Annotated in this window: 50 protein-coding genes (1 of these 50 only partly in view); 20 read left to right on the forward strand and 30 right to left on the reverse strand. The window is 45.1% G+C overall.

From position 1 onward, the window contains the following. Positions 1–1,909 carry the 5' portion of a bifunctional diguanylate cyclase/phosphodiesterase gene (locus B3S93_RS06060; RefSeq protein ID WP_292403594.1) on the reverse strand. 1,046 nt of this gene lie to the left of the window's left edge, so only the first 1,909 of its 2,955 coding nucleotides appear in the window; its start codon is at positions 1,907–1,909; its stop codon lies beyond the left edge, outside the window. A 249-nt stretch (positions 1,910–2,158) separates the two neighbouring features. On the opposite strand from B3S93_RS06060, the gene B3S93_RS06065 reads away from it, so the two are divergent. The 3 genes from B3S93_RS06065 (at position 2,159) to B3S93_RS06075 (ending at position 6,153) form a co-directional block, all read left to right on the forward strand. Then, positions 2,159–2,965, forward strand: a complete 807-nt coding sequence (locus tag B3S93_RS06065; RefSeq protein ID WP_292354357.1) for an OmpA family protein — start codon at positions 2,159–2,161, stop codon at positions 2,963–2,965. 86 nt (positions 2,966–3,051) lie between these two features. Next, positions 3,052–4,692 (forward strand): acetolactate synthase large subunit, encoded by a 1,641-nt coding sequence (locus tag B3S93_RS06070; protein WP_292354355.1) that lies wholly within the window; start codon positions 3,052–3,054, stop codon positions 4,690–4,692. 9 nt (positions 4,693–4,701) lie between these two features. After that, positions 4,702–6,153, forward strand: a complete 1,452-nt coding sequence (locus B3S93_RS06075) for an aldehyde dehydrogenase family protein (protein WP_292403592.1) — start codon at positions 4,702–4,704, stop codon at positions 6,151–6,153. A gap of 76 nt (positions 6,154–6,229) precedes the next feature. Here the strand turns inward: B3S93_RS06075 and B3S93_RS06080 are convergent, their stop codons facing one another. From B3S93_RS06080 to cfa, 3 genes are all read right to left on the reverse strand, one after another. Further along, entirely contained in the window at positions 6,230–6,700 is a 471-nt protein-coding gene (locus B3S93_RS06080) for a Dps family protein (protein ID WP_292354352.1), read from the reverse strand. A gap of 65 nt (positions 6,701–6,765) precedes the next feature. Continuing rightward, entirely contained in the window at positions 6,766–8,223 is a 1,458-nt protein-coding gene (locus B3S93_RS06085) for a catalase (protein WP_292354351.1), read from the reverse strand. A 140-nt stretch (positions 8,224–8,363) separates the two neighbouring features. Continuing rightward, complete coding sequence (cfa, locus tag B3S93_RS06090) at positions 8,364–9,551, reverse strand: cyclopropane fatty acyl phospholipid synthase (protein WP_292354349.1); 1,188 nt, start codon at positions 9,549–9,551, stop codon at positions 8,364–8,366. Between the two features lie 267 nt (positions 9,552–9,818). On the opposite strand from cfa, the gene B3S93_RS06095 reads away from it, so the two are divergent. The 4 genes from B3S93_RS06095 (at position 9,819) to B3S93_RS06110 (ending at position 13,796) form a co-directional block, all read left to right on the forward strand. Further along, complete coding sequence (locus tag B3S93_RS06095) at positions 9,819–11,402, forward strand: methyl-accepting chemotaxis protein (RefSeq protein WP_292354348.1); 1,584 nt, start codon at positions 9,819–9,821, stop codon at positions 11,400–11,402. Between the two features lie 86 nt (positions 11,403–11,488). Next, entirely contained in the window at positions 11,489–11,809 is a 321-nt protein-coding gene (locus tag B3S93_RS06100) for a PepSY domain-containing protein (protein ID WP_292403590.1), read from the forward strand. A 2-nt stretch (positions 11,810–11,811) separates the two neighbouring features. Next, a complete protein-coding gene (locus tag B3S93_RS06105) occupies positions 11,812–12,474 on the forward strand; it encodes a response regulator transcription factor (RefSeq protein WP_292354344.1) in 663 nt (220 codons plus the stop codon). Next, entirely contained in the window at positions 12,471–13,796 is a 1,326-nt protein-coding gene (locus tag B3S93_RS06110) for a sensor histidine kinase (RefSeq protein WP_292354343.1), read from the forward strand. The genes B3S93_RS06105 and B3S93_RS06110 overlap by 4 nt, the downstream gene beginning before the upstream one ends. Before the next feature lie 466 nt (positions 13,797–14,262). On the opposite strand, the gene B3S93_RS06115 is transcribed toward B3S93_RS06110, so the two are convergent. The 4 genes from B3S93_RS06115 to hmpA all read right to left on the reverse strand — a co-directional run bounded on the left by B3S93_RS06115 (position 14,263) and on the right by hmpA (position 17,144). Continuing rightward, positions 14,263–14,568: a PepSY domain-containing protein gene (locus B3S93_RS06115; RefSeq protein WP_292403587.1), complete on the reverse strand. Its 306-nt coding sequence runs from the start codon at positions 14,566–14,568 to the stop codon at positions 14,263–14,265. A 150-nt stretch (positions 14,569–14,718) separates the two neighbouring features. After that, positions 14,719–15,036 (reverse strand): PepSY domain-containing protein, encoded by a 318-nt coding sequence (locus B3S93_RS06120; RefSeq protein WP_292354339.1) that lies wholly within the window; start codon positions 15,034–15,036, stop codon positions 14,719–14,721. A 69-nt stretch (positions 15,037–15,105) separates the two neighbouring features. Then, positions 15,106–15,837, reverse strand: a complete 732-nt coding sequence (locus B3S93_RS06125) for an HPP family protein (protein ID WP_292354337.1) — start codon at positions 15,835–15,837, stop codon at positions 15,106–15,108. An 89-nt stretch (positions 15,838–15,926) separates the two neighbouring features. After that, entirely contained in the window at positions 15,927–17,144 is a 1,218-nt protein-coding gene (hmpA, locus tag B3S93_RS06130) for an NO-inducible flavohemoprotein (protein ID WP_292403585.1), read from the reverse strand. A gap of 87 nt (positions 17,145–17,231) precedes the next feature. Here hmpA and B3S93_RS06135 point away from each other — a divergent pair, with 87 nt between their 5' ends. The 8 genes from B3S93_RS06135 (at position 17,232) to B3S93_RS06170 (ending at position 27,021) form a co-directional block, all read left to right on the forward strand. After that, positions 17,232–17,672, forward strand: a complete 441-nt coding sequence (locus B3S93_RS06135) for an RrF2 family transcriptional regulator (RefSeq protein WP_292354334.1) — start codon at positions 17,232–17,234, stop codon at positions 17,670–17,672. Then, positions 17,669–18,229: a 5-formyltetrahydrofolate cyclo-ligase gene (locus B3S93_RS06140; protein WP_292354333.1), complete on the forward strand. Its 561-nt coding sequence runs from the start codon at positions 17,669–17,671 to the stop codon at positions 18,227–18,229. Before B3S93_RS06135 ends, B3S93_RS06140 begins: the two co-directional genes overlap by 4 nt. Positions 18,230–18,459: 230 nt before the next feature. Then, positions 18,460–21,429 (forward strand): hybrid sensor histidine kinase/response regulator, encoded by a 2,970-nt coding sequence (locus B3S93_RS06145; protein WP_292354331.1) that lies wholly within the window; start codon positions 18,460–18,462, stop codon positions 21,427–21,429. A gap of 11 nt (positions 21,430–21,440) precedes the next feature. Continuing rightward, positions 21,441–23,639, forward strand: a complete 2,199-nt coding sequence (locus B3S93_RS06150; RefSeq protein ID WP_292354329.1) for an EAL domain-containing protein — start codon at positions 21,441–21,443, stop codon at positions 23,637–23,639. 122 nt (positions 23,640–23,761) lie between these two features. Further along, positions 23,762–24,286: a peroxiredoxin gene (locus B3S93_RS06155; RefSeq protein WP_292354327.1), complete on the forward strand. Its 525-nt coding sequence runs from the start codon at positions 23,762–23,764 to the stop codon at positions 24,284–24,286. Between the two features lie 88 nt (positions 24,287–24,374). Next, on the forward strand, positions 24,375–25,730 hold the full coding sequence (gene gorA / locus B3S93_RS06160) for a glutathione-disulfide reductase (protein WP_292354325.1): 1,356 nt from the start codon (positions 24,375–24,377) through the stop codon (positions 25,728–25,730). A 111-nt stretch (positions 25,731–25,841) separates the two neighbouring features. Further along, positions 25,842–25,913 (forward strand): pyrroloquinoline quinone precursor peptide PqqA, encoded by a 72-nt coding sequence (gene pqqA / locus B3S93_RS06165; RefSeq protein WP_081443609.1) that lies wholly within the window; start codon positions 25,842–25,844, stop codon positions 25,911–25,913. A gap of 121 nt (positions 25,914–26,034) precedes the next feature. Next, positions 26,035–27,021 (forward strand): NAD(P)/FAD-dependent oxidoreductase, encoded by a 987-nt coding sequence (locus B3S93_RS06170; protein ID WP_292403578.1) that lies wholly within the window; start codon positions 26,035–26,037, stop codon positions 27,019–27,021. On the opposite strand, the gene B3S93_RS06175 is transcribed toward B3S93_RS06170, so the two are convergent. Beyond that, a complete protein-coding gene (locus tag B3S93_RS06175; RefSeq protein ID WP_292403575.1) occupies positions 27,018–27,884 on the reverse strand; it encodes an alpha/beta hydrolase in 867 nt (288 codons plus the stop codon). The genes B3S93_RS06170 and B3S93_RS06175 overlap by 4 nt on opposite strands. A gap of 67 nt (positions 27,885–27,951) precedes the next feature. Continuing rightward, positions 27,952–28,359, reverse strand: coding sequence for a hypothetical protein (locus tag B3S93_RS06180; protein ID WP_292354319.1), 408 nt, complete (start codon positions 28,357–28,359; stop codon positions 27,952–27,954). 148 nt (positions 28,360–28,507) lie between these two features. Between B3S93_RS06180 and B3S93_RS06185 the strand changes: the two genes are divergently transcribed. Beyond that, positions 28,508–29,641 (forward strand): WG repeat-containing protein, encoded by a 1,134-nt coding sequence (locus B3S93_RS06185; RefSeq protein ID WP_292403573.1) that lies wholly within the window; start codon positions 28,508–28,510, stop codon positions 29,639–29,641. Here the strand turns inward: B3S93_RS06185 and B3S93_RS06190 are convergent. Together B3S93_RS06190 and B3S93_RS06195 are read right to left on the reverse strand one after the other, a co-directional pair. Beyond that, on the reverse strand, positions 29,638–31,065 hold the full coding sequence (locus B3S93_RS06190) for a sigma-54-dependent transcriptional regulator (RefSeq protein WP_292403569.1): 1,428 nt from the start codon (positions 31,063–31,065) through the stop codon (positions 29,638–29,640). The genes B3S93_RS06185 and B3S93_RS06190 overlap by 4 nt on opposite strands. Continuing rightward, positions 31,062–32,522 carry a sensor histidine kinase gene (locus B3S93_RS06195; protein ID WP_292403566.1) on the reverse strand — a complete coding sequence of 487 codons (1,461 nt, stop codon included), beginning with the start codon at positions 32,520–32,522 and terminating at the stop codon, positions 31,062–31,064. Before B3S93_RS06195 ends, B3S93_RS06190 begins: the two co-directional genes overlap by 4 nt. Positions 32,523–32,727: 205 nt before the next feature. Here B3S93_RS06195 and B3S93_RS06200 point away from each other — a divergent pair, with 205 nt between their 5' ends. After that, positions 32,728–33,105 (forward strand): DUF4168 domain-containing protein, encoded by a 378-nt coding sequence (locus tag B3S93_RS06200; protein ID WP_292354310.1) that lies wholly within the window; start codon positions 32,728–32,730, stop codon positions 33,103–33,105. Positions 33,106–33,167: 62 nt separating this feature from the next. Here the strand turns inward: B3S93_RS06200 and B3S93_RS06205 are convergent, their stop codons facing one another. The 12 genes from B3S93_RS06205 to B3S93_RS06260 all read right to left on the reverse strand — a co-directional run bounded on the left by B3S93_RS06205 (position 33,168) and on the right by B3S93_RS06260 (position 42,740). Next, on the reverse strand, positions 33,168–36,296 hold the full coding sequence (locus tag B3S93_RS06205) for an efflux RND transporter permease subunit (protein WP_292403562.1): 3,129 nt from the start codon (positions 36,294–36,296) through the stop codon (positions 33,168–33,170). A 9-nt stretch (positions 36,297–36,305) separates the two neighbouring features. After that, complete coding sequence (locus B3S93_RS06210) at positions 36,306–37,532, reverse strand: efflux RND transporter periplasmic adaptor subunit (RefSeq protein ID WP_292403558.1); 1,227 nt, start codon at positions 37,530–37,532, stop codon at positions 36,306–36,308. 4 nt (positions 37,533–37,536) lie between these two features. Next, positions 37,537–38,142, reverse strand: a complete 606-nt coding sequence (locus B3S93_RS06215) for a TolC family protein (RefSeq protein ID WP_292403555.1) — start codon at positions 38,140–38,142, stop codon at positions 37,537–37,539. A gap of 87 nt (positions 38,143–38,229) precedes the next feature. Next, entirely contained in the window at positions 38,230–38,832 is a 603-nt protein-coding gene (locus B3S93_RS06220) for a TolC family protein (protein ID WP_292403552.1), read from the reverse strand. 70 nt (positions 38,833–38,902) lie between these two features. Continuing rightward, the gene (locus tag B3S93_RS06225; RefSeq protein WP_292403550.1) at positions 38,903–39,223 is read right to left on the reverse strand and encodes a hypothetical protein; all 321 of its coding nucleotides are present in this window, start codon (positions 39,221–39,223) and stop codon (positions 38,903–38,905) included. A 32-nt stretch (positions 39,224–39,255) separates the two neighbouring features. Beyond that, positions 39,256–39,516 (reverse strand): hypothetical protein, encoded by a 261-nt coding sequence (locus tag B3S93_RS06230; RefSeq protein WP_292354299.1) that lies wholly within the window; start codon positions 39,514–39,516, stop codon positions 39,256–39,258. A gap of 25 nt (positions 39,517–39,541) precedes the next feature. After that, complete coding sequence (locus B3S93_RS06235; protein WP_292403547.1) at positions 39,542–40,930, reverse strand: sodium:solute symporter family protein; 1,389 nt, start codon at positions 40,928–40,930, stop codon at positions 39,542–39,544. Positions 40,931–41,056: 126 nt separating this feature from the next. After that, on the reverse strand, positions 41,057–41,248 hold the full coding sequence (locus tag B3S93_RS06240) for a YjfB family protein (RefSeq protein WP_292354295.1): 192 nt from the start codon (positions 41,246–41,248) through the stop codon (positions 41,057–41,059). A 41-nt stretch (positions 41,249–41,289) separates the two neighbouring features. Next, positions 41,290–41,646 (reverse strand): hypothetical protein, encoded by a 357-nt coding sequence (locus B3S93_RS06245; protein ID WP_292354293.1) that lies wholly within the window; start codon positions 41,644–41,646, stop codon positions 41,290–41,292. A 76-nt stretch (positions 41,647–41,722) separates the two neighbouring features. Continuing rightward, positions 41,723–42,157, reverse strand: a complete 435-nt coding sequence (locus tag B3S93_RS06250) for a phage holin family protein (protein WP_292403544.1) — start codon at positions 42,155–42,157, stop codon at positions 41,723–41,725. 48 nt (positions 42,158–42,205) lie between these two features. Further along, a complete protein-coding gene (locus B3S93_RS06255; protein ID WP_292354289.1) occupies positions 42,206–42,475 on the reverse strand; it encodes a DUF883 family protein in 270 nt (89 codons plus the stop codon). A 79-nt stretch (positions 42,476–42,554) separates the two neighbouring features. Continuing rightward, the gene (locus tag B3S93_RS06260; protein ID WP_292354287.1) at positions 42,555–42,740 is read right to left on the reverse strand and encodes a hypothetical protein; all 186 of its coding nucleotides are present in this window, start codon (positions 42,738–42,740) and stop codon (positions 42,555–42,557) included. 212 nt (positions 42,741–42,952) lie between these two features. Between B3S93_RS06260 and B3S93_RS06265 the strand changes: the two genes are divergently transcribed. Then, a complete protein-coding gene (locus tag B3S93_RS06265) occupies positions 42,953–43,117 on the forward strand; it encodes a DUF1328 domain-containing protein (RefSeq protein WP_292354285.1) in 165 nt (54 codons plus the stop codon). Between the two features lie 299 nt (positions 43,118–43,416). Beyond that, complete coding sequence (locus tag B3S93_RS06270; protein WP_292354283.1) at positions 43,417–44,148, forward strand: Crp/Fnr family transcriptional regulator; 732 nt, start codon at positions 43,417–43,419, stop codon at positions 44,146–44,148. Here B3S93_RS06270 and B3S93_RS06275 read toward each other — a convergent pair. The 6 genes from B3S93_RS06275 to tpx form a co-directional block, all read right to left on the reverse strand. Beyond that, positions 44,145–44,771, reverse strand: a complete 627-nt coding sequence (locus tag B3S93_RS06275) for a nucleotidyltransferase family protein (RefSeq protein ID WP_292403541.1) — start codon at positions 44,769–44,771, stop codon at positions 44,145–44,147. The two genes, B3S93_RS06270 and B3S93_RS06275, sit on opposite strands and share 4 nt — an antisense overlap. Continuing rightward, on the reverse strand, positions 44,772–45,764 hold the full coding sequence (locus B3S93_RS06280) for an XdhC family protein (RefSeq protein WP_292354279.1): 993 nt from the start codon (positions 45,762–45,764) through the stop codon (positions 44,772–44,774). Positions 45,765–45,766: 2 nt separating this feature from the next. Continuing rightward, on the reverse strand, positions 45,767–48,085 hold the full coding sequence (locus B3S93_RS06285; RefSeq protein WP_292403538.1) for a xanthine dehydrogenase family protein molybdopterin-binding subunit: 2,319 nt from the start codon (positions 48,083–48,085) through the stop codon (positions 45,767–45,769). Then, positions 48,082–48,546, reverse strand: coding sequence for a (2Fe-2S)-binding protein (locus B3S93_RS06290; RefSeq protein WP_292403535.1), 465 nt, complete (start codon positions 48,544–48,546; stop codon positions 48,082–48,084). Before B3S93_RS06290 ends, B3S93_RS06285 begins: the two co-directional genes overlap by 4 nt. Before the next feature lie 156 nt (positions 48,547–48,702). Further along, the gene (locus B3S93_RS06295) at positions 48,703–49,350 is read right to left on the reverse strand and encodes a hypothetical protein (protein ID WP_292403532.1); all 648 of its coding nucleotides are present in this window, start codon (positions 49,348–49,350) and stop codon (positions 48,703–48,705) included. Positions 49,351–49,482: 132 nt separating this feature from the next. Next, positions 49,483–49,977 carry a thiol peroxidase gene (tpx, locus tag B3S93_RS06300; RefSeq protein WP_292403529.1) on the reverse strand — a complete coding sequence of 165 codons (495 nt, stop codon included), beginning with the start codon at positions 49,975–49,977 and terminating at the stop codon, positions 49,483–49,485. Between the two features lie 440 nt (positions 49,978–50,417). Between tpx and B3S93_RS06305 the strand changes: the two genes are divergently transcribed. Next, entirely contained in the window at positions 50,418–52,541 is a 2,124-nt protein-coding gene (locus B3S93_RS06305; RefSeq protein WP_292748547.1) for a molybdopterin-containing oxidoreductase family protein, read from the forward strand. Positions 52,542–52,735: the final 194 nt, after the last annotated feature.

Genomic DNA, 52,735 nt, shown 5'->3' on the forward strand with positions numbered 1-52,735 from the left:
AGGAATTGATATCACGAAATAAAATAGCAAATTCGTCACCACCAAAGCGGGAAATAGTATCTTCCTCCCTGACGCTGGCACGTAGCCGATCAGCCACTTCAATCAGTAATAAATCGCCCACATTGTGGCCATAGGTATCATTGACCGGTTTGAAATCATCCAAATCCAGAAAACAGATCCCTAACCAAGTACCTAAACGCTGACTGTGAGCCACAGCCTGACTGAATCTGTCAGCAAATAATACCCGGTTTGGCAAGTGAGTCAGCACATCGTAATGTGCCATTAGCTCAAGCTTTTCCTGCTGCGTTTTTGATTGGGTAATATCGGAAAACAAGCCTGCGTAATATTGCTTGAGGCCTTGAGGATTGGTCATCGCCGTGATGGTCAGTTGCAATGCATACAAATGTCCATCTTTATGCCGATTCCAGATTTCACCTTGCCAATGTCCGTGATTTTCCAGCTTTCGCCACATTTCCTCAAAGAAAACATCATCATGTTTGCCTGATTTCATTATGGCGGGTGTATTTTGCAACGCATCCTGAGCGGTGAAGCCGGTAATTTCAGTAAAAGCCGGGTTAACTTCCAAAATTCGCCCCTGGATATCGGTTACTACAATTCCCTCATGTGCCTGACTGAAAATCTGCTCTGAAAAGTGAATTTTCTGTTCTGCCAGCTTACGACTGGTTAAGTCATAAACCACCAGTAATAACTCTCTGTTCACAGCCGCATCCAGCGGTGAAACTGAAAGCATCACATCGCGCGGCGTACCATCTTTACAGTGAACTTTGATCTCAACAGAGTGCTCGGGTAACGCCTTGGCATCAATGGTCGAATCACACCAGGCATTTATTTTTCTCAAATATTCCTGATTGATATCGGTTTTATTCCACCAGATAGCAAGACTAGGCAGATCGGCAGTGCTGTAGCCATAGAGTTCGGTAAAAGCAGGGTTAATAAAACTTACTTTCCGATCCCTTGCCACCATAATATAGGGGATGGGAGATGAGTCTATTACCTGACGAAACTTCAGATTGGCCAGAGAAGCTGTAAACATGAAGCGTACAAAAGCGGTCAATAAAGCAAAAATCCCCAATGCAACCACAAAAACCAGAATTCTGGATTGCCATACATCATTGTTAATGGTTTTCCAGCCCCCTTCAGGTTGTCCTGTCAGCAGCCAATAGCCGTCCGGTAAGGCCAGCGGCATGGTTAAGACCGGGTCTTTAAACAGGGAAGCGTCACCAAAAAATACTTCGCCAGCGGAACCAAGACCATCCTTCCCCCGAATGGCTATATCAATTGGTAACGTCTCATCCTTAAGGCCTGAGGCCTCAAAAAAGGCCTCAACGTCAATAACGGCTGAAATAATGCCCCAAAAATATTCATCTCCTTTCTCATCGTTAAGATAGACCGGAATACGAGTAATCAATCCGATCCCACCCTGTTTAAGCTCAAGAGGACCAGCCAGTACCAGTTTTCGATTTAATCTCGCACGTTCAGCCGCATCTTTTTGTGTGGGCTCCTGAAGGTAATTCAGACCAATAGCCTGTTCATTTCCTGCTATCGGGTACATATAACGAATAACCATTTCGGGGGCAGCAGCAATATTTCGCAGTTGCGTGTGTTCACCAATCAAATGCTGCATGGCAATTGCAAATTGCTGCTGGGTTAAGTCAGGATTTACGGCAAATAAGCCTGGCAGGCCACGTACGATCTGAATATGGTTCTGTAAATTTGTAACCAGATTGTTATGCAAAATACTCAGGTGCTGCTGAGTTTCCGCCAGCAAAGCATTTTTATGCCGATCCTGAATAACATAATCAAGATAAGTTGCGGCAACCAGAATCAGCAATGCGATTATGGCAATCATGCTGTTGAAAACCGGTTTAGTTGCGATAAAAGGACGCATTTGCGATCCGTGAAATAGCCAATACATACAATATATTACAGCTGGAACAATGTGATAAAAAAATGATTGCCGAACGATGTGTTACAGGTCACAACCTGTTCTAACCAACAGGATTACTATTAGGCCACTTATTGCTACGGCAAAATCTTGATTTATCATACAGTTACGGTAACAATGAAACCTCGAATAAATACTGTCCTAATTCCATCAGCCAATTATGAAGATCTGAATGAATTGGTGAACGGACAAATGACAAATCAAAAACGAACGCCGGGTACTTCGAATCGCATGGTAAAACGTAAAGCTATTCCTGCTTATATCGCTATCTTTGCTGATTTGATGACATTATTGTTATGTTTCTTTGTGTTACTTTTATCCATGTCAGAGCTGGATGTTGTCCGGTTAAAAATGGTTGCCCAATCCATGCACAACGCTTTTGGCGTTGAGCAGCCCGAAGAACCCGACCCCATCCCAAAAGGCACTTCAATCATAAGGCAAACCTTTTCTCCAAATCCTTCTGATATGACGGTCATTCAGGAGGTCCGACAGGATGCTGATCCTAATAACCCTATTCTTGAAACCTCTGATCTCAATTTATACATGCAAGCCAAGCAACAACGGCAACTGAGGGAAATCAAAGAAGCCTTAAAAGAACAAATTGATGAAGGACTGCTACAGGTTGAAACGAGAGAGGACCGGGTGGTCATCACCATTGATGAGCAAGCCTCCTTTCCTTCCGGTCTGGCCTCGATAAAACCGGCCTTTGTTCCTGTTCTGAAGACTATTGCAGATGCCCTGGCAAATATTGAGGATCCACTGGTCGTTTCAGGGCATACTGATGATCGTCCATTGAGTACATCACAATATCGTTCCAACTGGGAGTTATCCGGTTCACGTGCCACTTCCGTGGTGCATGAACTGCTTCGCTATCCAGAATATCAAGCCGAACGTTTTCGTGTTGAGGGCTATGCAGATACACGTCCAATCACAGAAAATGACACTGAATCAGGTCGAGCACGCAACCGAAGGGTAGAAATAGCTGTCCTCACTCAGTAAGGGCTGTGATGCCTTGATTATTTATGGTACAACCAAGCAACGACGCAATGTTTGCTCCGCCATCCCAGAGGACCTAGGAACACTCCATGAAAACATCTGATCTACTGGTTAAAGCGTTAGAAAACGAAGGGGTCGAATATATTTTTGGTATCCCTGGCGAAGAAAATCTCGATTTCCTTGATTCACTACAACATTCCTCCATCAAACTGATTATTACCCGCCATGAGCAAGGCGCAGGATTTATGGCGGCTAATTATGGACGTTTAACCGGCAAACCCGGTGTATGTCTGTCAACTCTGGGGCCTGGCGCGACCAATCTCATAACCCCCGCTGCTTATGCCCAATTGGGTGGCATGCCGATGTTGATCATTACTGGCCAAAAACCGATAAAGGCCAGTAAACAGGCACTCTTTCAAATTGTCGATATCGTTAACATGATGCGGCCTATCACCAAGTTCACCAAGCAGGTGGTGCATGGTAATACGATTGGTGCTGTGGTTCGGGAGGCCTGCCGTCTGGCGGTTCAGGAACGTCCCGGCGCCGTGCATATCGAATTACCGGAAGATATTGCTGCTGAAGAAGTTCAGGACAGAATTTATGTAGTCGAAAATATCCGCCGTCCGGATGCTGATAACACGGCAATAAAAGATGCGCTGGAAATGATTCGCAAGGCCAATATGCCACTGTTATTGATTGGTGCCGGGGCAAACCGGAAACGTGCCAGCAAAGCGTTAACCCGTTTTGTCGAAAAAACCGGGATTCCGTTTTTTAATACGCAGCTCGGTAAAGGCGTTATTGATGAGCGTCATGATAGTTATCTCGGTACAGCGGCATTATCCGAATCCGATTATCTGCACTGCGCCATCGAACGGGCAGATTTAATCATCAATGTCGGCCACGATGTTGTAGAAAAGCCTCCTTTCTTTATGAAAGATGGTGGGGCACCAGTTATTCATATCAATTTCCAGCCGGCTGAAGTCGATCCGGTGTATTTTCCACAACTGGATGTCATCGGCGATCTTGCCACGTCAATTAATCGCTTATCAGATGCCCTGTCACCACAGTCAAACTGGGATTTTTCCTATTTCTATCGTGTTAAACAGGAAGTTCAGCAACGCCTGGGGCTTTACAGTGATGATGATCGTTTTCCAATTTTACCGCAAAGCGCAGTCACCACCATTCGTGCAGCACTGGGTGAAAAAGATATCCTGGCGCTGGACAATGGGCTTTACAAGATCTGGTTTGCCCGGAATTATCAATGTTATGAAAACAACACACTGCTACTGGATAACGCGCTGGCAACAATGGGGGCCGGCTTACCGACAGCAATGTTGGCCAAACTGATAAACCCCGATCGTAAAGTAGTTGCGGTCTGTGGTGATGGCGGGTTTATGATGAATTCGCAGGAAATGGAAACCGCGGTTCGACTGAAACTGGATCTGGTGGTGATTATTCTTAATGATAACGCCTACGGCATGATCAAATGGAAACAGCAGGGTATGGGATTTAAAGACTTCGGTCTGAATTTCGATAACCCTGACTTTGTGAAATATGCTGACAGCTATGGTGCCATCGGACATCGACCATCCAGCTATATTGAGTTCGATAAAATGCTGCGCGAATCACTCAATAGCCCCGGCGTACATTTGATTGATGTTGCCATTGATTATTCTCTCAACCACTCAATACTTAATGAAGGGTTGAAACAAAAAATCTGCATTCTATAAGGAAGCTTTATGTCTAGCGCACCTCACTTCGCCCTGAACCTACCCGGCGTAGCAGCCAAACAACGGGCACAGATTGATGTGACCAATCCATATAATGATCAGCTGATCGCTACCGCTGATGTGGCAGATAGCAACGCCGTCGAAACCGCCCTGCAAACTGCACATAGTTTATTTACCGATAGAAGCAAATGGCTTTCTGTTCCACAGCGTTTGGCGATTTTGGAAAAATCGCTTGAATTAATGCAGCAGCAATCTGATGAGCTGGCCAAAGGCGCTACTGAAGAGGGCGGCAAGCCGTTAATTGATTCCAAAGTCGAAATGGTGCGTTGTATTGATAGTATTCGGCATTGTATGGACACCTTGCGTCATCAAACGTCGCATCCTGTTCCGATGGGTGTTAATCCTGCTTCACAGCATCGCTTAACCATGCTGCACAAAGAGCCAATTGGTGTGGTGGTTGCCATCAGTGCCTTTAATCACCCGTTAAATCTGATTGCTCATCAGGTGGGACCGGCAATTGCTGCGGGATGTCCGGTAATTGTCAAACCGGCTGAAAACACTCCGTTATCCTGTTTCCGTCTAGTCGAAATCTTCCATCAGGCCGGTTTACCCGCTGAATGGTGCCAAGCATTACTGACAGAAAATCATCAGGTTGCTGAGCAACTCGCCACCGATCACCGGGTCGCTTTTTTAACGTTTATCGGCAGTGCCAAAGTAGGCTGGTATTTACGTTCCAAACTGGCGGCTGGAACCCGCTGTGCATTGGAACATGGTGGCGTAGCACCGGTAATCGTCGATGAAAAAGCCGATATTGATGCAGCCATTCCTGGTTTGGCCAAAGGCAGCTTTTACCATGCCGGTCAGGTGTGTGTGTCAGTTCAGCGTATTTTTGCTCATCATTCGATTGCACGTGAGCTGGCTGACAAACTGGCAGTGGCAGGCAATAAAATGCAGATTGGCGACCCATTATCTGATCAAACGGAAATCGGTCCTTTAATTCGTAACAGTGAAGTGACCAGGGTAAATGACTGGGTACAGGAAGCAGTAAGCCAGGGCGCAGAATTATTATCCGGCGGTGAAGCTATGGCAAATAACTGTTATGCCACGACTGTATTATTTGATCCGCCAGCAGATGCCAAAGTTTCCAAAAGCGAAATTTTCGGGCCGGTGGTCTGTGTCTATCCTTATCAGAATGTGGATCAAGCGATTGCTGAGGCCAATAGTCTGGATTTTGCCTTTCAGGCGTCTGTTTATAGCCAGAATATTGATAATGCCATGTATGTTGCAGAAAGACTGGATGCTTCTGCTGTGATGATTAATGAACATACTGCATTTCGGGTTGACTGGATGCCATTTGCCGGCCTGAAACATTCAGGGCATGGCACCGGTGGCATTGCCTACAGCATGGAAGATATGCAGATAGACAAAATGATAGTGCTCACCTCTAAAAGTATCCCTTAGGTGTGAATCCCATATTGCAGACAAAAAGAGACCGCCCGAGGGCGGTCTTAAAATTTGAGAGAGAAAAAAGTACTTGCTACTGCGTCATTGCCCGTAACATCCAGGCAGTTTTTTCATGAATTCGCATACGGTCAGATGCTAATGCCGACGAAGATTCGTCATCTGCTGCTTCTGCCAATTTCAATACTTCACGGCAGGTTTTCACCACTAATTCGTGGTTATGCGTCAGAATTTCGGTCATTTCCATCGCATCTGGTACACCGTCTTTTTCCTTGATGGAGCTTAATTCAGCAAACGCTTTATAAGTACCTGGAGCTGAGACACCCAGTGTTCTGATTCGTTCCGCAATATCATCGACGGCTGTAGCCAACTCGACGTAGTGTTCTTCAAACATCAAGTGCAGGTCACGAAAGCGTGGACCCGTGACATTCCAATGGAAATTATGGGTTTGCAAATACAGGGTGTAAGTGTCTGCCAATAATTTTTTCAAACCTTCGGCGACCTTTTCTCTGTCTTTCTTATTAATACCAATATCAATCGAACTCATAAATTTACCTCCTGATAAAATTCGAAGTCTGCCGTGATATCACGGCGTCCATGATCCATATTTGTTTAGTTCACATCGTTCAGCGAAATACCAATCGCATCCGCCACACCTTTACCGTAGGCAGGATCTGCTTTCAGACAATTGCGAATATGACGTTTCTTAACTTCGTCATCAGCACCATCAATTGCCCGAGCAGTATTTTCAAACAGCACTTGCTGTTTCTCTGGCGTCATCAAACGGAACAAGTTACCGGGTTGTGAATAGTAGTCATCATCATCTTCCCTAAAGTTCCAATGATCTGCAGCACCATTGATGGCTAATGGTGGTTCACTGAAATCAGGTTGTTCCTGCCATTCTCCATAGCTATTAGGTTCATAGCCTTTAGTACTTCCGTAATTGCCATCAACTCGCATTGCCCCATCGCGATGATAACTGTGATAAGGACATCTAGGCGTATTCACCGGTATCTGATGATGATTAACCCCTAACCTATATCTATGGGCGTCACCATAAGAAAACAACCGTCCATGCAACATTTTATCTGGCGAAAAGCTAATTCCAGGCACAACGTTAGCCGGTGTAAACGCTGATTGCTCTACGTCTGCATGATAGTTTTCTGGATTACGATTAAGCTCCATTACACCAACATCGATCAGCGGATAATCTTTATGGGGCCAGACTTTCGTCAGATCAAACGGATGAACGTGATAGGTATCCGCATCTTTTTCAGGCATGACCTGCACTTTCAATTCCCAGCGAGGATAATCAGCGCGATCAATTGCTTCAAATAAATCCTTTTGATGACTTTCACGATCTTCGCCGACAACTCTGGCCGCCTCTTCATCGGTCAGGTTTTCAATACCCTGCATGCATTTGAAATGAAATTTCACCCAAAAGCGCTCGTTATTGGCATTGATAAAGCTATAGGTATGACTGCCAAAGCCATGCATATGCCGGTAACTTTTCGGCAGACCGCGATCACTCATCACAATCGTGACCTGATGTAACGCTTCTGGTAATAAAGTCCAGAAATCCCAGTTGTTCTGCGCGCTACGCATATTGGTCTTGGGATCCCGTTTCACGGCATGATTCAAATCCGGAAACTTCAACGGATCACGCAAGAAAAACACCGGTGTGTTATTACCGACCATGTCCCAGTTACCTTCTTCGGTATAGAACTTAACGGCAAAGCCACGAATATCACGCTCTGCGTCTGCCGCCCCTCTTTCACCGGCAACAGTGGAGAAACGGGCAAATAATTCCGTTTGTTTTCCCACTTCAGCAAAAATTTTAGCACGAGTGTATTGGGTTATATCGTTGGTCACTGTAAACGTGCCAAAAGCACCCGAACCTTTAGCGTGCATCCGTCGTTCTGGAATCACCTCACGATCAAAGTGAGCCATTTTTTCCAGAAACCAGACATCCTGCATCAATAACGGGCCACGAGGGCCAGCTGTCATGCTGTTCTGGTTATCTACAACCGGTGCACCACCAATTGTGGTAAGTTTTTGTTTATCTGCCATGTTCGCCTCCTTGAGGGCATTAAATAAAACTCATCTTTGTGAGTTTTTAATGACTATAGGCGAAACAGATGAATCGGTAAAACAACTAATATCAATAACATTAATCGCTTTTATCAATAAACAAAATTTTTCGATATCACTTATCTTAAAGATCGGTACTCGCCTTCACGGCCCTGTTTACTTAATACGAGCTGCCACAGCTGGCCTTGTTTGGAGCGAAAGAAACCGGCACAGCTATGCAAATAATACTTCCACATACGGTAAAACCTTTCATCATAATGGGTGGATAAATCGGGCCAGGCTTTATCGAAGTTTTCCCACCACGCCATCAGTGTTTTGTCATAATCAGTGCCGAAGTTGTGCCAGTCCTCAATGACAAAACGGCTATTAAGGACTGATGCCAGTTCTGCTGCTGAAGGTAATTTGCCATTGCGAAAGATGTATTTATCAATCCATGGATCCACTTTAAGTGACGTAGCGTGAATGCCGATGGTGTGCAGTAGGAACAGTCCTTCGGGTTTGAGCAGTTTCATTGCACTGTCAAAATAGATCGGATAATTCTTGGGCCCAACATGTTCGAACATACCGATAGACACAATTTTGTCGAATTGCCCTTCTAAATCCCGATAATCCATCAATTCAATCGTCACTGGTAAACCGGCACAACGCTCCTGGGCGAGGGTTTGTTGCTCTTTTGAGATCGTAATGCCATGAACTTCTACGCCATAATTCTCTGCAGCATATTGAGCAAAACTGCCCCAGCCACAGCCAATTTCAAGCACCCGTTCACCGGGTTGAAGCATAAGTTTTCTGCAAATCAAATCCAACTTATGCGTTTGGGCCTGGGCCAGATTATCCGCCTCTGCCCAGTACCCACAGGAATAGCTCATTGTGGGGTCGAGCATCGCCTGAAAAATATCATTACCGGTGTCGTAATGTTTTTTGCCTACTTCATAAGCCCGTTTGCTGGTTTGGCGATTGAACAGGTTCTGGCGAAAGATTTCAAAATACAGTCTGAATTTGGCGACACTGCCCAGATGTTTTTCGATATCAACTTTAAGTAAGCGGTGAAACAGCTCATCCAGTTCATGGCTCTCCCACATGTTATCCATATAGCTTTCGCCAAACCCGAGAGAACCCTGCGTTAAAATCCGCCGATAAACTCTTGAATCAAACACCTGAATGTCCCAAGGCTGATCGCCATTGAAACTGACACCGGCGAGATCAGCTGCCTCTTTTAAAATAGCAGGTGGGGAAACCGTTTGCGTTTGACTTTGTCGTTCCTCACTCAACTTTACGTGAGGCACTTTTGAAGTGGATTCAGTCATAGACGGTATTTCTCCTCTATTCTTTCGGGTTTATAGCCCTACCATAGCTGAAAAATAAAATGATTTGTATAAGGTAATTACTGATTTTTCAGCTTGGTTGTTTGCTCTGATAATTAAGTTAAAAGTTTTAATGAATTACGAAAACCATTCACCTCTGTTCATTTAAAGTCCACAATGAAAGTGCCGATAATAATAAAAGTACAAAAACGGCAGTTCGCATTAAGTGTTGAACAAAAATAAAAAAATCGGGCCACAGAGGGCAAGATCATGAAAAAAAACCTACCTATAACCAATAACGAGGTGGCCTTTCCTGAAGGTGAAGAAATCATATCAACCACCAGCTTAAAAGGGATTATTACCAGTTTTAACGACACCTTTCAGAAAATCAGCGGTTTTGAATCCGATGAATTATTAAATAAAAATCATAATGTTATTCGACATCCAGAAATGCCTCCGGCAGCGTTTGATGATTTATGGAAAGCAATGAAATCCAATCATCACTGGATGGGAATTATCAAAAATCGTACTAAGAATGGCGATCATTACTGGGTGGATGGCTATGTAAGCCCAATGATCGATAATGGAGAAGTTACTGGATATGAATCGGTTCGCACCAAACCGAGTCGAGAACGTGTTGCCAGAGCTGAAAGAGTTTACCAACGAGTCAATAATGGCGGTTCAGCTCGGGATGGCAGCTTCCTGGCAAGGATGGACCTGAAAACACGTTTTATGCTCGCGCATACCCTGGCCTTGTTGAGCGCTATTGTTGTAGCAGGTTTATTATTGAGCACCACCCCTGTTTATGCCATGACCGCCGCTTTAATCATTGCCTTATCGGTTTTTTTTATATTGTCCATCTGGGCTTTTTCACCTTTAAAACAAGCTGCAGAAAAAGCGCGACAGGAAATTGATAATCCACTGATGGCATTGATCTATACCGGTCGTTCAGATGAGATTGGCCAAATCCAGTTGCCAACCGAATTCTTACGTGGCCGGCTTGGAACGACTTTGGGCCGGATCCGGGATTCTGCATCCAGTATCGAACATGAAGCGGATGAAAGCGCCCGTTCAGTGACTGATATTCAAACAGCTATTCGCCAGCAATCCATGCGTATGGAAGAAGTCGCCACTGCAATGACTGAAATGACAGCCAGTATTCAGGAAGTAGCTAATAATGCCGCCTATGCTGCCACCAAGGCTCGCGAAACAGATGAACTCTCGAAAAATGGCGTAAGCAGTGCCTCTAAGGCGGTGAACTCGTTAAGCGATCTGAGCACTGCCATTGGGAATATTTCTTCCGTGGTTGCTCAGCTGGATAAAGACACTCGTAATATCGGTCAGATCATTGAGGTCATTACCAGCATTGCTGATCAAACCAATTTGCTGGCATTGAATGCCGCCATCGAAGCAGCACGTGCAGGAGAACATGGGCGTGGTTTTGCTGTCGTTGCTGAAGAGGTCCGCTCACTGGCCAGCAAAACGCAGCTTTCTACCCAGCAAATTCAGGATTTAATCGGCAAGCTTAATGGCGCGGTCAAACAAGCTGTTGTGGTAATGGAACAAAGCCAGCAAACCAGTGAAACCAGTGAGCTGCATGTTAAATCCTCGATTCAGGCGCTGGAAACTATCGCTAATGAAGTCAGCAATATCAATGAATTGAATACGCAAATAGCCACTGCTGTTGAAGAACAAAGCAGTGTCAGTGAGGATATAAACCGAAATATTGTGCAGGTGAATGAAAGTGCAGCTCAGGTAACACACGGTGCTGAAATAGCAGATAACGCTGCCAATGGTCTTTCAACTCAATCACATCATATGAGCGATATGATTAAACGATTCCAACAGGGGTAAGTTAATTTCTGCAGAAACAGTTAAGCTTAAATTAAGGCTGATTCGATACCATCCATGTTAACCACAAGGGCTTTTTTGGGAAAATTATGCAACGTTCAATTTCATCGGCATTACATTTAATAGGCTTGGCGCTTGTTTCAGGGCTGCTCCCCAGCCCTGTGCTGGCTGATGATGTCAGTCATTCTGAAGCACGAATGCTGCGTGAGTCCGGAAAGATTCTGCCATTAGAAAGCATTCTTGAAACCGCCAATAACTATCGTAAAGGCGAAGTTATTGATACAGAGCTTGAGCGGGATGACAGTTTGCTGGTCTACGAAATTGAAATACTGGATGATCAAGGACGGGTTTGGGAACTTGAATTTGACGCAACAAATGGCGACTTGCTCGAACTCGAACTGGACGATTAAACATGCGGATATTGCTGGTTGAAGATGATGTGCTGATGGGGCCAACGCTACAGAATGCATTATCACAAGCAGGTTATGCCGTTGATTTGTCTGTCGATGGCATTGATGCTGAAGCCCTTGGCGATATTGAGCCCTATGATCTGATTGTTCTGGATCTGGGTTTACCGAAACGTTCCGGGATGGAAGTTTTGCAAAACTGGCGTCATCGCAACAATCATGTGCCCGTGGTTATCCTGACAGCAAGAGGCAGCTGGGAAGAAAAGGTGCAGGGCTTTAAAGCCGGCGCTGATGATTACGTTGCTAAGCCGTTTCAAACAGAAGAACTATTGGCTCGAATCAGTGCGGTGCTGAAACGTAGTTCAGGTACCAGTGGAGGACCATTACAGGTCGCCGGATTACTGCTTGATGAAGATGCCCAGTCCGTTAAATTAAAAGATGGCCGTTTTTTTAACTTAACTGGGACGGAATTCCGACTGTTACGCTATTTTATGTTGCATCCAGGCCAGGTTATTTCGAAAAGCCGACTGACGGAACATGTCTATGAATATGACAGTGATAGAGACAGCAATGTTATTGAAGTGTATGTCAACCGACTACGCCAGAAGGTAGGCACAGATTTGATTCAAACCCGTCGTGGGCAAGGCTATATTTTCGGATCGGCATGAGCTCACTAAAACGCCGACTGTCGATTGGTCTGACGTTTACTCTCAGCCTGTTAATTTTGCTGCAATGGGCACTTATAACGCTGGTCATTGAACGTGTTACCGAAACACAACTCCTGGAACGGTTGGAAAGCGAGACTGAAGGGCTGCTGGCTAGCGTCGAAATTAATCCTGACGGTTCCTTCGACCTAAGCTCGCTTCGTCTCAGCAGTTTGTATCAACGACCGTTTTCTGGTCATTACTATGTAGTGTGTACTGAAAAAATCTGTAAACAGTCGCGATCTTTATGGGATGAATCATTAACCATCGAACAACTTGCCAGTGGACAGAAACGCCAAACATTAATCGATGGACCGAATGAGGAAAGACTGTTCAGCCTGCAACGTGGCTATTTCAAGCAAGGACAAAGCCTGACCATTATGGTGGGGCAAAATATCAGTGAACTGAATGAAGATATATCGCATTTTCAGATGCTGTATTCACTGGTATCAGGTATTGGTCTGATTGTTCTGCTGATAATTCAGTGGTTGATCGTTGGCAAAGCATTACAACCTTTACAACGCCTCCAGCAACAACTCTCAAGATTACGTAGAGGTGAAACGGAAAAAATTGAAACTCAGGGGCCTGAAGAGATTCAGCCCATGATACAAGAGCTGAACCGTTTATTGGTGACCATGACTCGCAAAACCCAACGCTCACGTGCTGCATTAGGTAATCTGGCACATGCTCTAAAAACACGTCTTACGCTATTGAATCAAACCGCTGAAAGTAGCGAACTGAAAACGCTTCCGAATATGCAAAAAGCATTACATCAGGTCAGCCGGGATATGGGACAAACCATCGAAAGAGAATTAAAACGTGCCCGTTTACTAGGTTCGCCGATGCCGGGTCAAAAAGTCGATCTGGAACATGAGATTGCTGAGCTGAGCAGGACCTTACAGTTACTTTATCGAGATAAATCACCCGTTATCGACTGGGAAATTGAACCTGATTTACAGTTTTTTGGTGATCGGGAAGATTTGCTAGAGATGCTGGGTAATCTGCTGGAAAATGCCTGTAAATGGTGTCGTAAACGCGTCAATATTACTGTTTATCAAAACCATTATTGTTATTTTGTGGTTGAAGATGATGGTCAGGGCTGTGATGAAAGTAAATTGTCACAACTACCACAACGAGGCTTCAGAGCTGATGAGTCGGTACCTGGGAGTGGGCTTGGGCTGGCCATTGTGTCTGACATAGTAGAAAGTTATAGCGGCGAAATGTTGTTCAGTCGTTCTGCGATGGGCGGATTGAAAGTGGAAGTCCGACTGCCATTAATTGTATAAGGAACCCGCCTCGGCGGATTCCCTAGGACTTGTTGATCTTTCATCTCCGCCTCTTTTGTGAGCTGAAAAAGCGTCAATCAAGGCACGAGGAGCGCCTTTTGTGAGATACATCCATGTATCTCACCCCGGAGGGGCTTGCGCTCACAAACGTTTATCTCCATGGATGGAGTGTATGCAAAAGCAATGTCTGGAACATTGCTTGTCCTGACGTTTTTGTAGTTATTCTAAATAAGTAACGAGCAAAGCTTCCGCATCCTGCTCACGCCCCTGACCTACATCCATGTAGGCCACGCAGACCGGCGCGCGCCTCCTTGGCGCGCCGGCATATGATGGGCAAGGATGCCCAAATGCCGCGGTAGCAGGGATAGCGATAGCGGCCTGTCCATCCGTGGACATAAGTGGCGCTTTTTCAGTCACAACCCGCAGGGCTGGGGATATGAAAGATCAACAAGTCCTAAAAAATGCTTTAGAACAAGTCCCAATCTCGACTGACTTTTCTGACTTCACCGGTTTCTGCATTGATATAAATATCCCATTCCTTGCCATCTTTACCCAGCACTTCCATTTCATAATCCCATCCACCAAAAAATGCACGGTTCTCCAAGTCAATATCATCAATGATGCCTGGCTTGGCTTCTAGCGCAATAGATTTTGCTTCCTCTATACTAATCAAACCGAGTTGTTCACTTTTTGTTTTTATCTCATGTAAATCATCTGCCAAAACGGGAAAACTCATTACAGAAACAACCGAAAATAACACTAAACTTTTCATCTTTGACCTCTTTTTTATTAAGAATTTCTAAAGATATAAAAGTAAAATTAATTAAAACTGAATTTTAACTTTATTTTATATTTGTTATAGATAAAAAAACGGCCCGTCAAAGACGGGCCGCTGCTTTTTACATCAAGATAGAATTAACTATCAATCACGTTCGACTTTGCGAAGTTCACCGGTTTTGGCATGAACATCAATATCCCATTCAGTGCCATCTTCCTGAACAACTTCAACTTCGTATTCCCAACCGCCGCCGTTATCAATACTGTCTAATTCGATATCTGTAACCACGCCGGATTTTTCATTTAACGCAATATTTTTAGCTTCTTCACTGCTGATTAAGCCAAATTTTTCTGCTTTCATTTGCATAGTGGCTGGATCATCATCTGCAACAACAGCTGCCGTTGAAAACGTTAAGGCTGATGCAAGTATAGTTGCCAGAGTCATTTTGTTTAGTTTTTTCATTTTTGGTACTCCTTTCCGATTAAGGTGAGCCCACTTTACAAAACCAAACTTAAATCAAACTGAATAACATTAATTTTTCATTTTCTGGTTTAAATTTCTTTTCTCTGCATGCTCTGAAGCAAACTCATATAAATCTATCAGGTCTGTTTCAGAGACATCAATGACAGCCTCCATTTGGGAAAGCGCCCAATGAAAATCTTCTTCATTTAATAACGTGGTTTTATCTTTCTGTTTTATGAATTGATCGTGGTGTTTATGATGGTTATCACGATGCGGATAGTGGCGTCCCGGCAACAGATTATTAATCAGTAAAGACAAAACAAGCAGGCTTCCTGCGTTGATAGTGACAACAGCATAAACAAAAAACCATGCAATACTGCTGTGCTCCGGCATGCCAATAACCGCAATCATTGCTGTCGCGGCTGCAGGCGGATGAAGGGCATGCAGAAAATGCATGAAAAACACCGCCAAGCCCACCGCCATGGCAGTTGCCAACACCGGCTCAGCTATCCAATAGTTACAACTCACTCCCATTACAGCAGCGATTAAATGACCCGCCATTAACGGCCAGGGTTGAGCCATTGGACTATGTGGCACTACAAATAATAAGAATGTAGAGGCGCCCATTGATGCAAGTACCAGCAACTCCATTTCCATCGTCATTTGTAATTGGCTGAGAAGTGTCATAAGCAGCCAGATTGCCGTAAATGCTCCTAAACTGGCATTTAGCTTTTCTTTAAGTTTTGGGTGAGTTTGTAATAAACGTTGCTGCCACTTTTGCAGCCTGTCGGATAGCTTCATTGCTTTGTCATGTCTTTGGTTAAATTGATAATTCCTCTTAATGGCTTCGTTACCATTAAGCGGATACCTACGGAATAAATACCTGGGTTTCAGTCTCTTAAGTATTGGGAAGGCCCGAAAAATTCGGCAGCTATTGATGAACTATCAACGCCACGCTCTTTTAATATGGCCATTGTGGTTCGCATCATTGCGGCAGGCCCGCACAGGTAATAATTCGCCTCAGACTCTGGTACCAGGAGATCCAGCAACGCTTTGTCTATATAGCCTTCACTATCATGCAAATACAGTGATTGAGAACCGGAAGACTGGCTGAGACGAATATGCCATTGAAAATTTGGGTAGGTACGCGCTAGTACTGAGAGTTCTTCATAAAATGGCAGAACGTCATTATTTTTAGCTAACTGTATCAGTGTAAATGAACGATCTGGTTCATGGGCCAAACCCCAATGCAGCATGGCAAGTAAAGGCGTTATTCCCACTCCACCAGCAATAAACACCAAGGGCATATTGACTGCTTCGGGCATCCTTAATATAAAGTTTCCAATGGGGGGGGCCAGTAGCAGCTGGTCACCTACCTGCACGTTATCATGCAATCTGTTGGAGACTACCCCGCCAGGATGATCTGGCAACTCACCGGCATGTTTTTTGACGCTGATTCGATAGTGATCTTCTCTCGGAGCTGAAGACAAACTATAATTCCGCATCGCCTGGCTACCGTCGGCCAGTTGAATTTTCAGCGTAATAAATTGCCCCGGCAGATAAGCCTTTAACGACTTATTATCAGTTGGTCGCAGATAGAAAGAAGTAATGTTGCTGCTTTCTGAATGACGTCGAATCAGGGTGAAAGCCTTAAAGCCATTCCAGCCATGTTTGATCAGCTGTTGCTGATATAAATCATCTTCTCTGTCGATAAAAATACCGGCTAAAACACCATAAGCCTCTGTCCAACTCTCAATCACCTCAGTCGTTGCCGCTTCGCCAAGAACTTCACGAAGCGTTAATAACAAATTATTTCCTACGATAGGGTAATGTTCAGGTTTTATCCCCAGAGAAACATGTTTATGAAAAATAACCTCAAGCGCTTGTCGCAATTGGCCGGGGTTATCAATGTGCCGGGCATAGGCACAGATGACTGAAGCCAAAGCGTGTTGCTGGGCACCTGATTGTTGATGAGCTGGATTGAAAAAAACGTTTACTTCCGGGTTATTACGGAACATATTTTTGTAAAAACAGTCTGCTAATTGTTCGCCATGCTGCTCCAGTAAAGGCACGGTTTGATGAATAATATCGAAAGTTTCAGGCTTCATTGCCGAACTCCTATTAGCTAAACAGGCATTTTACATACCTATTTAAAAACACATAGTATTGATCCATCTTTTAGGAGTCAACGAATAATGCAACTGACAACGCATACCGATTATGCGCTTCGATTACTGGTCTATCTGGCAATACATCATGGTAAGCAAGCTGCAACCATTCAGGATGCGGCGACACGATTCGGTATTTCATCCAATCATCTTGCAAAAGTCGCTCAAACGCTGGTTCAGCATGGTTATATTGTGAGCCATCGAGGTCGTGGGGGTGGCTTGAAACTGGCTTTACCAATCAATGATATCGGTATAGGAAAACTGGTCCGGAAAACTGAAAACCTGCAATTACTTCCCTGTTTCGGTGATGAAATCGCCTGTCCTATTCAACCTGCCTGCATATTGAGAAATGCTCTGCATAAAGCCCAGGCCGCCTTCCTGAACGTACTGGACGATTACACACTAGCCGATGTGGTATTCAATAAGGACCGTCTGCAAGAATTACTGGAAATACCGGAATCTGCATGACTACCTGGCAAGAGTGGCGCAATGAACAACGCTATCGGTTAACGCAACAGCGTTTAGACACTGCAAATGATCTTCGCCTGATTCATCAGGTAGCTTTATTTGATAAATTACAGACCATACTGGATCCCTTGCCCAAGGGCACTATTGGTTTTTACTGGCCGGTACGCGGTGAAATAGATTGCCGGGATTTCATTTGCGGCCTTATCGAGCAAGGTTGGCAAGCCGCCTTGCCGAAGATTATTGGCCCTAAAGAAGCTTTGCAATTTCGGCAATGGCGTCCGGAATCCATTATGCAGGCTGAAATCTGGGATATTCCGGTGCCTCAAAACACACCCATCGTAAAGCCTGATGTGCTGATCATTCCACTGGTGGGATTTGATAGTGATTTACATCGCTTGGGCAATGGGGGTGGTTTTTATGATCGTACTCTTGCCAGTCCTGTTAAACCGTTTAGTATTGGCATTGGTTTTCAGTGGATGTTACTCGACAACATCAATGCTCAACCGCATGATGTGCCGATGGATAGAATTGTTACCGAAGAAAAAATCTTTTCATAAGTTATTCTGCGTTAAGTTAATAAAGCCTGGCTATTACATTTTTGTATACTCAATGCTAGGGCTTGTTTATCTTTCATATCCACCACTGCTTGAGACTATTTTTTCGCCTAACAAGGCAGCAATAAATATAAACAAATCCTAAAACATGTGACGTTAATTTTTAATAACGTATATTCGTAGGTTCATTGCTTTTTCGTCACCCAGAGCTGGATGACTGGAGTCATCTATATATGAGTCAGAGCCTAAGCCGTTTTTTAAACAGTTCGATATTTGATGGACTGCTTTTTCTATTGCTGATTCTGGTGTTTTTGGCAGACCGTTTAACGGTCCCGGGTTTTGCGCACGGTATTCTATATACCCCTATCCTTATGCTGGCTAGTGCTGGCGGCAGTCTTCGTCGATTAAGCATAACGTTTTTGATCAGTTTGTTATTCGTCTGGTCTGGCATATTGATCATGCCGGAGGGCCAGCAGGCCATTTTACAAACTCAGTTTGTCGCAAATCGGACATTGGCGACATTCGCATTAATGGCGATTTTTCTGCTTAGCAGCTATATCATTCGCTCACATCAGCAACAGACTAAAAATCAACAACAGCTCAAACTTGCTGCAGACATCGCTAAACTGGGTTATTGGCAGCTGGATAAAACAGGACTCATCCAACTAAGCCCTGAAGCAGCCATGCTGTTAAATCAAAAATACCCCAGCCAGCTCTCACAAAAGCAATTTGTTTCCTTGTTTACGGATAATCAACAAGCAGCGTTGAATCAGGCAATAAATGCCACGCTGAACACTAAACATGCGATGGATGGTGAATTCACACTCACCCATCAGAACAATCCTAGACGGCTAAGAATAATGGCCTATCCAGACCAGCAATTCCCTTCGCATGTGCAGGGCGTCATTCAGGATGTGCATGATCGTAAACTGGTAGAAGCCAATCTGATCGAAGAACAGCGGCGTTCTCACTATATGGCTGAAACAACGCTCCAGTTTATGTGGACGGTGACTGCTGAAGGGATGCTTGACTCTGTTTCCCGTTTTGCCGTTGAATTTTTTGGCAAACCAGAACCCGATATACTTCACAACTGGTTTGAACTGGTGCACCCCGATGATCAAACTGCTGCGCGTGAACGCTGGTCTCATTCAATGAGAACAGGGGTCGCCTACTCTGATGAGTTCCGATTACGGCGGTTTGATAATGAATATATTTGGTTTCTGGCTCAAGCCAGTGCCATCCGCAACGAGCAGGGAAAAGTCGTAAAGTGGTACGGTTCGAGCATTAATATTCATCAAACCAAACTGTTGCAACAACAGAGTGAGGCCTTATCACAGCAGTTGCAGAATACTCTGGACAGTATCACCGATGCCTTTTTCACCTTAAGTACTGATTTACGGTTTAACTATGTGAATAATCAGGCGGTGGCTTTATTTAATATTCCCCATTCGCAACTGCTGGATAAAAAAGGTATCGAAAATACTGATATTGATCGCAGTGGCTCGCTGGTAAAAAAATTGTCATTGGCACTAATGCAGCAACAGGTGATGTCCTTTGAGCATCTGTACGAAGCAAAACAGTTATGGCTGGATATCAGGATATACCCCTCAACCAAAGGGCTTACCGTTTATCTGCGGGACATTACTCGACAACGCCGGGAAGCGGAAGAACTGAAGTTGTTACGAAGTGCGGTATCACAACTTAATGATGTAGTGATTATTACTGAAGCTTCACGTTTTGCCCAAGAAAAGGCAAATATCGTTTTTGTGAACAACGCGTTTGAACGTATAACCGGTTACAGCCGTCAGGAAGTGATCGGTAAAAGCCTGAAAATTTTGCATGGCCCGAAAACCGAAAAAAATGAACTTCAAAAAATTAAAGCGGCTTACAGCACCTGGCAGCCATTTCGTGCTCAATTAACCCAGTATCATAAAAGTGGTCGTGAAATTGTGCTGGAGCTGAATAGTGTTCCCATTGGCCTGACCGCAGGCTGGTATACCCATTGGGTATCCGTTGAGCGCGATATAACTGAAGAAAGGCATTTACAGAAACAGTTACAACTGGCGCAGCGGATGGAGGCCATTGGGCAGTTAACCGGTGGTATTGCCCATGATTTTAATAACTTATTGACCGTTATTACCGGGAATACCGAAATATTAATCGATGAGCTGGCCGATAAACCCGCTTTACAGCCTCTGGCAAAACTTATCAGCAGTGCAGCGGATCGAGGCGCACGTTTGACCAGTAATCTACTGGCTTTTGCCAGACGCCAGCCACTCTCGCCCGAAGCCGTTAATATCAATATGTTAATACGTAATATTGAGGCTTTATTACGAAGCTCATTAGGGCAAAAATACGAGTTGGATCTCAATCTTAATAGCGATATCTGGCCCGTCATGATTGATCCCGTTCAACTGGAGAGTAGTTTATTAAATCTGACCATTAATGCTCGAGACGCCATGCCTGAGGGTGGCAAACTAATGATCAGCACAGAGCGATTTAATCTTCCCACGGATCAACAAACCTCAGCGAACGAACTTAAGGCAGGCGAATACGTCAAAATTGATGTAATGGATAATGGGGAAGGAATTTCCCAGGATTTGCTGGATAAGGTATTTGAACCTTTTTTCACCACTAAGCCAGCAGGAAAAGGCAGTGGTTTGGGATTAAGCATGGTATTTGGCTTTATCAAACAGTCCGGCGGTCACATCCAGGTACAGTCTGAGCCCGGGCGGGGAACACGATTCCAGTTATTTCTTCCTCATAATGAGATGGTGTCGCCAGCACCTGTCCTGCAGGAGATTGATTCTCCGACAACAGTACAACACTCCAAACAAACCATTCTGGTTGTAGAAGACAATGATCTGGTCAGACATTATGCTATTTCACAGCTGCGGGATGCGGGTTATCAGGTGCTTGCAGCAGCTGATGGGCATCAGGCTTTAAACTGGCTTGCGTCGGCACAGCAAATTGATTTACTGTTCACCGATGTACTGATGCCCGGCGGTATTAGCGGACATGAGCTGGCAAAACAGGCAAAACAACTTCGACAAACACTTCCCGTGCTCTATACCTCGGGCTATACGGAGAAAGCACTGACCGACGAAGAAAAACAGAATGGCAGTATTCCTATTTTGAATAAGCCATATCATCGTGCAGCACTTTTGAACAGAGTCGCACAAATGCTGACCTACAAGACCTGAGAGATTAATAGATGTCGGATCATAAACTGTTGATACTGGATGACGACCAACTGACCGGAGAGACCATCCGCAATGTTGCCGAATACGCTGGTATGTCAGTGAAAGTGACCACCAATGCAATTAATTTTTTCAATTTACTTAATGAGTGGCAGCCTACTCATATTGCATTAGACCTGATTATGCCCGATATGGATGGGGTAGAAGTTCTGGGGGCATTGGGGGAGCAACTGGTCACTGCCAAAATCATTATTACCAGCGGGGTTGGCCATCAGGTTTTACAGGCCGCCGCCCGCTCAGCGGCAGCACATGGATTGAACATTGTCGGAATTTTACCGAAACCCTTTAATCCAAAAGCTTTCCGTGAAATGATTGACTTGCCATCACTTAATGCGATTGATTTGCTTGATGGCCAACAGCTGCAATCATCTTCCAGTGTCCCAGCCATTACAGCCACAGATGTTGCTCAGGCAATTACCAACCGGGAAATTACGTTGGCGTATCAACCCAAAGTAGACTGCACCAGCGGTGAATTAGTGGGTTTTGAGGCGCTAGCAAGGTGGAGTCATAAGGAATACGGATTTATTGCTCCGGATGTCTTTATTGCCATTGCCGAGCAAAATAATCTGATTGATGATTTAACCATTCTGGTTTTCGAACAGGCTTTACCGTGGTTTAGACAGTTTTGCCAGCAACAACGAATAAATCCGGGCACCCCTCAGTCCCATCAACTTCTTTGCTCCATCAATATTTCTGCTTTATCACTACGCAATCTGACGCTGTTTAATCAGATTGAAGCATTGTGTGACTCTCATGACGTAAAACTTCACACCATCATGCTTGAACTCACCGAGACCGGCGCAATGGATGATCCCGTTGCATCTCTGGATATTCTGACCCGGTTAAGGATGAAGGGATTTCAACTGTCCATTGATGACTTTGGAACGGGTTTTTCGTCGATGTTGCAACTGGTACGGATGCCGTTCTCCGAAGTAAAAGTCGATAAATCGTTTGTAATGACGGCACAACAGTCACGAGAATCAAGACTGGTCATTCAGGCGATCATCGAATTGGCCCACAGCCTGGATATGAAAGTAATTGCTGAAGGCATTGAAGACTATGCCACGCTACAGTTTCTGCAAAAGCAAGGTTGCGATAAAGCCCAGGGATTTTTTATTGGCAGGCCGGTCCCCGCCGATCAGATTGGCCAATGGCTACAACAGCGCAAACTGGCACTGGAACAACAGCGACTGAAAGCGCTTGAATCCTTGAAAATTATGGACACGCCTGCTGAACAGCGATTTGATCGAATTACCCGTTTAGCAAAACGCATGTTCGATGTACCGATCGCGCTGATTACCTTACTAGATGATGAAAGACAGTGGTTTAAATCAAAAGTTGGATTAGATGCGTCTGAAACCCCTCGAGAACAGGCTTTTTGCAATTATACGATCGAGCAGGAAAAAAGTTTTATCGTGAACGATGCAACCCTTGATATTCGTTTCAATGATAATCCTTTGGTGGTGAATAAGCCTCATATAAGATTTTATGCCGGTTTTCCATTCCGAGCCCCCGGTGGTGAAAAATTGGGTGCGTTATGCCTGATTGATCATAAACCACGTTATATCAGTGAACGGGATTCCCGATTATTAGGTGAACTGGCGTTAATGGTAGAAGAAGAAATCGCCACCAATCAGCTGCTGTGTGAAGATCATTTAACGGGCTTGCTCAATAGAAGAGGCTTCGAATTCAGGGCCAATCATATTCTGCAAATGTGCCGTAATCAGGACTGTGAAGCGTCGCTGATCTATTTTGATCTGGACAACTTCAAACAAATCAATGATGGCCATGGTCATCAGGCTGGCGATAATGCCTTACTGCAATTCTCAACGTTATTAAATAGCACTTTTCGTGATTCGGATTTAATCGGTCGTATTGGAGGAGATGAATTTGTTGTGTTGATGGTCAATCAGAACGATACCGATCAAACCGCCATTCTGCAGCGGCTATCCAACACGGTAGACTCCTACAATCAGTCCATCCATAGTGATATTCGCTTACATTACAGCTTTGGTATCACGACCACAAAATCATTAAGCGATTACGATTTACAACAGCTTTACACGCTGGCTGACGAAGCAATGTATAGAAACAAGCGTAGTGGACAACAATTGAATATGGCGATTGATATCAATAGTCAGACCCAAGATTAATCGCTTTTACCGATTAATAAAACCGAAATAAGTTGTTTTATTAATCATTATTGTTCCGCTACACTGCTCATAACTGAATAAATGTTCAGGAAACCACTACCCCAAAAAAGGAGATTAACAACATGACTCAACGAGTACCTAATGTCGTTTTTAAAACCCGTGTAAGAGATGAAAGTATTGGTGGCGATAACCCTTTCCGCTGGCAGGATGTTACGACCGATGAAATTTTCAAAGGTAAAAGTGTCATCGTCTTCGCATTGCCTGGTGCGTTTACCCCGACCTGTTCAAGTACCCACTTGCCAGGTTATGAAGAACACTATGATGAGCTGAAAGCAAAAGGCATTGATGAAGTTTATTGTCTGTCCGTAAATGATGCTTTCACCATGTTCCAATGGGGCAAACGTCAGGACGTGAAAAAAGTCAAATTGCTGCCGGATGGTAATGGTGAATTTACCCGTGGCATGAACATGCTGGTGAAAAAAGAAAACCTGGGCTTTGGTGAGCGTTCATGGCGTTACTCAATGCATGTGGTGGATGGTGAAGTGAAAAAACTTTTTGCTGAGCCAGGCAAGATGGATAATTGCCCTGATGACCCGTTTGAAGTCAGCGGCGTGGATACCATGCTGGATTATTTGAATAAACAATAATGCTGTATTAGCCACATTACACCGGACCTGTGACCATTCAGGTCCGGTATTTTTTTGTAAAGTTAAATGGCAGACAGGAGTTTTTTAGATGCAATACGATTACGATTTATTTGTTATTGGTGCCGGTTCAGGTGGCGTTCGAGCCAGCCGCATGGCGGCATCATATGGTGCAAAAGTCGCAGTATGCGAAGATCGTTATCTGGGCGGAACTTGTGTAAATGTCGGTTGTGTACCTAAAAAACTTTATGTTTATGCTTCTGAATATTCAGCCCATTTCAACGATGCCAAAGGCTTTGGCTGGCAAGTCAGTAAACCGGCTTTTGACTGGGCGACGTTACGTGATAACAAAACAGATGAAATCAGTCGTTTGAATGGTGTCTATGAAGGCATTCTGGATCGTGCCGGCGTTGAGATAATCGATGGCAGAGGCAAAATAATTGATGCCCATACGGTGGAAGTAAATGGTAAGAAATTCACCACAGAACGAATTTTAATTGCTACGGGCGGCTGGCCATTTATCCCGGATATACCCGGTAAAACCCATGCAGTGGATTCCAATGGAATTTTTGATTTGGCAGAATTCCCTAAACGCCTGGCGGTTGTGGGCGGGGGGTATATCGCCGTGGAGTTTGCCGGTATTTTTCATGGCTTGGGTGCTCAAGTCACACAAATTGTCCGTGGTGGCGGATTACTTAATGGTTTTGATAAAGAGACGGCTGAATTTGCTGCAGAGCAGATTCAACAAAATGGTGTGCATATTCACTTTAATACCGAAGTGACATCAATTAAGAAACAAAAAGATGACAGTTTATATTTAACCATGTCGGATGGTCATCATTTAACGGTTGATACCGTGTTATTTGCCACCGGCAGGAAACCACATCTCGATGGATTGGGACTGGAAAATGTTGATATCAAGCTTGGTAAAAGTGGACATATCGAGGTTAATAAAACCTTTCAGACGTCTGAACCCAGTATTTACGCCCTGGGCGATGTAACAGGTGGTATGGAACTAACACCTGTAGCATTAGCCGAGGGTATGGCATTGGCTGGCTATCTGTTTGATAAGCAACCTTGTAAAGTGGATTACAGTAATATTGCCACCACAGTGTTTTGTCAGCCGAATATCGGTACTGTCGGTATGACTGAAGAACAGGCACGTAAGGAATATTCAAATGTATTGAAATATCGCTCAAACTTTCGCGCGATGAAACATACCTTGGGTGGCTCGCAGGAACGCACTTTAATGAAGTTACTGGTCGACGGTGATACTGATAGAGTGTTAGGAGCACACATGGTGGGAGACTCAGCAGGGGAAATTATGCAGGGCATAGCCATTGCGATTAAATGCGGAGCAACCAAAACAGATTTTGATGCAACGATTGGCATTCATCCAACTGCAGCGGAAGAGTTTGTCACTATGCGCACCCCTGTAAGTGATTAATCAGGAAAATCCTGAGTCCCTTCGGGTGTATCACTGAGGTTTTAGTTGTTTGAACACGTTAATATATACCTAAGTCAGCAAACGCTGATATCAAATTTGAGGAGAAAGATTATGTGGACTAAACCAGAATATTCAGACATGCGTTTCGGTTTCGAAGTAACAATGTATATCTGCAACCGTTAATACGCAGTTATAAAGAAATAAGAAACCTCAGTCTTCGGACTGGGGTTTTTTTTCGCCTGTCAGAAACCTCTTCTTAACCACTCTGGTCTGATTGCCAAATTCATTACCTCCTCGGACTCACATGAGCAAAATTGCAATTATTGGCAGCGGATTGGCTGGCCTCACACTGGCTCATCAACTTCAACCCTACGCGGACATTCATTTGTTCGAAAAAGCGCAACGTGCTGGCGGCAGATTGGCATCACGTACCGCGGGCTTATTTCAGTTTGATCATGGTGCCCAATTTTTTACGGTTAAAACACCACGTTTTGCTGAATTTATTCAGCCATTAATCAAAAAGCAGGTGATAGAACGCTGGGATGCACATTTCGCAGAATTTGCCGGCGCTGAAAAAGTAGTAGAACGCCAGTGGAATGCAGACTATCCACATTATGTTGGCAGTCCTGATATGCAGGCGTTTGCTCAGGCGCTCGCTGCCCCCTTGGATATTCAGTTTAATCAGCAAATCACCCATCTTATGCAACAGAATGGGAAATGGTGCTTATTGCACCAAGGGACGCAAATCGCGGATGATTTTGATTGGGTGATCAGCTGTCTGCCAGCGAGCCAGACCGCCAATCTTTTACCCAAGGAGTTTGCCAGCCACCATTCTATTGAGCATACAAAAATGCTGGCCTGTTACGCGTTAATGCTGGGTTTTAATGATGCCCCCGCTCTCGACTGGCAAGCCGCGTTAGTACGAGATGCAAAAATAAGCTGGATGTCGGTTAATAGCTCCAAACCTTCTCGCTCCGGTGAGTTTTCAATGGTGATACAAGCCAATAATATTTGGGCAGAAGAAAACCTGGCCGTCGAGGATGAGCGAATCAAACAACAAATGCTTGATGAAGTGCAGCGTGTCAGTGGACTGGATACTGGTAAAGTCAGTCATATCGATTTAAAGCGCTGGGTCTTCGCTAATATTCCTGCTCAAACTGGTCAACAATTTTATCTGGATAACACTTTAAAATTGGCGGCTTGCGGTGACTGGTGCATTCAGGGTCGAGTCGAGTCGGCTTTCAGCAGTGCAGAGGCACTGGGACAACAACTCATCCTGCAGTTAAGCTAATCCTGATGCTTTTCAATAAATGTTGTGATTGGAGCGAGTAAAGCACCTTGTCCACGCAAAGGTTTTGCCAGCTTGGCAACCATAGCCACATGGCCGTAACCATCAAACTCCACCAATTCTACTGAATTACCATGCTGCTTGAGTTTATCTGCCAGTCGATAACTGTTACGTGGTAGTACAGTCCGATCATCAGTGCCAACCAGTAATAACATCGGAGGGTGATCGTTGGTGACAAAATTCACTGGCTGACTTTGCCACTGGCTGCTTTCATCGCCAAAAATTTGTTTTAACGTGTCACTTTTCAGTGGCAGGAAATCATAGGGTCCAGCTAAACCAATCATTCCTTGCAACTGCTGTGGCTGCATATCAACCTGCTGTAAATAAAGCGGATTCACCGACAACATGGCAGCAATATGTGCTCCGGCAGAGTGTCCGGCAATAAACAGCTTTTCCGGATCACCGCCAAACTCTGCAATATGCTGTTTGGTCCAGCCCACTGATTGAGCAGCATCTTCGATAAATTGAGGAAATACGACTTCAGGGTAGACTCGGTAATCGGGAATCACCACGATGACACCCTGTGAAGTCAAGGCTTCTGCGACAAATTTATAATCTGCTTTATCGCCTGTTTCCCAGCCGCCACCATAAAAGAAAATAACCGTTGCTGGTTTCGTGGTTACTGTTGAATTCACGGGCTGATAGATATCCAGTTTAAGGCGCGGATGGTCACCATAAATCAGATCTGCTCGATGTTGATATCCTGATTCCGGCACCATGGCGTTTAATACGGTTACCGGTGAACAAGCACTTAATGAGAGCGCCGAGAGACTGCCTAATAAACTTTGAATAAACTGGCGAAGCACGCAAACATTCCTTAAGTTAATAGCTTAACCAGACTGACTTAGCGAGACGGAGGTTCCTTCGAACAGACTAACGAGCATAAGAATGAAGCTTGTTGCAGACTTTCTCTGCATCTTTCAAGTTACGTTTCGCTTTTTTTACCCGCTTATCTTCAATCATCGCAATCATACCGACAACACCAATCATACTGGCAATCGCGCCGGCAATCCCACCCGATAACCAGGCAATCAGCATCGCCAGTCCAATTAAGCCAAACACTTGGATTACAGTAAATTGCGATGCCAGTTTTTCTTTTTGGCAGGTCGTTAATTTTTGATCCCAAAGCTGAATCAGTTCGGTCAGCTCATCGTCAGTCAACACATTGAAATTAACATAGTATTCCAGACCGATAATCTCGTCGTTATCATTTCGTGAACTCAGATCAATCGTTTCTGCCATCATTTTCAGCGCTATATAGGTATCTTCATCCTTTTCCATACATACTCCATCAGCATTGTTGATTCACTATCGCTTTAGCTGCAGTGGGGTCTTAGGGGTGTTCTCCCAACAGTTTATTTTCACAACCTTTTCACCCGAACAAGAACAGACTTATCATGGGAATAACTCCCAAAAAGTGGGTGAGGTTATGAATAGAACGTTATTTAAAACATTGGGATATATTCTGTCAGCGCTGACATTCACCGGCGTCTCTACCAGTCATGCTGTTCAGCCTACCATGGCTTATGTAGAAAATCTGAAGATTGATCTTATTTTTGATGATGCCGGCAGTTTTAAAAATGACCGAGCGGCAGTAATGATTGCCAATCAGGGCATAGCACAATTTGCCATGATCAATCCTGATGGCGACATTCTGTTCACCGCCGATGAAATCAATGATTTGGACAGCGGCGTCACCGCCTATCGTAAAGATAATCTATGGGGCATTGTAGATCGAAATGGAAAAATAATACTGCAGCCCACCTACCCAAAAATTCAATCTTTTAAAGAGGGATATGCTGCTTTTATCAAGGATGGAATGTGGGGCTTTTTAAATACTTCTGGTCAGCAAGTAGTTCCGGCCAAATATGACAAGGTGGGCGTTTTCTCAGAAGGTCTGGCGGGTTTCAAAGTCAATGATCAATGGGGCTACCTGAATACTGAGGGAGAAGAAGTCATTAAGGCGCAGTTTGATGAAATTCAGATCTTCAGCGAACAACGAGCTGCCGTTAGAGTGGATGAAGAATGGGGATATATTGATGCCGAGGGGAAACGGTTAATCAAACCAGCATTTGCCCAGAGCCGGGTATTTCGCGAGGGTTATGCTGCTGTATTTGTTGAGGGTAAGTGGGGCTACATCGATAAAAAAGGGGATTGGCTGATACGTCCTCAATTTGATCAAGCCAAAGCATTTGGTGAGGGTTTTGCGGTAATCAAACAAAATGGGCTATACGGTTTTATTGATTCCAGTGGAGAAATAGTAGTCAAGCCGTATTTTGATGATGCCTGGAATTTCCGCGAAGGGTTAGCCCGTGTGGAGAAAAACGCCAAGGTTGGCTATATCAATACCGAAGGCCAGATTGAAATTGAACCGGAATATGTCTGGGCATATTCATTTTCGGATGGTCTGGCGGTGATAACCTATAATTATCGGCAGTATGGTTATATTAACCGGCAGGGTGAACTGGTTATCGAACCACAATTTGAACATGCTCAACCGTTTAATGAAGGTTTGGCGGCAATAAAAATTCGTGATAAATGGGGTTATATTTCGAGGAATTAAGCAGTATCTTCGGCCTCATCGGTTTCTTCATCCAGCCAGCGATACAACGTACGACGACCGATTCCCAGTAACGCAGCGGCGCGACGTTTATTACCGTCCACCTCTTTTAAAACCATATTTACATAACGTTTTTGTAACTGATCCAGGGTTGGCAATACGACACCGGCCAATAACTCATCATTTTGCCTATCCGTTTCAGGGCTTGCCATCGCCAGTTTTGACGGTTGATTTTCCAGTAAACGAGAGGGTAAATGCTGCGGTTGCACCCAGTCTTCGTTGCAAAAGGCAAACGCTCTTTCTACGACATTCTGTAGCTCCCTGACATTGCCCGGAAAGGCATAGTCACGAATAATGTCCAATGCTTTATCGCTGAACCCCTGAATGTTACGTCCCTGAGCAACCACCAGTTGTTGTAAAAACTGCTGTGCCAGAATTTCCCTATCCTCTTCACGGTCCCGTAAAGGGGGCACTGACAAAGCAAAGGTTTCCAGTCGATAGAATAAATCTTCCCGAAAACTGCCTTCAATAACTTTTTGTTTCAAATCCCGATGGGTGGCCGCAATAATACGGACATCCACTTTTTCTTCGGTATCATGGCCCACCGGACGAATCGATCCATCCTGTAAGGCGCGTAATAATTTTGCCTGCAATGCCATTGGCATTTCACCAATTTCATCCAGTAACAAACTGCCACCATTTGCTTCCTGTAATAACCCTTTGCGGGCTTTTTTGGCACCGGTAAACGAGCCTGCAACATGACCGAAAAACTCACTCTCCAGTAACTCTTGGGGTATACCGGCACAATTCACCGCTAAAAATGGCCCGTCAGCACGATCACTTTCTGCATGTAATGCTTTGGCGACCAGTTCTTTGCCGGTTCCACTCTCGCCATTGATCAATACCGGCCCCTGAGCCCGGCCAATGACTTTAATCTGTTCAAACAGATTACGCATGGCTTCACTGCGACCAAACATCTGATGAAAAGCGGGCTGCCGGTTGAGCTTGCGAAATTGAAACAGCTCATCATGTAATTTACGGGTAGCAACCACCCGCTCTACCGCCAGCAGAAAATGTTCCAAATCCAGAGGTTTGGTGAGAAAGTCATCGGCGCCGGCCTGTAAAGCCTGCACTGCCTGTCGCACACTGCCAAATGCCGTGATAACTATCAATCCTGGTCGTTGTTCTTCCGGCCAATGGGTGACAACCTGCTCTACCACCTGCATTCCATTGCCATCTGGCAAGCGCAAATCAGTAACAATCAAAGCCGGTTGATTAATGTTGAGCCAGTCCAGAGCCGATTGGAGCTGATGATGAATCTCCAGATTCCAGCCTTCAGTTTCCAGCTCATCTGAAATCAGCCGGGCTAATGCCTGATCATCTTCTATCAACAGGATGGGCAAATTTTTATTCTGTTTTGTGGTCATGCGCTTGTTCCGCAATCTGTAGTTAAAACCAACGGTAAAATTAGACTGAATCTGGCCCCACCCAGTGGACTATGACTCAAAATAATCTCCCCCTGATGTTCTCGCAGGATCCGTTTCACAATAGCCAGCCCCAGACCACTTCCTTCGCCCGGCGCTTTGGTGGTGACAAAGGGATCAAAAATCTGGGCTTTCTGCTCCTCGTTAATACCAGGGCCGGCATCGTCTATATGGATTTTTAACTGTTTCCCATCCTGTTCCCAACAGAGTTCAACCGGGCCCTCAGGACAGGCCTGACAGGCATTGCGTAATAAATTGATCAATCCCTGCTCCAGGCTTAATGAATCGCCTTTAATTGTTGCCATGGGTCCCTTAACAAGAGTGACTTGATAACCTTGATTGGCCAGCAATGCCTCGGCCCTCTCGATCAATGACGTCACATCAAGTTCACGAAATTCAGCACGCGATGAACGACCAAAACTGAGTAATTGCTGAATAATCGAGGTCATTCTGGCCGCCTGCTGACGGATTTCATTTAACTCTTTTACGTCGTTTTCGTTTTCCAGACGCCTTAATAATCGGCCGGCTCTTCCATCAACCACTGTTAGCGGGGCACCTAATTCATGAGCGACACCGGCCGATAATTGTCCAAGTGCTGCCATGGTTTCGGTTTGCCGGAGTCTTTCTGCCATCTGCTCCCGGGCGGAACGTTGCTGAGCTTCACTTTTCTCTGCAGCTTCAATCGCATTGAGCATGCCATTGAGTCCTTTTGCCAATTGGCTTATTTCTATCGGTCCCTGCTCTGCTGCCCGATGTTCTCTATCCCCCTGGCTCACCCGCCGCATGCTCTCAACTAATTTCTGCAATGGGGTTTCAATGGCACGCTGGTGGGAATAGGTAATGACCCCAAGAATAATTAATGACACCAGACCAAAACTACCCCAGGCCCAATATTTTAATTCAGTCAGCTCACGGTCAATATCACTGCGCCGACGAGTCACTTGTAATAGGCCATTTGGCTGGCCAGTCGCATCAAAAATAGGCATAAAAAAGGAATACACATTCCGGCCACGAATCCGTTCATATTGTGCAAATTCACCTTCGGCGATCTGTTCAAGTGCATCCGTTGCCTGTTCTTTCGTCGGATTAACGACACCAAAACTGCTTAACCGCTTGCCATTGGCATCGAATAAGTAGGCTCCATATACCTCGGTAATACCAAAAACCGAAGCCATGCTGTTTTGTAACTGATCCAGATCCTGCCGTTCCAGCGCCTGAGAAACTGGCAAATGAATAGTTCGGGCCACTTGCTGTAAATCCCGCTGCATTCTTTCCTCGATAAACTGGCCCACCATAGATAGACCAATCGCGAGGATCATCGCCAGCACCAGTAACACTGGCAATGCAACCTGCATGATCAACACTAATCGCAGATTGCTGAAAATGGATGGAAAACGCATTCAATGGCCTCTTAACAAACTTGAATTTATGGCACATGGGCCAAATTGACACATACCAAAGTACCCGTCAAGCTTCATATAAGCATTAACAGATGTAATACGAAACATTTTATAGATTAAATACAATGACTTATAAAAATACAGCTTTCTGGCACGATTGTCGCAACAACCTGTATGTGTTCCACAATCTATAAAGGAAAACACCATGAAAAAAACAGCTATTTTTGCTTCAATTTTAATGGCTCTGGGTCTAAGCGCTCCTGCTTTTGCAGAACAACCACAACAGGCAGCTCCTCAAGCTCCAATGCCTGAAACAGCTCCAGCAACTGATTTCAGTGATTCTGAGTTGCAAAAATTTGTTGATGTTCAGGGTGATCTTGAAGAAATTCGTAATGAATATTCAGGCCGTCTGGAAAGTACTGAAGATCCTGACCAAGCTGCAAAATTACAACAGGAAGCCAGCCAGAAAATGGTCCAAACCGTTCAAAACGAAGGCCTGGATGTCGAAACATATAGCAATATCGCCTTGGCTATCCAAAGTGATGCTCAATTGCGTGACAAAGTGCAGTCTATGCTTAACTAATAACGTTTCAGCTTCGTATATCGTGGAAAAGCCGGGGTTCTCCCGGCTTTTTCATTTCTGGACTACTTATTTTTTGAACTAAATCGATAGGCTAAAAAATACAAGGCGGGTAACACCAGCAACGTCAATAACGTTGAAGAAATAATTCCTCCCACCACGACTGTAGCCAATGGACGCTGGACCTCAGCACCGGTTCCCGTATTTAATGCCATCGGCAGAAACCCTAAACCAGCTACCAGTGCGGTCATCAATACAGGGCGTAACCGTTGCATTGCGCCCTCGAAAACAGCTTCCAGCAGCACCATACCCTGCTCACGCAGCTGTCGGATAAATGTCAACATCACCACGCCGTTTAAGACGGCTATACCTGATAAAGCAATAAATCCCACTGCCGCAGAAATGGATAACGGCATATCCCTTAACATCAGTGCAATCAGACCACCGGTTAATGCCATTGGTACACCGGTAAAAATCAGCAAAGCATCTTTTAATGAATTAAATACACTGAACAATAACATCAGGATCAGCAACAGTGTTATGGGCACCACAATCATCAATCGCTTGCTGGCCGATTCCAATTGTTCAAAGGTTCCGCCATATTCCAGCCAATACCCTGCAGGTAAATTGAGCTGTTGTGCATTCTGCTGCACATCCGCGATAAAGGATCCCAAATCCCTATCCACCACATTGGCACTGATAATGACATGACGTTTACCGCTTTCACGGTTTATCTGATTGGGGCCACTGATGGCTTTAATATCGGCAATTTCACCCAACGGCACATAAGATAAATCTGGATCATCACTGTCAGGTAATGCGATGGGAAGTTTGGCCAACCGGTCGGGATTCTTACGTATCTCATCATCTAATCTAACCACGATTCGGAAACGTTTATCTCCCTCATAAATCAAGCCGGCAGAAGTACCACCAATCGCCGTTTGAATGCTTTGCTGCAGACTGGCGATATCCAAACCCAACAAAGCAAGATGATCACGTTGTGGTTCAATGGATAACATCGGTAAACCAGTCAGTTGTTCCATCCTTACATCTGAAGCACCAGTAACACCTGACAACATTTGCTCAGCCTGGCCGCCCAGTTGATAAAGCGTCTCCAAGTCATCGCCATAAATTCTTAATGCCACGTCTGCACGCACCCCGGCAATCAGTTCATTGAAACGCATTTCAATCGGCTGGGTGAATTCATAGAGATTTCCCGGCACTGCTTCAACCGTTTCTCGTAATTCTGCCAGGAATTCCGCCTTACTCAATTGGGGTTCAGGCCATTTTTCGATGGGTTGCAAAATAACAAAGGTATCCGCAACACTTGGTGGCATCGGGTCGGTGGCAATATCCGGCGTACCAATTTTCGAGTACACATGTTTAACCTGTGGAAACTCGGCTATTACCGATTCCAGCTGATTTTGCATCGCCACAGATTGTTCAAGTCCGGTGCCAGTGACCCGCAATGCGTGCAAAGCGATATCACCTTCATCCAGTTGTGGCAGAAACTCGCTACCTAAACGCGAACCATAATAAACCGTGATACTGACCATCAACGTGGCCAGTAAGACAATTATAAAAGGCAGACGTAAAGACAGGCTTAACAGCGGACGATAAATCCACCGCGCTACCCGCATAATTGGATTTTCCTGTTCGGCTACCCTGCCGGTGATCAATACCGCCACCGCGGCTGGCACAAAAGTCACCGCAAATATCAAAGCCCCGGTTAGTGCTGCCACCACGGTAAACGCCATGGGATGAAACATTTTTCCTTCAACACCGCTGAGGGCAAAAATGGGGAGATACACCAGCATGATAATAAACATGCCAAATACCGCCGGATTAAACACTTCCCGGGTACTCTCAATCACCTCCGCCAAGCGTTCCTGCAAACATAATAACCGGCCCAGACGTTGCTGTGCCAAGCCCAGACGTCGCAAGGCATTTTCCACCACAATCACCGCACCATCGACTATCAGTCCAAAATCAATCGCTCCCAGACTCATCAAATTGCCCGACACTTTGTTACTGACCATTCCGGTAATGGCAAATAACATACTTAACGGAATGACCAGCGCCGTTATTAACGCTGCCCGAATATTTCCCAGCAATAAAAACAACACCACAATGACCAGTAGAGCACCCTCGAACAGATTTTTTTGTACCGTTTTGAGTGTTTTATCGACTAATGTGGTCCGGTCATATACAGCTTCAGCCACAATGCCTTCAGGCAAGCTTTGATTTACCTGTTCCAGGCGGTCAGCAACGGCTCTGGCGACCACTCGACTGTTTTCGCCAATCAACATAAAAGCCGTACCTAACACCGTTTCCTTTCCATCCTGGGTCGCCGCGCCGGTACGTAACTGTTTTCCGTAAAATACTTCGGCCACATCCATTATCCGGATCGGCGTGTCATCACGTTTGGTAATAACGACATTTCGAATATCTTCCAGAGAGGTTAACTGACCTGGGGAACGTACCAGCCACTGTTCGCCATTCCGTTCAATATAACCGGCACCAGCATTCTGATTATTACGTATTAATGCTTCGCTCAGTTCAGCCAGGCTGACTTTGTAGGCCAGCAGTTTGGCTGGATCAGGGGCTACCTGATATTCACCTTCATACCCACCGATACTATTGATCTCAGTAACGCCCGGCACTTTTACCATCTGGGGACGGATAATCCAGTCCTGTATGGTGCGTAAATCTTCTGCAGTATATGTACTGCCATCGGCTTTAAACACATCCGGTTTCGCACGGACACTGTAAGTAAAAACTTCACCCAAACCAGTGGCGATCGGTCCCATCTGTGGTTCTATGCCAACAGGTAACTCACTGCGAATTCCCTGCAGACGTTCATTTATCAACTGCCTGGCAAGATAAATATCCGTATCTTCTTCAAATACCACCGTGACCTGAGATAACCCATAGCGTGATAAAGAACGGGTGTAATCGAGATTGGGTAAGCCGGCCATAGCATTTTCAACGCTATAGGTAATTCGCTGTTCAACCTCCAACGGTGAATAACCTTCTGCTTCGGTATTAATCTGCACCTGAACATTGGTAATATCCGGTACAGCATCAATATTAAGCTGGAAAACATTGTAAGCGCCCACTCCGGCAATAAGTATTGTTAAGAATAGCACCAGCCATCGGCGGTACACTGAAAACTGTACAATTGAATGAATCATGCTTAATTCCTAGTGATCATGGCTGGCGCCGGATTTAAGCATCTCGGCCTTGAGCAGAAAACTGTTTGTCGTCACATACTGGCTGCCTGGTTTTAACCCCGAAAGCACTTCGATATAGTCCGCTCCCCGTTTGCCAAACGTAAGCATTCTGACTTCAAAAGTATTGCCATTTTGGACAAACACCACCGGCATATCCCGATAACTTTGAATGGCGCTGTGTTTTACTGCCAGCTCCGCAGGGTATTGTTCAACTGTCACTTCAGCGTTGACATGCATGCCGGGTCGCCAATGCCCTTCTGCATTGGTAATTTCAGCACGAGCCCGGGCAATGTGACCTCCGGTCATTTTGGGAGAGATGTAGCTAATTTTTCCCTCAGCTGATTCATGTTGATGTAAATCCTTTACCTTGACCGGCATACCGACCCGTAATTGTTCGATATCAGCTGGGAACATCGACAGCTCAACCCAGACTCGGGATAAATCACTGACTTCCAGCAAACTGCCCATATCAGTGTGATCACCGGCATTGGCCATACGCCGGGTGACCTCACCTTTGGCCGGACTGCGGATAGAGTAGTTTTGCAAAGTGGTTTGATTACGCACGGTCACTAACACCTGACCTTTTTTGACTTTATCGCCGGTATTAACCATCACCGATTCAATAATGCCGGGGTACGGCGCATGCACCCGATACTGGCGGTCCTCCGCTACACTGACTACACCATAGAGGGAATTGGTTATTGATAGGGTTTGTGGTCCAGCTGACTCAGTTTCTATTCCTGCCAGCGTTATCATGCGATCCGATATCGTGCTGCGACCTTCAAAACTTTCATAGTGCCAATGATGGGACTTACCCTGATATTCGGCTTCCACAACCACTTCAAATGAATGTGGTTCGTCTATAACCGTATCCCCTAACAGATAATCAGCTTCGGTCGTAAAGTCGATAAGACTCTGTTCATCGTCCAGCCGAGTTAAGGTTACCGTTAAATTGATCTGCTGAGGATCGACTGGCTTTCCATTTTCATAGGCATAAACCCGCATTTCCGGCGGTACGCCCTGTTCATAAATGGTTATTTCTACCGCAAAGTTTTCATTTTCCAATAACCTTCCGCCATGCGGTCCTTCCAAGGTTTCTTCGTGATCATGCGGTTCACTATGAGCATGATCGGTCGCCGCTAGAACCACTGAACTCGACAGTGCCAGCAGGCTAAAAAATAAGATGATTAATTTCATTGGACTATTCCTGATAACTGGCGGTAAAGATTGATCGGCTTAAAGGCATCCCGGTTAACCGTTCCAGTTCAAGTAACTGGGTATGCACAGCGGTTTGTGCTTCAATCAGATCACGTTCAACAGTGAATGCTTCGCGTTGCGCATCAATCCATTGCAAGACGTTGTATTGTCCTGATTGATAACCGGTTTCGGTTTGTTTCAGCAGCTCCTGAGTCAAAGGCGTCAGTGTTTTTTGTAGCCGATCAATTTGTTGATGGTTATTCAGCATGGCCTGATAGATTTCCAATAAAGCCATCCGTGATTCAGTTTGGGTCAGCTGTTGCTGCAAAATTCCGGCTTCATAGTCCGCGTGGGCGGCGGCGATATTGCCCTGATTACGGTCGTAAAACTGCAACGGCATCGAAAAACTGAACACCAAAGCATTATCGTTTTGCCCTTCAAGACGTCGAACACCGGCGCCAAAGCTTAAATCAGCTCTGGATTTGGCTTCACTCAGACGTAATTGGGCTTCACGCAAGCGGATTAAGCTATGGCTCTGTAAGAAGGCCGGGGAATGCAGAATGGCCTGTTCCAAGGTATTCTGTTCTGGCAAAGTTGGCAGTTGCTTCAATTGCCCTTCCAGTTCGGCAAAATCGACTTCTTCTCCCCAACTGGCTGCAACTTGCTGATAAGCAAGTTTGCGTTGTCCATTTAGCTGTTACTGTCTGGATTCAGAACGTTCAAGCAACAGTTGCATACGTAAAACATCTGCCTGACCAACCGCTCCGGCGGCAGCCCGTTTTTGTATAACCTCCAGGGCCTGCTGCTCAATCTGAATACGCTTCTGGTTCCAGCTTAATAAAGCATCTATTCTTAATGCCTGCAGATATTTAGCGGTCACATCAGAAAGCGTGTCCAGACGCTGGATCTCAAATTGCTGTTGCAATTGATTGGATTTGGCATCGACCAGATCGACGCGTTTTTGCCGTTTATCGCCCATTTCAACAAGCTGGCTTAACGATAAAGTGAATTCCGCACCGGAAAGACCCCGGCTATTGCCGGTACCCAGCACATTTTCCAAATCTGCCTGTAATTGCGGATTGGGTGGCAACCCAGCCTGTAGCTTCTGCGCTTCGAGTGCACGTTGCTGATAGGGAAACTGTTGTAGTCTCGGGCTTTGTAATAACGTGCGCTCTAGCGCTGTGGCCAGATTCAGACTTGTTTGTTTATCTGCGTGCACGGCTGACGCCGCCAACAATAAAGAGGTCAGCAACAGCGGCATCAATACCCTGTCAGCGAGCGAATTTATTTGATAATTCATGATGAACTCCATAACACCACCAGCTGAAAAGCCAGCAGCTAAACATTAAATTGTTTAAAACGTTATGAAGTTAAGCGTTAGGGGGAGGTAACAGAGGGGAATAATACAAAGTAACCAGCTGACTGCTAGTGGCGTTGGCAACGGCATCAGCCGTCCGCGCCTGAAAAAATAGTGAATAACTGACTAAATCTGCAACCAGGTGCAGATGCAGATGATGATCATGATCAATATCCTCATGCTGATAGTCGTGATCAGCATGACTATGCGCAATGCTTAAATGGGCTGAATAATGATCATCTGGGAGGTGAGCAACGGACGCAGTAACGCCACTGACCATCAATAAATTGATGATAACAAAGATAGCGGTCAGTATGCGTAAGCGGTTAACCATAAAGCAATTCTAGCGTGATTGCATCGTTAAAGTCAGCCTTTTAACAACACGGCATTATCAGGAATATTCTGTTTCAATATTTCACAGTCACCCTGGGCCGGTTGCTGATCGGGAGCACGGTTTTTGTACCAGATACGGCAAAAACCCGGTGAGGGTATATATTCAGCAGGTACTGCGCTGGATGATCCCGAATAACGATCACTGTTGACTACACTATAAGCAGCACAACTACTCATAGCCGCCAGTATCGGTAATATCAGTAGTCGTTGAAGACAGGTTATCGTTAATTTCATCTTGTTATTCCTTAGCAATGTCTGGCTATTGAACATCCGACAGTTTCGCGGCTTTTGCAGCCGGTCTATCAACGCAAGTAAAGGCAATTAAGTTGGCAAAAAAACCAACAACCAAAGCATCAATCTGCCATGGCTGCTGTAATACCGCATTCCAGACAATGGCAGAACCGATTCCAGCCACCGCTCCTGCAATAAACCGTTTACGACTTACATAACAGCCCAGAATCGCCATCGTCAAAGGCACTAATACAGTTGGCGCCCAAAAGTTATACGCATAAATCAGAATATCGATCACGCTATCAATCGATAAAGCAAAAACCATTGAAGCAATGCCCACCAGTAATGTGACCACACGAGCGAGCATTAATTCTACTGTAGCCGTTAATGGTGTTTTGCGTAATGGCCTGACAATATCATTACTAAAGGCAATTGATGCCGAATTTAAAAACGAATCTGCTGAAGACATAATGATAGACACAATGGCTGCTGCCACAATACCTTGCAGGATTGGTGGCACAGCCTGTTGAATGACATAAGGCATCGCTAAATTAGCATCTAAAGAAGGCTGCATGGCTAATGCCACTAAACCAATCAAACCGGTGATGGCAAAAAATGGGATCGAGAACAATCCGCTTAATAATGACCCACGAATAACATCTTTACTGCTTTTACCAATTAACAACCGTTGCAGATAGGGTGGTACCAAGGTTTCACCCAGCATGAAAGTCATAAATAACGATAATAATGCAATAACTGCCAACGGTTCTGTGGGCAAGGTAAAGTGCGTTGCAGGTAAATTGTTTTGCATGGCTTGCCAGCCGCCAACATGCTGTAAACCAAAATATAATGTCATGGGAATGCCGAACGCCAGCACGATAAATTGAATAATATCGGTCCAGACTACGGAACGCATTCCACCAACCGTTGAATAGGCGATAACGATGCCGCAACCGATTAATACACCCCACACACGATCAACATCAAGAAACAGGTTAAACACATACCCCATAGCACCAATTTGGGCACCAAGGATCCCCGCACATAGAGCGAGCGAAAATACACCACTGAAGAGTCGAGCGCCTTTACCGTAATGTTCATCCATAATATCGCCCACTGAAATGGCATTTGGATAACGCATCATTTGCGGAGCAATATATCGAGCGACCAGAATTTCTTTTATGCTAAAGCCCCATAAGGCAACAATATTACTGATGCCAACCAGAAATACCTTTTCAGCATTTCCCATGGAAAAACCACCACCGATAAATGATGCCGATAAAGTGGCAAATATCACCAGCATGCCAAAAGATTTTCCTGCCAGAGCATACTCGTGCATGGTTTTTATGCCCCGTCCGGCCCACAAGCCTATAAGCAATACAAAAAACAGGTAAATAATTACAACAAGGGTTTCCATATCCACTTATCCAAGAAAATGAAGTTTGGTAGAAGCTTACGTGTTTTTCAGGCATTAAAAAACCACCCGAGCACAATGTCTGGGGTGGTTTTAATTAAACTTGTAGTATGTAGCGTTAACTTCTTGTCATACTTTCACGTTAATGATATTGCCTAAATTTCCCTGCGGCACTGGAACTGCATCCAGTAACTTCAATACCGCCTGGCCTTGGGCCTCAATCTGATCATTGCTGAGTTTAAGCGTCGCAACCATTTGTTGCTGGGCAGACTGCTGAACGGACAACTGACTTGCCATTGCAGCAACATTTGTTGTATCCATTATGCCTCCCTAAAAACTTATCTAAATGCTATATCGGCAGCTTATTTCAAAACTTTATCGGCAATTTGTTCTACAACAAACCCCAACACCTGCCGTATTTCATTTCGTGGCTGATCTTCCATCTCAGCAATCTCAGCAGCTGAGTGACCTGCAGACCAATGTTGGCGGACAATACGCATTTTTTCAGCCGTTAATGAACTGAGCACTTCTGCTGTCATTTGATCCTCTATAAATTCAGGATCGACTTCACTTAGTTCCAGCTCACCGGTTACCGGCATTCTATCCTGCTGTCCCCATCTTTCAAGTAACAGACCCGCCTTGCTAATCCGTTCCTTACGCTGGTGTTGCAACGCTTCAATCCGCACTTTACCAGCAGTACGATTCAGTTTTTTTCCCACAGCACACCTGCCTGACGTCAATGAACTGAATGTTAATAACTTTTGATGACCAGCGAATTAGCGGGTCAGAAAAGCATTATTTTTCTTCAAAGAAACGCTTAAATACGTCTTTTGCCTTATTACGCGTATCCTCATTGTAACCGACAACCAACCCGGCAAGTAAAGTCGCTAAAACCGATTTACCAGGATGCTGATGTACAAACTTGCTGAGCGCAGGAGTAATAACTGCTTGCAGCACATTCTCCAAATCATCTACATCGGGTTTATTGGAGGTCTGGAAACTTGGTGATGCTTGTTTTGTGCGGTAAACAGCAAACTTTGCTACCAACATCACCAGTATGGCAGTTAACACATAACCACCCGCGGTGATGATGGCAGCAATATCTGGTGGATAATAAATCAATAACGCAAGATAAACAGCAAAACCAGCGAAGCCAAGGGCAAATATGCCTAGCAGTGTTGCTACTGCTAGCGCGACAGTATTAATTTGTACTCTTGATCGCCAGCCCATATATTTCTCCTGTGGCTTGTTTCCATTATAGTTGAGATGGGAATGGAATTACCGATCCAAAATTTTACCGAGAACCAAACCAACACCAAAGGCGACAGCCATACTACTGTAAGGGTGGCTCTCTACTTCGCTTTGGACTTTGCCAAACGACTCTTTCACTTGGTCCTGTGCTTGTCCTGCTGCGACTTTAACACGGTCCTGGCTCTCTTTGGCATAAGCGGAGGTCATCTCTCTTAACGTCTTTGTAACTTCTGCAAAATCCTTACGTAAGTTATCCAGTTGTTCCTGAAGTTCCTGATTACTAGCTTGAGTTGCCATTTGACTATCTCCTTGAATTAGTTTTACTGATTGATACCGCTATATCTTAGACACCGGTGTTAACCCGATTACTTCAAAATTAATCGGTTGCCTCTTCTATTGCGTCTCCACTTTCTTCAACGCTTTCATCGATGGCCTCACCTGCTTCTTCTGCTGGACCTTGATCCTCACACGCTGTGAGAAAACCTGCACCAGATAAAACAAAAGCCATTAACAAGACTTTGGATAAAAAGCGAAATGAATTTGAATCGGTATTTTGGAACATAATCATTTACCTCATATTAAAGAAATTAAACATCGTAAAAAGTGTATAAATTGATTATAAATTTTGAATCAGTGAAACATCTTTCGATTCACTTTTTCAAGTGTACTCTCAAGCTAACTTTTTGAGTTAAATTTCGCTTTAACCTGTGTTAAGGAGCTTTTTTTTTAAAAATCCTATGGTGTAACTCCATTCAACTCTAACAAGGACATACCATGATTAGTTGGGCGTTAACATTTCTTATTATTGCAATTATTGCCGGTGTTTTAGGCTTAAGTGGTGTTGCAGGAACTGCAAGCAGTATTGCATGGATTCTATTTGTGATCGGTTTGGTGCTTGCACTGATATTTTTTATCACCGGCCGTAGACCACCACTTTAACTTAACCCAATCTCCAACGATTTAAAAATTTAAATAAATAATACAAAAAATAAGGGTTAGATTATAAATCTGATCCTAGTAATAGCGCAGGATCGAAATGAGATAAAGTCACCCCAGCCATTTAATTTATTTGGTAGGCTATGCTCACCAAATTGTTAGATGGTTACCTTTTGGCACCGCCCGTTTTTCGGGTGGTGTCTTTTTTTTGGATTAACGCTAATTTATTAGATTGACTTCGCATATTTCCGGGGTATATTTCATCCCCATCATATTATCTTATGTTGATATTAGGAACGCTTATGAGCTCACCTTTGACTGAGAGTTGTATAGTTCATCAGTTTCAAAAATTCGCTGATCTCAACCAACATGAAATCAGTTTGTTACAAGCATTGGAAAAAGATCCCCGAAATTTTGAGGCCGATCAGCCAATGGCTATAGAAGGCGGCAAAGCCGAACGTTTTTTCACTCTCCAGTCAGGCTGGGCCTGTGCCATGCGCACACTTGCTGATGGACAACGTCAGGTATTGGATATTTTCCTGCCAGGCCAGATTCTAGGTCTGCGTGAAATCAGTTTTGATCGAAACCTTTCAGAATTCCGTACATTGACGGAAGTAAGAGCCTGCCCGTTTCCACGCCAGCGTCTGACTGAAATTTTCGATCAAGCGCCTCGGTTGACCGATTTATTTTTTTTGATCCTTGCCCGGGAGCAATCCATGCTGATTGAGCGGGTCATTAATATCGGCCGACGCAGCGCCGTGGAGCGGCTGGCTCACTTTATTGTGGAGATGAAAGTAAGGCTCAATGTCGAAGCTGACAAATTTGAATTACCCATGAATCAAACGATTATTGGTGATACCTTAAGCCTGTCTTCAGTACATGTAAGTCGTACCTTTAAAGTACTGCGTGATGAGGGGTTACTTGAGTCGAATAATGGCGATATTCATATTCTGGATCTGGAAGGTCTTATAGATATTTCTGGGTTTGATCGTAATTATTTAGAAAGTCATTCCAACTGGGCCAGAGAAGACTAAACCTTACCTAAACGCTCGATAACAGTCACATCATCGATGGAATCAACGTCAGCTAACACCCCTCTTTCAATTGTCAAAATTTTGTGAATCTTATCCACTTCTCGCTGTAACAGGTTTTTGGCACCTGTATCACCCTCTAACGCCATCAGCTCATCTTTATAAACGCTATTAAATCCCACCGGGTGACCACGTTGATCATCATAATAGGGTGCCGTAATGCCGGCACCCTGCTGTAAGCTCTCACAAATCTGCCGTAATACGGCGTGTGGAATTAGTGGCATATCGGCCAAACCGATGACCCAGCCACCAGCTCCCGCTGTTGCGGAGATGGCGGCTTTAAGACTGTGGCCCATACCATACATTGCCTGCTCGGCTTCAATCAGATTAATTTTTTCATGCTGTTGATCCGACCAGCTAATAATTGCCTCTTTTAACAACGGATTATCCGGCCGGATTACAATGCATAATTCATCAAACACAGAACACCACAATTGCAGCGTATGTTGAATCAATAGTTGCCTTTTGTTCGCTATCGTTAGCTCATGTAACAGTTTGTCCGCACCAAAACGTGATGATTGTCCAGCGGCCAGAATGATCCCGGTGGGAGCCGTTTGCTGATTCATTTAATTACACACAGATTGAACTTCTTCAGCCCTGAATGGCTTTCTGACCATTGTTGATCGTCTTAGCTGAATTAGCTCGGCTAATATGGCGATAGCAATTTCAGGCGGTGTTCGGCTGCCAATCGATAAACCTACTGGTCCATGCAATCGCTCAATTTCCATTGCCGACAAATCAAACATCGCCAAGCGTTGACGGCGATTGGCATTATTTTTTTTGCTTCCCAGAGCACCGACATAAAAAGCAGCTGACTTGAGCGCTTCCAATAACGCCATATCATCCAGTTTGGGATCATGTGTTAGTGCCACAATGGCGGTATGTGCATCTGGCTGCATGGCCAGCACTGCATCATCCGGCATTAGATTGAGCAGCTCTACTCCACCCACGTCCCAGCTTTCCCGCATTGCATCACGCGGCTCACAGATCGATACCTGATAATCCAGCGACTGTGCGATATTTGCCAGATAAGCCGATGTCTGACCTGCCCCAATAATCAATAATCGCCATCTTGGTCCATAAACTACAGATAGCTGCTGATCAGTGATTTGCACTGGAATATCAGTTGCTTTGGCATCGCTGCAATGGGTGTGTAGCGAAGAAAGGTTTAATTCACGTTTTATTAATCGATGGCCATTAATTGCATTGAGAATTTCAGCTACCCATACGCTATTTTTAACGGGCTCAACTACCAGCTCCAATGTGCCACCACAAGGCAGATTAAAGCGTTGAGCTTCATCCCGTGTTACGCCATACACCATTACTTTGGCCTGCTCTGTTGGCAATTCACCTGACACCGCTTTATTGGCCAGATCATCTTCAATACAGCCTCCGGAAACCGATCCGACCAACACACCATCACTGCGTAAAACCAGCATGGCGCCCGGTTGACGCGGGCTGGATCCGAAGGTTTTCACCACCGTCACCAGCCATACCGTCAAATCGGCTTCCAGCCATTTCTGCAGTGTTTTAAAGACTGAAAGATCGACACTGTCCATAATCAGCTTTCCAGTTGATAGCGAATAGGTAAGTTACGGATCCGCTTACCGGTCGCAGCAAAAATAGCATTGCATAATGCTGGCGCAATCGGCGGTAGGCCTGGTTCACCTATCCCACCTAATGGCTGGCTGAAATCTTCCATCGGCAACAAATGCACATGAATTTCGCGAGGCGATTCATTCATTCGAGTCACTTGATAACTATCAAAATTATCCTGTTCAACCGCACCGTCTTTAAAACTGATTTCACCGACGGTGGCCAGGCTGACACCCATGATGCAGGCCCCTTCCATCTGTGAGCGTATTCGCTCCGGGTTTACCTGAGGCCCACAATCCACAGCAATATCTATTCTAGGGATGGTTAATTCACCCTCATCAGAAACTTCTACCTCTACAATAGCGGCGGTATAACTGACAAAACTGTAATGCGTTGCCAGCCCTAACCCTCGCCCAGCCGGTAAGTCACGTCCCCAGTTGGCTTTTTCACATACCGCTTCGACTACCCGGCGTAATCTGCCTGTGTCTAAAGGATATTTTTCCGGCGATTCCCCATAATTCCATTCATCGTTCAGCTCAACCGGATTAATTTTCCGTGCCGGTCCAATCAGTTCCAATAAAAATGCTTTGTGATTACGATCCAAATCATGGGCCATTTCAGCGATAAAGGATTGGATCGCAAACGCCCGTGGAATATTGGCCACCGAACGGAACCAGCCAATCCGGGTATGAGCTTTGGCTTCCGGGTTTTCTATTTGAACGTTGTCGATTGCAAACGGGATATTCATTACCCCCATCCCCAGTTCAATCGGCATTTGATGAACTGAAGACGCATCAAAAGTTGATGATATTGAGGGTGCTACAGTGCGATGTAACCATGCTGTGGTTCTACCATCAGCATTCACCGCGGCTTCAAGATGTTCTATTGAAACAGTATGCAGATAGCCATTGTGTATATCGTCTTCACGAGACCAGGTAACCTGTACAGCACGACCCTCCATTGCTTTGGAAAGTAATGCGGCTTCGACCAAATAGTCGGGCTTAGATTTACGACCAAAGCCACCCCCCAATAATGTGACATGAATGGTGACATCTTCTGGTGACATTTCCAGCCATTTGGCAACGGTATCTTTACTGGCTTGCGGTGCCTGGGTGGGTGCCCACACTTCACATTTGCCATCCTGAATTCGGGCTGTAGCAACGGGAGGTTCCATTGGTGCCTGAGACAGATGCGGAATGTAATAATCTGCTTTGTAAGTTTTATCTGCCGTTTCTAACGCTTTTGCAACATCACCACTGCTACGGAGTACTTTTCCGCCAGAATTTGAAGCGGCTTCCAGCATTTTCTGGCGGTATTCATCAGTGTTATAACTGGCATTTTCGCCATGATCCCACTCGATTTTCAGCTTTTCACGCCCTTGCATGGCCGCCCAGGTATTTTCAGCAATCACGGCCACACCGCCTAAAGGATTAAATACAGCAGGTGGTGGGCTGCCTTCCAAGGTAACGACTTTAATCACGCCGGGGACTTTCATGGCTTCACTGTCATCAAACGACTTTACTTTGCCACCATAAACCGGAGGCCGGGCAATTACCGCATGCACCATCCCGTCAACTTGCACATCAATACCGTAGATAGCTTTGCCGGTAACAATATCTTCACCATCAATCAGCCTGGTAGATTGTTTACCGATATAACGGAACTGATCCGGGGTTTTTAAACGCAATGTTTCGCGTTCTGGAACATCCAATGCTGCGGCGGCTTTTGCTAACTCTCCGTAACCCAGTACTTTGCCGGAAGGCCGATGTTTGATTTGGTGATTTTCAGCGAAAACCTCATCAACACCCACACCCCAATGAGCTGCCGCAGCCGCCTCCAGCATCATTCTGGCTGCTGCACCTACATTTCGCATCGGCATAAAGAAGTGTCTTACACTGCGTGAGCCATCGGTATCCTGATTTCCATAACGTTCTTCATCACCAGGGGCCTGGATAACGTTGACCTGATCCCAGTCAGCTTCAAGTTCATCAGCCACGACCATCGGCAGGCTGGTGCGCACCCCCTGCCCCATTTCTGAACGATGACTGACAATCGTTACACTGCCATCTTCTGCTATCGCAACAAATATCAATGGATTATCGACCCAGCCATGAGGCATGGCGTCTCGTCCATATTTAGGTGCTTCTTCATCTTCTGCAAAACCACTAAAAGGCATGCCTACAGCTAATACAAAGCCCGTTAAGGCAAAGCCTTTTAACAGATTACGGCGACTGATATTAGTGATTTCAGTTTGCAGGCTTTCATTTTTCAGTGAGGTATTCATTGGGCACCTCCGTTGTTGGTGGCTGCCAATTTAATCGCATCTCGTATTCGGTTATATGTGCCACATCGACAGATATTGCCACTCATCGCATTATCAATATCAGCATCACTTGGGTCCGGATTATCGCGTAATAAAGCGGTAGCAGAGACCACTTGACCAGACTGACAATAACCACATTGCGGCACACCAAGCTCTACCCAGGCCTGCTGAATTGCCTGGCCAACTTTATCTTTACTGATGGCTTCCACGGTAGTGATTTGTTTGCCTTGTGCTGCTTTTATCGGGGTTGAACAGGAACGAATTGGCTGGCCATCGAGCATTACAGTACACGCACCGCACAGTGCTTTTCCGCAACCAAATTTAGTGCCGGTCATACCCAGCACATCGCGTAAAGTCCAAAGAATGGGCATTTCTTCAGGCAAATTAACTTCATGGCTCTCGCCATTGACTGATAATTTCATGAGAGCTTTTCCTGTAATTAATGAAAACGTAACGGGCCTTAGAGCTTGTTAAGTCTCAAGTCCTTGGTTCTGCTGACAACGTTATCAGCTGCATATTATGGTTAGATTAACGGTACAAATTTATCGTAAAGTTGCATATAAAAGCTGTTGGACTGGCTAAGATTTAGTCACCATCGATTCCAACATGCCATTCACGATACGAGGAGCTTCATCGGTTTTGGTGCCACGAAATGTTGAGACCAAAAGTTTGGCTTCGTTATAAGCGGTATCAATTTCCTGACGAAATAGCTCCCGGAAACGCTTGCCACCCATGATAAAAGAACCTTGTTGCTGAGCTATCTGCTCAAAAATCTGGTTTTCAGTAGCATTATGACTTTGCACGATTAATTGTCCTGCCAGACGACTGAATACTGGAACGGCCATAACAAAGGTAATCAGTTTGTTGACTTCTCTCGGACTGCGTTGTTTCCAGTACTGGGCATACGAAGAAATTTTACGAAAAGTACGCCAGTCCACGTCGGTCAGTTGGGCTATTGGTCCAGAAGGCTGCGCGCCATCAAACAAATGCTCCAGATCCACACAAAAGGCATGATAATCCGGTAACGCGGCCAATGACAGTTGAGTCGCTATATTGGCGATATCTGCCTCCAATTCTTCACGGGGTTCCAGCGTCCGGTCATAAAAAATAACAGATGAATGGAACTCTAAAGTATTGCTGTCCTGCCAGAAACGGATAGCCTTCAGCTTCGGATGAAACTCCGCGATCACCGCCACCGAGGCAAAAAGTTGATCCAGATTATCCATATCGCCAGTTCTCTAATAATCACTATCTCTGGGACAGAACAATAACTAAAAATGTTCAGCAGGCGCAGCAAGCAAACATAAAAAAATCCCGATGATCAGCATCGGGATTTTTTATCCGGCGCTACAGGTTAATCAATTCAGGACTTTTAAAGCAGCGTCATAATTCGGTTCATCAGCAGTTTCAGCTACCTGTTCGGTGTAAATAACTTTACCGTTTTCATCAATGACAACTACAGCACGGGATAACAGACCTTTTAACGGTCCGGTTTTAACCGTAACGCCATAGTCTTCACCAAAACTTGAACGGAATGCTGAACCAACCTCAACCTTATGCAGGCCTTCAGCACCACAGAAGCGGGCCAAAGCGAAAGGCAGGTCTTTTGAGATACAGACTACCGTGGTGTTATCAAGCGCCGTAGCTTTTTGATTAAATTGACGAACTGACATTGCACAGGTGTCAGTATCAATGGATGGAAAAATATTCAGTACGATGCGACCACTGATATCCGTTAAATTCAGATCAGACAGATCGTCTTTTACTACTGAAAAATTAGGCGCTTTATCGCCCACTTTTGGCAGATTACCCACGGTCTCAAATGGATTTCCTTTCAAAGTAACTGTTGCCATGATGTTCCTCCTTACTAATTATCAAACAGAACAGCGAGCCTACACCCAAGCATTGGGAAGTCAAATCTATGCATATCGGCAGAAGAAAACCCACTCGCTAATGTGAAGCCCTATAGTGACTCCACCCTAGAGACGAAGAATAGTATTGTCTTTAACCTTGGTTAACCGGGTTGGTTTCGAATTAAGCATACTGACATGTACAGCTTGCAAATTTACGCCTACATTTTAAAAGATACTGCGATGTATCCTACCCCTCAAAATATACCGTCATAAATCTCAAATCAGTAAGCTATATAAATGTTGGATCATGTATAAATTTTCCAATATAAACAATAGGGTGTAAGCTCAGAACTAGCGGTTAACAGCGGGCAAAATTCCCGTGGCAGTCTGGTGTATAGTCAAAAAATCTTATTGATAATGAGCTCGGGAGGCAAATAGCCATGGCCAGTGTAATGAAAACCACCCATCACGGCGGCTGTCCGCATGACTGCCCTGATACCTGTTCAATGGTATATGAAGTCGAAAACGGTCAGTTAATCTCAGTTCGTGGTAATCCCGAGCATCCAATGACGCGTGGTGGATTGTGCGTCAAACTCAAAGATTACGAAAAACGTCATTATCATCCCGATCGCGTTTTACATCCGATGCGTCGAGTTGGCCCTAAAGGCAGTGGTCAGTTTGAACAAATCAGCTGGGATGACGCACTGACCGAAATCACCGACCGCTGGAAAGCGATTATTGAAGAATATGGCCCACAAGCCATTATCCCTTATAGCTATCTCGGCAATCAGGGCCTGGTACACGGGTTAAACGGTGGTGATGCTTTCTTCAACAAAATGGGTGCCACAGTTTGTGAGCGGACTTTTTGTGGTGAAGGCTCATGCACTGCATGGTTGTTAACCGTCGGTCCGACGGCCGGTGTGGACCCCGAAAGTTTTATTCATTCCAAGTACATCATCATCTGGGGCTGTAACTCCGTCAGCACCAATCTGCATCACTGGCATATTGTGAAAGATGCCCAGAAACGTGGTGCTAAAGTGATTGTTATCGATCCGTACAAATCCAAAACCGCTAAAGAAGCTGATTGGCATATTTCCCCAAGACCAGGCACCGATGGTGCTCTGGCTATGGCAATGATGCACACCATCATCGAAGAAGGCTTGGTAGATCAGGACTATGTTGATAACTACACCGTCGGTTATGAAGAATTAGCCGAACGGGCCAAACAAAGAACACCAGAATGGGCCGAAGAAATTACCGGAGTAAGCGCTCACAATATTCGTCAGTTAGCTCGCGAATTTGCCACCACGCAACCTGCAGCCATCCGTCTGGGTGTTGCCCTGGAACGTAATTATGGTGGTGGTCAGGCTATTCGTGCTATCAGCAGTTTACCGGCATTGGTGGGTGCATGGCGACATGTTGGCGGTGGCGCTTTACAGTTCCCGGTGTGGGAACATCCCTACAAATTTGATGTGATCTGCCGACCGGATTTAATCCCTGAAGGTACGCGGGTGATTAATGCCATTCAGATTGGCCGGGCCTTAACCAATGAAATGAATCTGGATATTCCGATCAAATCGATGATGTGCTGGAATGCCAATCCTGTTACCCAGGCGGCTGAAACAGACAAGATCGTGGCAGGACTGATGCGGGAAGATTTATTCTTGGTGTCAGCCGAACATTTTCTCTCAGATACGGCGTCATTTGCCGATATCGTTTTACCTGCATCGATGGGTGCCGAGATGGAAGATATGGTGTTGTCATGGGGCCATCTCTATCTTACCTACAACGAAAAATGTGTTGAGTCTCCCGGTGAAGCTATTCCTAATAATGAAATTTTCCGCCGGCTCGCAGCCAAAATGGGTTATGAAGAAGAAAACTTCAAATGGAATGACAGTGAGTGTCTGGAAAATTATGTGGACTGGGATTCTCCAGCCTGTGAAGGAATTGATTTAGCCTATCTGCGTGAACATGGTTATGCCCGCCTTAATGTTGGCACCCGAGATAACCGGGCACCGCACAAGGCCGGTAATTTTCCAACGGCTACCGGCAAATGTCATTTCCGTATTGATGATGCCACCAACTTTGTTGCCGGCCCATTCAGACAAATGTATGACGGTTTTCAGCCTGGTGAACCGCTGGATAGCCTGCCGGATTATGTGGCTTCAAGAGAAACACCACAGACCAATCCGGAACTGGCTAAACGTTTCCCCTTGAATATCATTTCACCGAAAAGTCATGGCTTTTTGAATTCCTGTTACGCCAACATAGACAACAAGCTTAAAGCACAAGGCGATCAGTTTGTCATGATCAGTGCTGCTGATGCCGATCTCAGACAGATCCAGCAGGGAGATACTGTTCGGGTATTTAATGACCGGGGTGGTTTTGATGCCAAGGCACAAATCACCGAAGATGTCAGCCCGGGTATTGTTGTAGCTACGCTGGGATATTGGCGTCAACGCAATAATGGCACAGTGAACTGTGTCAGTTCAGCAGAGTTTGTTGATATGGGGCATGCACCAACCTTCACCGATAATCTGGTGCAGGTGGAGGCTATTAGATAAATAAGCCCTAGGGCTTGTTTATCTTTCATATCCACCACTGCTGGCGGCTATTTTTGTGTCCGACAAGGCGGAAAGCACGCAGTGTAGCCTTCCTACATAAGTGATTGACAAATGAGTCTGGAACTCATTTGAACAGCTTAGCTGGCCGCGTAGCGGTGAAATACAGGGATGTATTTCATACAACGCAGGCGGCC

The sequence above is a fragment of the Methylophaga sp. UBA3613 genome (genome assembly GCF_002375415.1).
GTDB lineage: Bacteria > Pseudomonadota > Gammaproteobacteria > Nitrosococcales > Methylophagaceae > Methylophaga.

Bases quoted from the DNA above. Each gene is read 5' to 3' on its own strand.
- B3S93_RS06065 (WP_292354357.1), top strand. From the start codon at position 2,159: ATGACAAATCAAAAACGAACGCCGGGTACTTCGAATCGCATGGTAAAA.
- B3S93_RS06070 (WP_292354355.1), top strand. From the start codon at position 3,052: ATGAAAACATCTGATCTACTGGTTAAAGCGTTAGAAAACGAAGGGGTC.
- B3S93_RS06075 (WP_292403592.1), top strand. From the start codon at position 4,702: ATGTCTAGCGCACCTCACTTCGCCCTGAACCTACCCGGCGTAGCAGCC.
- B3S93_RS06080 (WP_292354352.1), bottom strand. From the start codon at position 6,700: ATGAGTTCGATTGATATTGGTATTAATAAGAAAGACAGAGAAAAGGTC.
- B3S93_RS06085 (WP_292354351.1), bottom strand. From the start codon at position 8,223: ATGGCAGATAAACAAAAACTTACCACAATTGGTGGTGCACCGGTTGTA.
- cfa (WP_292354349.1), bottom strand. From the start codon at position 9,551: ATGACTGAATCCACTTCAAAAGTGCCTCACGTAAAGTTGAGTGAGGAA.
- B3S93_RS06095 (WP_292354348.1), top strand. From the start codon at position 9,819: ATGAAAAAAAACCTACCTATAACCAATAACGAGGTGGCCTTTCCTGAA.
- B3S93_RS06100 (WP_292403590.1), top strand. From the start codon at position 11,489: ATGCAACGTTCAATTTCATCGGCATTACATTTAATAGGCTTGGCGCTT.
- B3S93_RS06105 (WP_292354344.1), top strand. From the start codon at position 11,812: ATGCGGATATTGCTGGTTGAAGATGATGTGCTGATGGGGCCAACGCTA.
- B3S93_RS06110 (WP_292354343.1), top strand. From the start codon at position 12,471: ATGAGCTCACTAAAACGCCGACTGTCGATTGGTCTGACGTTTACTCTC.
- B3S93_RS06115 (WP_292403587.1), bottom strand. From the start codon at position 14,568: ATGAAAAGTTTAGTGTTATTTTCGGTTGTTTCTGTAATGAGTTTTCCC.
- B3S93_RS06120 (WP_292354339.1), bottom strand. From the start codon at position 15,036: ATGAAAAAACTAAACAAAATGACTCTGGCAACTATACTTGCATCAGCC.
- B3S93_RS06125 (WP_292354337.1), bottom strand. From the start codon at position 15,837: ATGAAGCTATCCGACAGGCTGCAAAAGTGGCAGCAACGTTTATTACAA.
- hmpA (WP_292403585.1), bottom strand. From the start codon at position 17,144: ATGAAGCCTGAAACTTTCGATATTATTCATCAAACCGTGCCTTTACTG.
- B3S93_RS06135 (WP_292354334.1), top strand. From the start codon at position 17,232: ATGCAACTGACAACGCATACCGATTATGCGCTTCGATTACTGGTCTAT.
- B3S93_RS06140 (WP_292354333.1), top strand. From the start codon at position 17,669: ATGACTACCTGGCAAGAGTGGCGCAATGAACAACGCTATCGGTTAACG.
- B3S93_RS06145 (WP_292354331.1), top strand. From the start codon at position 18,460: ATGAGTCAGAGCCTAAGCCGTTTTTTAAACAGTTCGATATTTGATGGA.
- B3S93_RS06150 (WP_292354329.1), top strand. From the start codon at position 21,441: ATGTCGGATCATAAACTGTTGATACTGGATGACGACCAACTGACCGGA.
- B3S93_RS06155 (WP_292354327.1), top strand. From the start codon at position 23,762: ATGACTCAACGAGTACCTAATGTCGTTTTTAAAACCCGTGTAAGAGAT.
- gorA (WP_292354325.1), top strand. From the start codon at position 24,375: ATGCAATACGATTACGATTTATTTGTTATTGGTGCCGGTTCAGGTGGC.
- B3S93_RS06170 (WP_292403578.1), top strand. From the start codon at position 26,035: ATGAGCAAAATTGCAATTATTGGCAGCGGATTGGCTGGCCTCACACTG.
- B3S93_RS06180 (WP_292354319.1), bottom strand. From the start codon at position 28,359: ATGGAAAAGGATGAAGATACCTATATAGCGCTGAAAATGATGGCAGAA.
- B3S93_RS06185 (WP_292403573.1), top strand. From the start codon at position 28,508: ATGAATAGAACGTTATTTAAAACATTGGGATATATTCTGTCAGCGCTG.
- B3S93_RS06190 (WP_292403569.1), bottom strand. From the start codon at position 31,065: ATGACCACAAAACAGAATAAAAATTTGCCCATCCTGTTGATAGAAGAT.
- B3S93_RS06195 (WP_292403566.1), bottom strand. From the start codon at position 32,522: ATGCGTTTTCCATCCATTTTCAGCAATCTGCGATTAGTGTTGATCATG.
- B3S93_RS06200 (WP_292354310.1), top strand. From the start codon at position 32,728: ATGAAAAAAACAGCTATTTTTGCTTCAATTTTAATGGCTCTGGGTCTA.
- B3S93_RS06205 (WP_292403562.1), bottom strand. From the start codon at position 36,296: ATGATTCATTCAATTGTACAGTTTTCAGTGTACCGCCGATGGCTGGTG.
- B3S93_RS06210 (WP_292403558.1), bottom strand. From the start codon at position 37,532: ATGAAATTAATCATCTTATTTTTTAGCCTGCTGGCACTGTCGAGTTCA.
- B3S93_RS06220 (WP_292403552.1), bottom strand. From the start codon at position 38,832: ATGAATTATCAAATAAATTCGCTCGCTGACAGGGTATTGATGCCGCTG.
- B3S93_RS06225 (WP_292403550.1), bottom strand. From the start codon at position 39,223: ATGGTTAACCGCTTACGCATACTGACCGCTATCTTTGTTATCATCAAT.
- B3S93_RS06230 (WP_292354299.1), bottom strand. From the start codon at position 39,516: ATGAAATTAACGATAACCTGTCTTCAACGACTACTGATATTACCGATA.
- B3S93_RS06235 (WP_292403547.1), bottom strand. From the start codon at position 40,930: ATGGAAACCCTTGTTGTAATTATTTACCTGTTTTTTGTATTGCTTATA.
- B3S93_RS06240 (WP_292354295.1), bottom strand. From the start codon at position 41,248: ATGGATACAACAAATGTTGCTGCAATGGCAAGTCAGTTGTCCGTTCAG.
- B3S93_RS06250 (WP_292403544.1), bottom strand. From the start codon at position 42,157: ATGGGCTGGCGATCAAGAGTACAAATTAATACTGTCGCGCTAGCAGTA.
- B3S93_RS06255 (WP_292354289.1), bottom strand. From the start codon at position 42,475: ATGGCAACTCAAGCTAGTAATCAGGAACTTCAGGAACAACTGGATAAC.
- B3S93_RS06260 (WP_292354287.1), bottom strand. From the start codon at position 42,740: ATGTTCCAAAATACCGATTCAAATTCATTTCGCTTTTTATCCAAAGTC.
- B3S93_RS06265 (WP_292354285.1), top strand. From the start codon at position 42,953: ATGATTAGTTGGGCGTTAACATTTCTTATTATTGCAATTATTGCCGGT.
- B3S93_RS06270 (WP_292354283.1), top strand. From the start codon at position 43,417: ATGAGCTCACCTTTGACTGAGAGTTGTATAGTTCATCAGTTTCAAAAA.
- B3S93_RS06275 (WP_292403541.1), bottom strand. From the start codon at position 44,771: ATGAATCAGCAAACGGCTCCCACCGGGATCATTCTGGCCGCTGGACAA.
- B3S93_RS06280 (WP_292354279.1), bottom strand. From the start codon at position 45,764: ATGGACAGTGTCGATCTTTCAGTCTTTAAAACACTGCAGAAATGGCTG.
- B3S93_RS06285 (WP_292403538.1), bottom strand. From the start codon at position 48,085: ATGAATACCTCACTGAAAAATGAAAGCCTGCAAACTGAAATCACTAAT.
- B3S93_RS06290 (WP_292403535.1), bottom strand. From the start codon at position 48,546: ATGAAATTATCAGTCAATGGCGAGAGCCATGAAGTTAATTTGCCTGAA.
- B3S93_RS06295 (WP_292403532.1), bottom strand. From the start codon at position 49,350: ATGGATAATCTGGATCAACTTTTTGCCTCGGTGGCGGTGATCGCGGAG.
- tpx (WP_292403529.1), bottom strand. From the start codon at position 49,977: ATGGCAACAGTTACTTTGAAAGGAAATCCATTTGAGACCGTGGGTAAT.
- B3S93_RS06305 (WP_292748547.1), top strand. From the start codon at position 50,418: ATGGCCAGTGTAATGAAAACCACCCATCACGGCGGCTGTCCGCATGAC.